A 56,223-nucleotide genomic window follows, 5' to 3' on the forward strand; every position below is an offset into this window, starting at 1 on the left:
TTGCCGAATTTTCTGCCGCAGTTCAAGAGCACGAAGATATTCAAGAATGTCACCTAGTATCAGGAAATTTTGACTTCCTCCTAAAAACTCGCGTTGCCGATATGGCTAACTACCGAAAATTATTAGGTGATACCTTACTGCGCTTGCCAGGGGTTAGCGAGTCTAGGACCTATGTAGTGATGGAAGAAGTAAAGCATACTTCTAACATAAAAATTAATTTAAAATAAGGATTTGGGCTGTTTCGCTTATGTGATTATGCTAATCTTAGAGCGCAATTATCAATCCAAAAATTCATCTATAAATTACCTGTTGAGAATATAATAATACCGATGGCACGATTATCTGGGGTACAGCGCGTTATGGAAGTGGGCATGATGGCATCATGCGCATTTGCTTTTTTCTTGTTGTTATCATTGGCGTATTTTGCGCCGAGCGATCCTGGCTGGAGCCAAGCGGGGATGCAAACCGAAGTACAAAACTTGATGGGACCTGTTGGTGCCTATTTTGCTGATGTCTTATTATTTACCTTTGGTATTACTGCTTACCTTGTTCCTTTTGCACTCGCGTTTGTTGGGTGGTTTATCTTTTTACACATCAAAAATCCTACCCAGCTTGATTTTTTAACGATTGCACTTCGTCTTGTTGGCGTAGTGTTGCTTGTTTTCGGGTTTACCGGCATCGCAAGTATCAATTTTGATGACTTCTATCGCGTATCCGCAGGTGGGGCGATGGGCGATATCATCAGTGAAGCTCTATTACCCTATTTTAATTTTGTGGGTACTGTTCTATTACTGTTGTGTTTTTTCCTAACAGGCTGCACATTGGCCACCGGTATATCGTGGTTTCAAGTGATAGACGCAATTGGTGCAAGTGTCATCTTTAGCGCCAAAAAAATCGTGACGCTACCCGCGAAAATGTCAGAATTATCGCTTCCTGATCTACGTATAAATAAAGCGCAAACAAAAGAACAAAAGAATGATGGTGACGACGACCTGCAGATCACCAGTTTACGCGCAGAACCACCGGTAACCAAAGATACAACAGTCAATAAAATAGAACCTAAATTTAGTATACCCGAAGACGTGTTACAGAACGTCTTAAACCCTAAACGAAAAGATGCCCCTAAAAAGGTTGAATCAACAAATTCAGCGCCGCTTGCAGATGACACTATTTTATCTAAACAACAGGGTAGGGCAGTAGCCGAGCCAACAGAAAGTAAGGCCTCAACAAGCACCGAAGCAACAACGCAAGGCGCTAATGCCCTTGCTTCAGGGACACCATTACCATCCTTTGACTTGTTGCAGCGAGCTGACAAAGTAGAAAACCCGATAAGCGAAGAAGAGCTACAAGGTATTGCGCGACTATTAGAAGCTAAACTTGCCGATTTTAACATTCAAGCAAATGTAGTCGACGTCTTGCCTGGACCTGTCATAACACGATTTGAATTGGATTTAGCGCCAGGCATAAAAGTAAGTAAAATTACAACATTGGCGAAGGATTTAGCACGGGCGATGTCGGCGATATCAGTTCGGGTAGTTGAGGTTATTCCTGGCAAGTCGGTAATTGGTTTAGAGTTACCGAACGAACATCGCGAAATGGTGCGTTTAAGTGAAGTGATAGGCTGTGAAGCCTTTCAGAATAATCCCTCACCTTTAACCATGGTATTGGGTGCCGATATTAGTGGAGAACCCGTCATCGTTGACCTTGGGAGCATGCCTCACCTATTGGTTGCGGGTACAACGGGCTCTGGTAAATCTGTCGGGGTTAACGTAATGATTTTAAGTTTACTCTATAAATCAACACCAGAAGACGTTCGTCTTATTATGATAGACCCCAAGATGTTAGAACTTTCTGTTTATGAAGGTATTCCACATTTGCTCACAGAAGTCGTGACCGATATGAAACAAGCTTCTAACGCATTACGCTGGTGTGTAGGCGAAATGGAACGTCGCTATCGACTAATGTCGGCGTTAGGTGTACGAAACTTAAAAGGCTACAATCTTAAGATTAAGAAAGCTAAGCAAGCGGGTCAACCCATACTCGATCCGCTATGGAAGTTTGAAGAAAGTATGGAAACTACTGCTCCTGAATTAGAAAAACTACCCTCAATTGTTGTGATCGTCGACGAATTTGCTGACATGATGATGATTGTAGGTAAAAAGGTTGAAGAACTGATTGCTAGAATTGCACAAAAGGCAAGGGCGGCAGGCATACACCTAATTTTGGCAACACAACGTCCTTCTGTCGATGTCATCACGGGCCTAATAAAAGCTAATATTCCGACTAGGATTGCTTTTCAGGTTTCAAGCAAAATTGATTCTAGAACGATTTTAGATCAGCAAGGCGCTGAATCTTTACTCGGAATGGGAGATATGCTGTACAATCCTCCCGGAACCAGTATTACAACTCGTGTACACGGTGCTTTTGTTGATGACCATGAAGTCCATGCGGTTGTTGCTGATTGGAAAGCCAGAGGCGAACCTGATTACATTGAAGAAATATTAAACGGAGATGCGGGCGGTGAGGTCTTATTACCTGGTGAACAATCAGAACAAAGTGGCGGTGACGAATATGATGCCGTTTATGACCATGCGTTGGAGTTTGTGACCGAAACTCGTAAAGTTTCAATATCTAGCATTCAACGTAAATTTCGAATCGGTTACAATCGCGCCGCAAGAATAGTTGAACAATTAGAACAAAATGGCGTCGTAAGTACGGCCGGACACAACGGCAATAGAGAGGTTTTAGCGCCTCCTCCACGCAAGGATTAAAGAATGAAATATGCGGTACGATGTTCGCTAGTAGCGCTCTGTAGCATCGCCCTTTCAAGCCAAGCAAATATGCTTGTGCAAGAAAGTCGTATTACAGAAAGAATGCAGACTGAGGCTGTGGCTGGAAGTGCTGCTGACAAAGCCGAACTGCGCGCGCTATTAGGCGACTTTACCAGCTTAAGCGCTAACTTTACCCAAACCATCAACGACATGCAGGGTGAAGAGTTGCAAGCCACTAGCGGTAAATTATTACTACAAAAACCACAAAAACTAAGATGGGAAATCACATCGCCAGACGAGTCACTGTTAATTGCTGATGGTAGTTCTGTGTTTAACGTAGACCCTTTTTTAGGCCAAGTTACCATTGTGGACCAAGCGCAATTAACAAAAAGTAATCCACTTATGTTGTTAATAAGCGATAAACAAGAACAATGGGATCAGGTCGTAGTAAATAAAGAAAATAAGACCTTCAACATCGTGTCTCTTCAGGCTGACTCCCCTATAAGCAAATTGCAACTTAGCTTTAGCGAAGAAAACAAATTACACTCTTTAGTATCAATCGACCGCCAACAGCAACAGAATAACTTGCAGTTTGATATGGTTAGATTGAACCAAGGCGTGAGCCAAAACGACTTTCGTTACACAGTTGAAGAAGGCTTTATTGTTGATGACCAACGCGCGTCTCCTATCAACTAATGTCCGCGCACCGTCCTCTCGCTGATTTATTAAGGCCAACAAACCTAGATGACTATGTTGGCCAAAAGCATTTATTAGGTGCAAGTGGCCCAATTCGGCAGTTGTGTGAACGAGAACAAATTTGCTCAATGATATTGTGGGGGCCGCCTGGGTGCGGTAAGACCTCACTTGTCAATTTGCTAAAAGAATATTGGCAACTTCCCATTTTGTACTTATCTGCAATAAACAGCGGTATAAAAGACATAAAGGCTTTAGTTTCAGACAACAAACATGACTTATTCAGCCAACAAAAAATAGTCTTTGTGGATGAAATTCATCGCTTTAATAAAGCCCAGCAAGATGCGTTTTTGCCCTATGTTGAAAATGGAGAAATAGTGTTAATCGGTGCGACTACCGAAAATCCAGCCTTCTCTATTAATTCAGCATTGCTATCTAGAATGCGTGTATTTACCTTAGAGGCTTTAGGCAATGAAGAGTTAAGCGATTTACTTGAGCGCACTTTCACCTATGTCAATAAGCAAAGAGAAATACAACAAAAAGCCCAAATTACCTGCCAAGCACCAGCCAAAACACTATTGATCAATGCCAGTGGTGGTGATGCCAGAAAACTGCTGAGTAATATTGAGGTTGCGCTTAGTATGTTAGCGCTCAATGACACGGTCTTAAACAAGGCCCTTGTTGAAACAGCATGCGGCGAGCAGGTAGGCAGTTTTGATAAGCAAGGAGATGCGTATTATGACATTTTGTCTGCATTTCATAAGTCGGTCAGAGGTTCATCTGTAGACGGCAGTTTGTTTTGGTTTGCGCGCTTAACCTTAGCCTCAACTGATATTGTACCAATTTGTCGTCGATTATTGGCCATCGCAAGCGAAGATATTGGCAACGCTGATCCCAAAGCCTTGCAAGTTTGTTTAAATGCCTGGGATGTGTACCATCGGGTAGGCAAGAGCGAAGGCGAGAGGGCGGTTGCACAAGCGGTAATCTACTGTGCTTTGGCTCCTAAAAGCAACGCTGTATATGACGCATTTAAAAAAGCCCAACGTTTAGCCAAAGAACATTCAAATGCGCCTGTTCCCCTGCATCTTAGAAATTCGACGAGTAAAATTACAAAAGACCTTGGCCACGGCGAAGGCTATCAATACGCGCATAATTATGAACACGCGTATACGCCACAACAATCATATTTGCCAGAAGAAGTCTCGTTGCGTAATATCTACCAGCCAAATGATCGTGGATTTGAAAAGCAACTTGCTCAAAAAATTGCCTTTCTAGCAGCGCTTGATAAAACCACTTAGAAGAGTTGAGTTATGTCTGTTATAAATACCTATTTAGTTATCGCCTGCGGTGGTGCAATTGGGGCCTGTTTACGGTATTTTTTAACTCAAGAGAGCATAAAGCTATTGGGTAAAGGCTTTCCCTTTGGTACTCTTGTAGTCAATGTAATTGGTTCTTTCGCCCTTGGCTGTTTGTATCTATGGTTAGAACAGGAACAGCGTGAAATATCTCAAAGTTTGAGACTATTTTTAGGTGTTGGCTTGCTTGGCGCATTAACCACTTTTTCAACATTTTCGTTTGATACTTTCCTGCTTTTGCAGCAAAGTGAATATATTAAAGCAATCATAAACGTAGTATTAAACCTTAGCCTGTGCATTTTAGGTGTATGGCTTGCGGTATTATTAGTAAAAGGATGAAATGATTCATGTTAGACCCACGCTTGCTAAGAAATAGCATCGATGAAACCGCCCAGAAGTTAGCTAGACGAGGCTTTACTTTAGATGTAGATGCCTACAATGAGCTTGAAGGAAAACGTAAGACCTTACAAATGTTAACAGAATCATTGCAAAATGAACGCACAGTGCGCTCAAAAGCAATAGGTAGGGCAAAAGCTTCAGGCCAAGACATTGCGCCTTTGTTGGCGGAAGTTAGTCAATTAGGAAGCGATTTAGAAGAGGCCAAATCAAGTCTGGATCAAATACAAAGTGCCCTCAATATATTTTATCAGGAGACGCCCAATATTCCTGCAAGCGAGGTGCCACAAGGCAAAGACGAAAGTGATAACCTCGAAATCAGTAAATGGGGAGAGCCAAAAGCCTTTGATTTTGAAGTGCGTGATCACGTTGATATAGCTGCATCACTTAATAATGGCTTAGATTTCGAGACGGCTGCAAAACTCTCTGGTAGTCGATTTGTGGTCATGAATGGTCAGATTGCCCGATTACACCGAGCCCTTGCCCAATTTATGCTAGATACCCATACCCAAGAACATGGCTATCACGAAGTATATGTGCCCTACTTAGTTAACTCAGATAGTTTGTATGGTACCGGTCAGTTACCTAAGTTTGGTGAAGATCTTTTTCATACAAAACCGGCAACAGAAGAAGGCCAGGGCATGTCACTTATTCCGACTGCCGAGGTCCCACTTACCAACATTGCCCGTGACCGAATCTTTAATACGAATGAACTCCCTTTAAAAATGACCGCACACACGCCGTGCTTTAGAAGTGAAGCGGGGTCATATGGCCGAGATACGCGTGGTTTAATTAGGCAGCATCAATTCGATAAAGTTGAAATGGTGCAATTAGTATTGCCAGAAGACAGCATGCAAGCGCTTGAAGAGCTTACAAACCATGCTGAAGTCATTCTGCAAAAACTCGATTTACCTTATCGTAAAGTACTATTGTGCACGGGCGATATGGGCTTTGGTGCATGTAAAACCTACGATCTAGAAGTATGGTTGCCGGCTCAAGACACTTACAGAGAAATCTCATCATGTTCAAATATGGGAGATTTTCAGGCAAGAAGAATGCAAGCCAGATATAAGTCAAATGAGATGAAAAAACCAGAATTGCTAAACACTTTAAATGGTTCTGGATTAGCTGTAGGCCGTACCTTAGTGGCGGTGCTAGAGAACTATCAACAAGCAGATGGCAGTGTAAGAGTCCCTGAGGTCTTAATTCCTTATATGAATGGCGTAACAAGCATTAGTCGTTAATATCAGCGCTAAACGCATAGTTAGAGACACTTGGCTGGTTTTGGTAAACCAGCCAGCTTTGTTGGTATTTTTGCGGGTCCTTTAGGAAATAAGCGATACAAATAACGACTATTTCCTTTATCTGGGCCGTATTCATTTTGCAATGCTTTGACAAGGGCGCGCATGGCGGGACTTGTGTCATATTGTTGATAAAAATCACGAACAAAACGCACAATTTGCCAACGTTCTTCATTCATCTCGAGTTCTTCGAGCTTTGCTATGTGCAGTGCTACCGTTTCGTTCCACTGAGCGCTATTTAGTAAATAACCTTCTTTGTCGGTATCTAATTTAATGCCATCAACAATAATGTAGTGATTGTTCATAAATTTATCCTTGGATGCTCAACACAGGGTGCTGGCTTGCACATATATTCACCCAATCTACATCTGATAATAAGACGATATTTTTGTTTATTGGTAGTCCACTTGCCTGCCAATCTTTCTCTAGCGCGTAAAAGTCATTGTGAGGATACAGTTGCACTAAGTTAAAAGCACTATATACACCATCTTGCATGAAGATGACTGGGACTGCGTCATTACAATACAATTCAACAGCCTTAGGCTTATTTACCAATAATTGAACAATCATTTAGAACACCAATACATGTGTAGCACGTTGACACAATTCCACAATTTGTGGATCTTCAAGCGTTTTTACATCAAAGCGTAAATTATCAATGGAAATACCGTTTGATACTATTGCGCTATGTTGCGCATATAGTAATTCAATATCAAATAAGGGGAAGGCGCTAAGCTTCTTATAAATGGATTTGTGTGAAATTGCTTGGCTATTTTGCTCAGAGACTAATTGAAAAACGCCATCATCAGCAAGCAAAAACACCACCGTAATCCCTAAATTACTTGCAGCAAGTGCAGCTTCCATTGCATCAATGCAAGCACTAGTAGAATAGGGCGCTTGAGTAGACTGTATCACTAGGTATGGTTCTTTGATGTTCATAATTGGATACTAATGCTATCGCCTGCTAAGGCCTCAAAATAGGCACTTAATCCTACTTGCTCAAATGGAAAATGTGAATTGGCTTGCTCTGCGACTGCCGCGGAAAGTTTATCGACGACGCCTCTTCGAGACGCTGCTGTAACGCACACATTTAATCGCACACCATGCTCTTTATGCAGCACGCACCAACGTCTGTGCACCTCAACTTCATCACCACTTGGCTGCAATAGCACAGAGGCGTTATGCACACCGCTTTGATAGAAAAACACCTGGGTAATAGTGTGGCCCTCAGATATCGCGGCATTACAAAAGTTAAGTGCGTTTTCAGCATTGCGATAGTCAAAAGGACTTTTACTTACCATAATTGTAAAATTAACGGGTGCACTCGTAGACATTAGCTAAATTACACTGCTTTAAAGAAATTGTTATCTATTATATACAAAAACGCCCCTAAAAAGGGGCGTTTTTTATAAGCTTGATTAAACAAAGCTGTTAGTCGTCAGTGGCACCTAACAGAGAAAGTATTGACAAGAAGATATTGTATATACTTAGGTAAAGGCCAACCGTCGCTCTAATATAGTTTGTTTCGCCGCCATGAATAATGCGGCTGGTGTCAAATAAGATAAACCCTGACATCACAAGAATAATTAAAGCATTTATCGCTAAACTTAATGCCGGCATAGCGAAAAAGAAATTAGCAATTATTGCTAATAACGCGACCACCATTCCTACCATCAAAAAGCCGCCCATAAAGCTGAAGTCTTTCTTAGAAATAAGAGCATATGCAGACAAGGCCAAAAACACAACAGCAGTGGCTCCAAGTGCCTGTCCAACTAAATGACCCATTCCAGCTGCGACATACATACTGAGTATTGGTCCTAGCGATCCACCCATCAATCCAGTAAATACGAACACCCAGAAAAGACCCGCAGCCGAATCAGCTTTTTTATTCACGATAAACATTGAAATAAATGCACCAATGAACATTGCCCAATAACCAACCATGCCAACATTTAGCATCGCTGTTATAGTCGCGGTTATTGCACTAAAGCCTAAGGTTAAGGCTAATAACATATAGGTATTGCGAAGCACCTTATTAATTTCTATCGCAGAACTTGCGCCAGCTCCAGAATACAAAGCACGTCTATCCATTTCTTTCTCCAGTCATCACAAAAATAATTTGAGTAAAACACTCACGTATTGTTAGTCTATATGTATGGTGTTTGGTTCACTTTTTCAAGATTTTTCGAACAAAACTTACAAAATAATGTACATTTTGACTAAAAAACCTGCGCTTAAACATTTTTTAGCGTTTTTTTTGCGATTAGGTCTTTACAAGTGCCTCATTCAAATTTAATATGCGCACCTCTTGGATAGCTGGCAGAGCTCGGTTTAATGCACCTGACTTGAAATCAGACGAACGGTCAAACGTTCCGGGGGTTCGAATCCCTCGCTATCCGCCAATTTAAAAAAACCGCTCTAGTAGCGGTTTTTTGCTTTCTAGCGTTTCATCTCATCTCAATTTCAATAATCACCCCAGAAACAAATCAACACATATGGTCACGACAAAGGTCTAATTTTCAGGAAAAATTATAGTTTATTTGAGTCAGTCGTTGTATATTACGTTGATTAAAACCTAGTGTAAGTTTGCACAGTCCAAATAAAGGTTAGAGAACAGTGATCAAAATTTTAGTTGTAGATGACCACGACCTAGTTAGGACAGGGATTGTACGTATATTAAAAGACGTCAAGGATTTTGAGGTTGTAGGAGAAGTAGGTTCTGGCGAGGAAGCGGTGGAACATTGCCGCAAAAAAAGCCCTGATATTGTGTTGATGGATATTACGATGCCAGGCATCGGTGGGCTTGAAGCTACCCGTAAAGTGGTGCGTATTTGCGATGATGCAAAAGTCATTTGTATTTCCATGCATAAAGATAATCCCTTCCCAACCAAAATTATGCAAGCTGGAGCACACGGCTTTATCACCAAAGACGCAGAGCCAGCAGAAATGATTAACGCGATATACAAAGTAAATTCAGGGCAAAAGTATGTGTCACCTGAAATCGCGCAATTGATTGCTCTAGGGCAACTTGATGGCAGCAGCGCTAATCCTTTTGATGATTTATCAGATCGTGAGCTCGAAATCACCATGATGCTTACGCGGGGTGTTAAAGTCACTGATATTGCCAAACACTTAAATATTAGTGCTAAAACAGTCAATACCTATCGCTATCGCATGTTTGAAAAATTAAAAGTAAGCTCCGATGTAGGATTAACCCATCTAGCTTTACGTCATAAAATAATCCAAACAAGTGCATAAATGGCTAGCAATCCATCTGGCGCCTTTGATTATCAGCAGTTTCTAAAACACCTTACGAGCGACCCCGGTGTATATCGTATGTACGATGTACGTGGGGACGTTATTTATGTGGGTAAAGCTAAAAACTTAAAGAAGCGAGTTACTAGCTATTTTCGTAAAACTGTTGATAGCGTAAAAACGCAAACGCTTGTGAAAAACATCGTCAATATGGACGTTACGATAGTATCGAGCGAAACCGAAGCATTTTTGCTCGAAAATAACTACATAAAAAAATATAGGCCACGTTATAACGTCGTTCTGCGAGATGACAAGTCCTACCCATTTATCTTAATTTCAGATCACCAGCACCCAAGGCTGAGTTTTCATCGTGGCCCCAAAAAGCGCAAAGGGGAATATTTTGGACCATACCCAAGTGCATGGTCGGTGCGTGAAAGTTTACGTTCGATGCAAAAAATATTTCCGGTTCGCCAATGTGAAGACAATTATTATCGCGCCCGGTCCAGGCCCTGCCTACAATATCAAATGAAGCGTTGCAGTGCGCCGTGCGTAGAAGGATATGTGAGTGACGAAGATTACCAAGAGCAGGTACAGTTAGCGGCGATGTTTTTAAAGGGCAAAAACACCCAAGTCATCGCAACTTTGGTTGGTCGTATGGAAGAAGCCAGCAATGAACTGAACTTTGAAGCTGCCGCTCGATATCGAGATCAGATTAGTGCATTGCGCAAAGTTCAAGAGCAACAATTTGTTGCAGGTACTCAACAAGAGCTAGACGTGTTTGGTTTAGCATTCAGGAACGGCATCGCGTGTATTTTTGGCATTTTTATTAGAGATAATCAAGTACTTGGAAGTAAATCATTTTTTCCTAAAGTACCCAAAGGTAGCAGTGAAAAAGAAGTACTAGAATCCTTTTTGCTGCAATTTTATTTGGCTGGAAACAAACTCATTCCCAAGCAAATCGTTTTACCCATCAAGTTTGACGACATGGCGACCGTAGAGATGGTGTTAAGCGAAGAAGCGAAATACAAAGTTCAGTTCTATGAAGGCGTGCGAGACGAGAAACGTAAATATTTACAAATAGCGAACAAAAACGCTGACAATTCACTCGAAACGCAACAAAATCAACAAAAATCTATGTTTGCTCGCTTTAATGATCTCGAAAAAATACTCGAATTAGATTCTCCGATTAAAAGAATGGAATGTTTCGACATATCCCATACGTCAGGCCAGCAGACGGTTGCTTCTTGCGTCGTCTTTGATAGAAACGGCCCCTTGAAGTCTGATTACAGAACCTTCAATATTGAAGGGATTACGCCGGGCGACGATTATGCCGCCATGGCACAAGCCATTAAGCGTCGATATAAGTCACCATCTAAAGACGCAAAACTTCCTGATTTACTCCTTATTGATGGCGGCAAAGGGCAACTAACACAAGCAGAAACACACTTTAAAGACTGGCCTGAAGATAAAAAGCCACTTATCGTAGGTGTGGCAAAAGGAACAAGCAGAAAACCGGGCCTTGAGACACTCATATATGCTTATTCTCATGACACCATCGCAGTTGACTTTGACTCACCGGGCCTGCATTTAGTGCAACATATTCGGGATGAATCACATCGTTTTGCAATCTCTGGGCACAGAGCCCGTCGTCAAAAAGCTAAAACGGCATCCCCCTTACAAGAAATTCCAGGTATTGGCCCTAAAAAACGCCAAGCGCTTTTAAAATATACTGGTGGTTTACATGGTTTAAAAAAAGCCAGTAAAGATGAAATAGCTAAGGTTCCCGGAATAAGTGTAGAGCTTGCCGATATGATTTATGATTATTTACATTCATAAGAAACTGAGTTCTGTTATTATAAATCCATTACTATGTAAGAAGAGAAAAACCTAAGTTGTGATTTGGACTATCCCCAACATTATTACTCTATTTAGAGTACTGCTAATCCCGGTATTTGTGACCGTTTATTTTCTCGAGTGGAAATGGGCGCATGAGGCAGGTGCCTTTATATTTTGGCTTGCTGCGATTACCGATTGGTTTGATGGTTATCTGGCACGCAAGCTTCAGCAGTCTAGTCCCTTTGGTGCCTTTTTAGACCCCGTTGCTGACAAACTCATCGTTGCCGCCGCATTATTGATGATTACGCATGAGTATGCTGACATATATATTACCGTACCGGCGATTGTCCTTCTTATGCGAGAAATTTATATTTCGGCTTTGCGAGAATGGATGTCGGAGATTGGCGCATCGAACTTAGTTAAAGTAAGCTTTATTGGCAAAGCGAAAACCATGACACAAATGTTAGCCCTAATTGGATTATTATCGGGTCTCGATTACTTTATGGGTTTTCCAATTTATTGGGTAGTGCTAGGCAAGATCTTACTTTATGTCGCAGCGGTCTTATCATTGTGGTCAATGGTGGTATACACCATAGCCGCATGGAAGAAATTATCTCAAGAAAAATAAGTACGTAAATTAAGCATTTTAAGGCGATTTGTTCAAAATTTGACTGAACAGTATTTTTTCGTAATATTTGCGGTTGACACTACTTAATTAGCATGTAAAATGCACCGCTCATTCCAGTGCGGGAATAGCTCAGTTGGTAGAGCGCGACCTTGCCAAGGTCGAGGTCGCGAGTTCGAATCTCGTTTCCCGCTCCAAATTCTATGGTAGATTTTTTGCCAAAGATGCATGGAATGAATGACGCTTGCTCTCCAAAGCGTTAGCAATGTTTTGCGGCGGAATGGCAGAATGGCTATGCAGCGGATTGCAAATCCGTGGATCTCGGTTCGACTCCGGGTTCCGCCTCCAGATTTCTGGAAAGCGTTAAACATCAAAACTTGCGTTGCCCGGGTGGTGAAATTGGTAGACACAAGGGATTTAAAATCCCTCGCCAGTAATGGTGTGCCGGTTCAAGTCCGGCCCCGGGCACCATTTCCTTTTAGGAAACAATTCACAATGAATTGACAAACTTCCTTTGTATATACAAAATATTATCTTCTTTTCTATATGTTTGGGTGCACATGCAAACCGATTCTTTAATCTCTGTAAGCGAATTCAAAGATTGGCAAGACAATGTTAAGACGTCACCTTTTAAAATTCTTAAAGTGCTTTACAAAAACGCCCACAATGGGCCTGCAAAGCTCCCAGAAATTAGTCTTAGACATCCCAACAGCTTCATTCCAAACGCTATCGGTTTCGACTTCCAAACCCAGTTTGCTGATGCGACTAGTCCAATCTCGAACACCATGTGTAGTCATACACAATTTAGCCAAGAATGTGATTCATTGGGTATCGAAAATTCAGATACGCTTGTTATTTACGATGATTTTGGAAATTTCTGCGCATCTAGAGTGTGGTTTATGTTCAAGGCCATGGGACATAAGCACGTTAAGATCTTAGACGGGGGATTGCCAGCGTATTTACAGGCCGCTCTGCCAACCAGTAATTCACTGGCGCAGCCTAAAGCAAATCATTCACCTTGTTATAAGGTAAGCCCTAATCAAAATTTTGAGTTTGTTGATGCTAATTACGTTTTAGACAATATTGCAACGCAAACTTCTTTGCTAGTGGATGCTAGAAGCAACAAGCGCTTTATGGGCTCTGAAGCTGAAGCAAAGCCCGAATTAAGAGCAGGGCACATACCTGGCTCTGTCAACGTACATTATTCGAGTCTGCAGGACGAGTATGGTCGTTTTTTGTCGAAAGCGGCACTTGCTCGTGCTCTCAGTGACTTCCCTGAAAAGCCCATAATATTCAGTTGTGGTAGTGGTGTTACCGCATGTATATTAGCCCAAGCAGCTGATTTATTAGGTCATCACAATCTAAAGGTTTATGACGGTTCTTGGTCAGAGTGGGGCGCTTGTACTCACTTTCCTATAGAGACATCACAAAATGAACCTTGATTATGGTGTTTGGCTTACGGTTGCACTTATGCATTTAGTCGCCGTTGCTAGCCCTGGCCCTGACTTTGCGGTTGTATTAAAACAATCGTTGCAAAAAGGCTTAAAGCCGGCCTTGTGGACTAGTGTTGGAATTGGCGTGGGTATATTATTACACGTTGTTTATTCTATTTTAGGCGTAAGTTTAGTAATCGCGACAACGCCTTGGCTTTATAAGACCTTGCTGTATGTAGCAGCTGCATACTTTTTGTGGATTGGCTATTCTGCCCTAAAAAGCAAAGCTAAAGCGCCTCAAAGCCAAATTAGCGACAATCAAGTCGACACAGCCTCAACTTGGTACAAGGCTTTTGGTCTAGGTTTTTTAACAAACGGCCTTAATCCTAAAGCGACCTTGTTTTTCCTCGCCCTGTTTACCGGCTATATTCCCGCCCAAGCGAGTATTGAAAGTAAAATGTTTTATGGTGCATACTTTGCGCTCTCTACGATGGCATGGTTTTGTTTTCTGTCATATATTAGCAACTACCCCAAAATACGTTACGCGTACCAAACCCATGGACATTGGTTCGACCGGGTAATGGGTATGGTACTGATCGCTATGGCAATAATGCTCCTTTGGTCATAGCCTGTTAGCATATAAGTTTGCTATAATCACTGCTCTGTAATTATCCAATTACGCCTTGTTGAATGAGTGTTATGCCAAAAAACAATATACCCGATCCTGACGATGATCCTGGTTCAAATCCGAATGAAAATATTCGAACTGCTGATTTCAAAGGCTTTGATGGCAGTTATGACTTTGATATAAAATCAATTTTTAAACGAGCTTATAACTTATCGACTAAAAATAATTGGCGACTTGTGCTCGCTCTTGCCTGCATTTGGGCCGTCACATTTACGATATACATGCTTTATCTTGATGCATTTGAGATCAACGACGTATCTCTACTTATTTCGCCTGATACGCCGTTAACACCTACACAACAGCTAATGATAGAGCTTAGCATGGCCTTCGCACTGGCACCTTTGTGGACGGGTGTGTCAATGCTCGCTATAGAGACCTTGCGCAAACGCTCTGTGCCCATTACTAGTATTTTTCAATACTACAAAATTTTACCGACGGTCGCTTTAGCGGCGATTTGCGTTGATATACTTTTTAAATTCGGTTTTGCTTTATTATTTATTCCTGGTTTTTATATTTTTGCAGTCACAAGTTTCACCCTCCCATTGATTGCCGATAAAAAGATGTCGCCCCTCACTGCGATTATGAACTCCATCAAGATGAGTAACGTATATCTTGGCAAGATGATGCAGCTGTTTTTGTTGTTTTTAGGTATGCTGGCGATCGTTGTTATTAGCCTGGGTTTTGCTTATTTATGGATAGCGCCATTTTATTTCAATGTGAAAGCCATTCTGTATCAAGACCTCTTCTGCGACGAAATAGCGCCAGCAAAAGATAATAATTCCCCAACAGATAGAGGCGTATTTAATGCATAAGTTTAAAATCATATCTATTGCGCTTGCGACGGTCATTATATTACTTCTTGGTATATTTTTTATGCAACCAGAACCAAGTATTGTAGAGGATATTCCTATCGTGGAATACGCTAGCGAACCGGTGCCCAATTTTAATGAATACGATCAAGTAAAAGAAAAAAACGCGCTTTTTTCTCTTATTTGGCGCCCGCAGTTGATGCGCAAAATGAGTACATAAGAACTATACGGCAATTTTTACAGGGGCTGCAGGCTAAACAACTTGCTGGCGAAAGCTTGTCAGAATATCAACAAGAAGAATTGGATTGGTTGATAGAGGAATACCGTGTAGATACAGAACAGTCAGTTGATGCCATGTATACTGAACTCTTTCGTAAGATAGACATCATTCCCAAAGAACTCGTGTTGGTCCAAACAGCAAATGAATCAGCATGGGGGACATCACGCTTTGCCACTAAAGGTTACAATTTTTTCGGATTGTGGTGTTTTAAGAAGGGATGTGGTTTTGTGCCTCGACAACGTAATGATGGTGCCGCACATGAGGTTGCGAAATTTGACGATTTATCAAGTGCGATGTATTCCTACATGCGTAATTTAAATCGTCATCCTGCCTACAAAGATATGCGCCTTATTCGTCAAAAATACCGGAATAGTCAAAAACCAATTACAGCATATTCTCTAGCAGAAGGACTCACTAAGTACTCTGAACGTGGAGAAGAATATGTCGATGAACTTCGGGACATGATCCGAATCAACCAGGAACTGATCAATCCATGAAAATGATGCAAATAAAGATGGCTAGCTTAATGTTAATGTCAACTTTGGCCTTAAGCCTTTCAAGCAATGTATACGCAGAAGAACTCCAAGTTGCTTATAAAACCTTTTATAGCCATGTGCGAAAATTGGATTCAGACGATACCAATGCTTTACAATTTGCTTTTGGTTTTATGAATATACACAGTAAAACCTTATGTGAGATCCAAAGCGCTAGAATTAGCACACAAAAACAGCAAATTCCTATACAGCTTACACCCGAGTATAGGTTTACATTACCATCAGAAAAAGCCTTACGTCTTGCAGATGCTATCGTCATCATGCAATTAAAAGAAGCGGCGAACATTTGTGATATTTCTGTACAGCTAGAAACAAAAGCTGAATATCTGCATGAAAGCTATGATCGTGACGAACTGCAAATGTTATATCAGCAATATACAGAATTTTTCGATAGTGTCGGCGGCTTCATGTCATTTATGATGCCGAAGGTCAGTGGCTTAACTTTTCAATTTGCTGATAAAGAGTTGCAACACGATCTGGACAACGGCATGAAAATAAGTAATGGAAGCTTAACAATAAGTGCAGATGAAATTGATAGCTTGAAGTTGATTAAGTTACCTAAGGCGCCCATGCGTATAACAGCGAAAACAACAAAATAATAGTTAACGGGACTATTTAGTCCCTTTGTCATTATTTTGTGGCGCCAACTCAGGTGCTATAGTGGGTTGTTCACCTGGGGCAATGTTTGCTGGGTCTTCACCGCGCTCCTCGAGTTCGTCTTTGACTTTGATATTCAATTGATATTGAATTTGTTCGGCAAGCCTATACACCGCATCTCGTCCTTCTTTAGACATTTCTTCAGCACGGTGGAATTCAAGCAAACCGACATCTCTTAATTGAGGCTCAATAAGTAAATCCGGCGGATCGCCACCTAAACGCGAGCGTGTGACTCTAGCTTGAAGTATTTCTAGCGAACTACTCATTACACTGACTATGCCTGGCGCTTGTTTTTTATTTGGTTTCGGGTCAGGGGAAAACCATTGTTTCATAAAACCACCGCTAGCATTACTCAAAAAGCGGTCTGTCTTTTGTTGATTAACCTCATGATCATGTTCAAAATTTTCAATCAACTGTGGCCTGAAATCAGCACTAAGATTGATGGCAATAACAAAGTCCGCACCTAACTGACGACATTGGTTTACCGGAACGGGATTAACTACAGCGCCATCGACCAACCATCTACCTGCATGCTCAATCGGTGGAAATAACGCTGGGATGGCACATGACGCTTGGATAGCATCGCTTATATCACCTTTGTTGAACACCACCTCTTTGCCAGAATACAAGTCGGTAGCCACTGCTGTGAATGGTAACTTCATCTCTTCAAATGTAGGAGCGCAAAATTCTTCTTTGTGCTTGGTAAATACTTTTTGTCCGCTGGCAATACCGCCTCGCCTAAAGCCCAGTCCTAATAAGCCAAACACTTGCCAGTCAGTAAGTGAATATGCCCATTCCTCTAACTCATCTAATTTACCGCTTGCGAATGCAGAGCCTACATATGCACCAATTGAACAACCGGCGACGACATCAATTTTAACCCCTAAATCCTCTAGGGCTCTGATGATTCCAATGTGCGCCCAACCTCTTGCTGCTCCTGCGCCTAACGCTAAGCCAATTTTCATGTTTACTCTACTTTAATTCTATTATTGAAACCAGATCGTCAATATCTTGAGATTCTGCTTTAGGCAGTTCAGGCGTATCAAATGCGATGTCGCCTTCACCATTTATTCGTGTTTGTACACTAAGGTCTGTAAAGTCAAACAAGGTCTGATCTAACATATGCGAAGGCACAATATTTTGCATTGCTTTAAACATAGATTCAATGCGTCCTGGGAAGCGTTTTTGCCAATCTTGCAACATTAACTTAATGTTTTTGCGTTGCAAATTTTCTTGCGATCCACAAAGATTACAAGGAATGATAGGAAAACAAAGCGTATCTGCGTATTTTTGAATATCCGCTTCAGTACAATAGGCAAGGGGACGAATAACAACATGCTCGCCATTGTCACTTACCAGTTTTGGTGGCATTGACTTTAATCTTCCACCATAAAACATATTTAAAAACATGGTTTCTAACATGTCATCACGATGATGACCTAATGCTATTTTCGTTGCTTCCAACTCTTTCGCTGTACGATACAAAATACCGCGGCGCAGTCGAGAGCACAGTGAACACGTGGTTTTGCCTTCAGGTATTTTGTCTTTGACGATTGAATAAGTATCTTCTTCAACAATCTTATATTCAATCCCTAAGCCATCTAAATAGTCAGGTAGAATGTGCTGCGGAAAACCAGGTTGCTTTTGATCGAGATTGACCGCTACTATGCTAAAAGAGATAGGGGCGATGCGTTTAAAATACATTAATACGTCGAGTAGCGTGTAACTATCCTTGCCGCCCGATAAACAGACCATGACCTTGTCACCGTCTTCAATCATATTAAAGTCAATGATTGCTTTACCGGTCTCGCGACGAATACGCTTTTGAAGCTTATTAAAATTGTATGTAGATTTGAGTTTAGCTGACATGAGCACTTCACAATAACGAAAAACCTGCTAAGTATACAGCAAGCTTATTCGTTATTGCATCACAATGTGGGGATATTTAGCCTACTGCGGTAAACGCAATATCATTTTCTGGAATACGTTGCTTTATTCCATCAAAATCAATAATGCTAATTAATTTACCGTCGACTTGGATTAGGTTTTCTTTTTGAAAGCGCGTTAACAAGCGAGAAATCGTTTCTACCGTTAAGCCTAAATAATTGCCAATTTCGTTTCTTGTCATCGACAGATTAAATTGTTTGGCTGAGTAGCCTCGTTCATCAAAACGCATCGATAAATGATTAATAAAATGCAATAAGCGTTCTTCAGCGCTGCGCTTACTCAATAACATAATTAAATTATGATCATGTTTAATTTCTGAACTCATAAAACGCATTATTTGTTGACGTAACTTAGGGTAATTACTCGAAACTTCTTCTAAGGTTTCATAAGGCAATTCGCATACCATGGCTGTTTCAAGTGCTTGGGTATAGCTTTGGTGAACTTCGTCTTTCAAGGCATCAAAGCCGATAATATCGCCAGGGAAATGGAAACCAGTAACTTGCTCAATGCCGTTTTTGTCACTTATGTAGGACTTAAATGAACCAGAACGTACCGCAAACAAAGAATGAAACTTATCGCCCGCATTAACCAACTTATCATGCTTTTGCAGAGGGCGTTTACGTTCAATAATATCATCGAGAGAATCTAACTCATGTTTATTTAAACTCACTGGAAGACACAAATGACTGAAAGTACAACTCTGACAATGTATTGATAACTCTTTATTTGACATGGGCTCTCTGCTGTTTTGCTATTCCAAGTTTGTTATACCTTGAAACAAATCGAAAATCAAAATTATTGCAAATAAAAACAATAAACTGGCAATCGTAAGTCGCGTCGCTTTGTGTTGCAATATCGGAATAAGGAAACTAGCTCCTAAACTGCTCGCAACCAAAGCGGGTAATGTGCCTAAACCAAAACAAAGCATGAACAATGCGCCTTGCACTAGGCTGCCACTGGCCAGTGACCATGTAAGTGCCGAGTAGACTAAACCACACGGTAACCAGCCCCAAATCATTCCGTAAAGTATGGTGTACCAAGGACTTTTAAATGGGATTAATTGCTTCGCAATTGGGGCTAAATGCTTCCATAGCTTAGCACCTGCCTTTTCGAAATAAATAAGACCTTTGTATATATCACTGATATAAAGAGCAAGTAGTAATAAAAATATAATGCTTAAACTTTGCAATATCAGTAAGCCTGTAACCACACTCGATGAGAAAAGGCTACCCAACCAACCCGTGAGTGCTCCAGCAATAGTGTATGAGAAAATACGCCCAGCGTTGTAGCTCAGAATATAGGGCGTGTGTGACGTGTTTTTAGGTACGGCAAAGGTAAACGCGCTTGCTATTGGTCCACACATGCCTATACAGTGGACTCCACCTGCGAGCCCAATAAGAAATGCCGAAAAGTAACTAAATTCAGACACTATTGTTTGCTTTCTTTGTCTGTTGTATTGTCTTCATTTGGTAGGTTATTCGCTTCTTTATTTTGTTTAATATCATCATCAAACAGTATGCTGTAACCTTGCCTTTCTAAATCATCAAACTGATTTGATTTAACTGCCCAAAAAAAGATGCCTATTGCGATACCAACAATTATTATCGCCAAAGGAATTAATACATAAATGATACTCATCACTGATACCTTGTTGTTACTTTTTATGTAGATGGATAACATAAAAAGCATGTTATTTATCATACCTTGTGTATTTACTACTTGGCTAGCTTAGCGCATTAAACGTGTTGAATTATATACCACAACAATCGAACTAAGCGACATACCTAAAGCCGCTTGCCATGGCGTTAGCCAACCAACAACTGCAAAAGGGAGAACCAAAAAATTGTAAGCTAAAGCCCAAGCAATATTTTGCTTTATTTTGGACTTTGTTCTCTTTGCCATGACTAGTAGGTCAACAACTGATTGTAATTTTGGATTTAGTAATACAATATCGGCCGCATTTTTAGCAAGGTCTGAAGCGTTGCCTACCGCAATGGATACGTCAGCTGCTGCCAATACGGGAGCATCATTGATACCATCACCCAGCATAACAACCCGTCGTTCTTTCGCCTGAAGTTTGCCGATGTAATTTAGTTTTGCCTGAGGGGTACTATCCCCAACAGCATTGTAAATGTTTAATTCCTCTGCAACTTTGTTGACATTAACTTGAGTATCGCCACTTAATATAGTGAGTTCATGACTGCCTAATTGACTGACAATACCAGAGGCGTCTTTGTGTACTGTGTCGCTAATCCAAAATGCGGCTATTAGGGTGTCACTTGTACTTAGTAACACATTCGCACCCTCAACTTGATTCATAGCACTTGCAGAATTCAAAGCGTTTATCATTGGCAGTATCATGGCTTGGCTACCCAAAAATAGTTGTTTATCGTCAAGCTTTACCGATATACCTTCACCTATTTTAACGGCGTATTCACTTAAGTTAAAATGTGTCGCACTGTAGGCTTGGTCATCACGCTGATGAATATATTGTTCAAACGCTTTTGCGATAGGGTGCTCTGATCTGGATTCTATGCTATTTACCATAGCCACAATATATGACGCTAGTTCGTGTTCTGGCACATCAAAAATGTCTTTTGAAGGGGGATTTATCCATTCTTTGTTAATTGAGAATTTGCCTTGGGTAAGTGTTCCCGTTTTATCAAAAATAATGTCGGTGGTTACAGTGAGTTGTTCAAGTGCATCAGCACGCTTTAGTAAAACGCCCATTTTATTTAATTTTGCCATCGCGCACGTTATCGCCGATGGCGTGGCTAAACCTAATGCGCAAGGGCAGGTCGCTACAAGCACAGATATAGTAATCCAAAAAGCATGATCGTTACCTTGAGCATACCAATAAAAATAGGTTAAGGCCGAAATTGCTAGAACCGCGAAAACAAAATAACGAGAAAGCTTATCTGCAGTGGCCGCAACTTTTGGTTTGCTCGCCATGGCCATTTCTTGTAAGCGAAGAATTTGATTCATCATTGCATATTTAACAGGAGCTTCAACACGCATTATGATGGAACTATGTTGATTTAAGGTCCCTGCATAAATGCGTTGCCCAATCGTCTTTGTAACGGGTTCAAACTCACCGGTTAACATCGACTCATCAAAGTAGCTCTGGCCTTCAATGATGTCGCCGTCGATGGGCACGGTTTCTCCTGCTTTAACAAGTACGATATCGTCTTTGACTAACTGTTTGGCAATTACGCTGGTAAATCCATCTTCGGATTGTTTTTGCGCGGTTACGGGGATCAGTTTGAGCATATTCGATGATATTAAGGATGCTTTATGACGTGATCTATGTTCTAAGTAGCGACTTATCGTTAAGAAGAAAATAAACATGCAAATAGATTCGAAATAAACCTCGCCACTACTTTTATTGACAGCTAATACACCAGCAATGTAAGTCGCCATAATGGCTATGGTCACAGGTACATCCATATTCACGGTTTTTGCCATCAGCGCTTTAAAAGCGCTTAAATAGAAGATGCTGCCAGAATACAATACGACGGGTGTCGTTAATAACAAGCCTACAGCATTAAAGTAGGCTACAGCATCTTCTTCAATATTCCCCAAAATATCGAAATATTGTCCCATGGCTAGCATCATCACCTGCATAGTCATAATACCGGCAAGGCCTAACTTTTTTAGATATGATTTTTGTTCTTTCTTGAATGATGCTTCGTGGACGTCTGGTTGAAAGGGAAGGGATTCATAGCCTATCGATTTTAGCCTAGTTAAAATACCCGATAATTTGACAACATCGTTATCCCAATTGATCACCGCTCGGCGAGCCGATACATTTACCGAAACTTGTTTGATACCCGCTAGTTTTGCTAGTTGTTTTTCAATTAACCAAGCACACGCTGCGCAAGTAATACCTTCTACAGTCAATTGAATTGATTTGTGTTTGCCTTCATCAAAAACAAACTCTTCTTGTAGCTCAGGCTCATCATATACAGCGAGTTGTGACATCGTATTATCTAGCGCTGTATCGCCTTTGGCCGCGGCTTCAGTTCTAAATTCGTAATAATTTTCTAAACCATTATCTACAATGGCTTGTGCCACAGCTTGGCAACCAGGGCAACACATATAATGAGTTGTAGATTGAAATGAAACGGGGAATGATTCACCCTCAGTATTGGGCAAACCACAGTGAAAGCAATGTCCCGGTGCGATATTGATGCTCATTAACTACTCTGCTCAACGATGTGAATTATTGCATAAAGGCCTAAATTTAAACGCCTATGGATTAAAATCAAATGCCGTAGCTTGAGGCAAACTTATTCTCTTTTGGACTTTCCAAGATTCGTCTAAAGGGGTTAATCGTAAACGCCACTTTCCTTCAATTGGATTTTCTTCATTACTGCGATAAATACCTGACGCATCGCGCGTAAGCAACACCTTAAAATCTTTATGTTCTTGGGTTACGTGAAAAAAATCTAATTGTAGTGCTTCACCCTCAGTGGGAGCGCCGCTTAAAAACTCAAGTGTTATTCCGTTAGACTTAATGTCTAATTTAGTACTGATATTTAATGCAATCGCATTTTCAATCTTATCAAGACGAGCATTTATGCTTTTTCCTTCCTTGTAATAATCGTCTACAACTAGACTATTGGTTCCGTCAGTCGCTAGTCTTATTACCTGAGATCCCACTATTAATGATGAAAGTGGTATACAAATTAAAAACCATGGCCAAAATTGTTTGTACCAAGGTTTGTCGTCTTGTTCTTGCATAGTTTTCCTATAAATTTATTAGGGTAAATACGTCTTAAGCAGGTTTATTGACTAAACATCCGGGCTCGTAGTGTAAATAAAAAAGCCTCGTAAAACGAGGCTTCTTTGTATTCATTTTACCGAATGTTTATGGCTTACTGTCACCTTAATTAGACAGGCTGTAAACATATGCAGCAACAACGTGAATTTTATTTTCACCCAATGTTTTCTTGAACGAAGGCATTACACCGTTACGACCGTAATTTAGGGTTTCGGTCACTGCTCGTTCACTGCCACCGTACAGCCAAATATTGTCAGTCAGATTAGGAGCACCAAGCATTTGGTTTCCTTTTCCGTCCATTCCATGACAAGCAGCACAAGCCATGAAACGCGCTTTACCGGCTGTTGCTAGACCATCGTCAACATCACGACCGCTTAAGCTCAAAGTGTAGGCTACAACTTCTTCAATGCCTTTTTCACCAAAAGGGGCTAACCATCCAGGCATCATGCCTTTGCGTCCTAACACCAAGGTTTCTTTAATCTTAGCGCCCGAACCACCGTACAACCAATCGTTGTCACGTAGGTTAGGGAAGCCTCCACGTTGCCCTGCACCATCTGAACCATGACACTGAGCACAATTTTGAATAAACAGACGCTTACCGACTTGAATTGCTTCTTCGTTTAACGCTAGCTCTTCAACAGGTGTTTTCGCGTATTCTTCAAAAATAGGGTCAAACTTCTCACGAGCGACTTTAACGCTTAATGCGTACTCGTTAAGACTATCTGCGGCGATATCTTTTTCAAGTTCAGCGCGCGACTCTTCTAAACTAAGTACGCCTTGATTAGAACTTTTCCAACCTAAGAATCCTGTAAAATCACCTAGTCCACCATAGGCAAATAGGTAAATGAACCCCCATACCATGGTCAAATAGAACATGTTGGTCCACCATTTAGGTAGTTGATTGTTAATCTCAACAATACCGTCAAACTCATGCCCCATATCGTCGCCTTCAGCAACGCCTGTTTTATTTGATAAGGTCCACACAAGCAGCCACCAACAGCCGATTATCGTGCCAAGACTTATCACACTTATCCATATTGTCCAAAACATAGTCATATCTTATGACTCCTGATCTTTTTTACTAAACTTATTGTCACTTTGCTTATCATCATCTTCAAAGATGATGTTGGCGGCGTCTTCAAACTTTTCTTTGTTTTTTGAATTAAATGCCCACCATACCGCGCCAAAAAACGCGACAAACACAACGACAGTGAAAATGCTTCCAATAATAGCTTGGTCCATCAGGTCACTCCTTATTTCAAGTGCGTGCCAAGAGACTGTAAATAAGCAATTAATGCTTCCATTTCGGTTTTACCTTCTACCGCAGCTTTTGCACCTGCAATATCTTCTTCGGTATAAGGAACACCTAGCATCTTATTGACTTCAAACTTCTTCGCTGTGTCTTTACCAGTTAACTTGTTTTCAGCTAACCAAGGATAACCAGGCATATTCGATTCAGGAACCACATTACGAGGATTCAACAAATGAACTCTATGCCATTCGTCACTGTAACGACCACCTACACGTGCTAAGTCAGGACCTGTTCTTTTAGAACCCCACAAGAAGGGGCGTTCCCAAACAGATTCACCCGCTACTGAGTAGTGTCCATAACGTTCAGTTTCAGATCTGAATGGACGAATCATTTGACTATGACAGCCAACACAACCTTCACGGATGTAAATGTCACGTCCTTCCATTTCAAGCGCAGTATAAGGACGTAAGCCTTTTACTGGCTCTAAAACCTGTTGTTGAAACATAAGTGGTAATATTTGAGCCATCGCGCCAAAGCTGATAGCGATCAAAATTAAAATAGTTAGCAGACCAACGTTCTTTTCAATTAACTCATGTGGATTTTTCATCGAGCAACTCCTACTGCAAGATCTGCATCTGTCGCGTTTTCTTCTGATTTTGGCGAAGCTATCGTTTTATAGCAGTTGTAAGCCATGATGAGCATACCTGCAACAACAAATAAACCACCGATAAAGCGCACAACATAGAAGGGTTTAGATGCTTCTAAGGACTCTACAAAAGAGTAGGTCAGTGTGCCATCAGCATTCACTGCACGCCACATCATGCCTTGTAATACACCACTCATCCACATTGCTACGATATATAGTACTACGCCAATAGTCGCCAGCCAGAAATGTATATTAATCAGTTTTGTACTGTACATTTTAGGTTGTGCAAACAATATTGGGACAAGGTGATAAATTGAACCGATTGATACCATTGCAACCCAACCTAATGCACCAGAGTGAACATGGCCTACAGTCCAGTCAGTGTAGTGAGATAATGCGTTTACCGTTTTGATTGCCATCATTGGGCCTTCAAAAGTAGACATACCATAGAATGACAAAGATACGATTAAGAAACGCAAGATAGGGTCAGTACGTAATTTATGCCATGCACCTGAAAGTGTCATGATACCGTTTATCATGCCGCCCCACGAAGGTACGAATAAGATAACTGACATTACCATGCCCAAAGACTGAGTCCAGTCAGGTAAAGCGGTATAGTGTAAGTGGTGAGGACCAGCCCAAATGTATAAAGAAATTAGCGCCCAAAAGTGAACAATAGATAAGCGATATGAATATACCGGACGACCTGCTTGCTTAGGAACAAAGTAATACATCATACCTAAGAAACCAGCGGTTAAGAAGAAGCCTACGGCATTGTGACCGTACCACCACTGCATCATTGCATCAACAGCACCGGCATAGAGCGAGTACGATTTAAACATTGATACCGGAACAACCATACTATTACCAATATGAAGCACCGCGACGGTAAGCATAAATGCACCCAAAAACCAATTCGCAACATAAATATGAGATGTTTTACGAACCGCTAGAGTACCAAAAAAGTTGATGATATATGCAACCCATACGAGTGTTATCAAAATATCAATTGGCCACTCCAACTCTGCGTATTCCTTACTAGAGGTGAATCCTAAAGGCAGGGTAATAACCGCAGACAAGATAACTGCCTGCCAACCCCAAAAGGTGAACGCAGCAAGTTTATCACTGAAGAGCCTAACATGGCAGGTACGCTGTACAATATAGTAACTGGTTGCAAATAATGCACAGCCACCAAATGCAAAAATAACCGCATTGGTGTGAAGAGGGCGTAAACGAGAGTAGGTTAACCATGGAATGTCAAAGTTAAGTGCCGGCGCAAACAATTGCGCTGCTATCAAAACTCCTACTGTCATCCCTATGATACCCCATACAACCGTCATGATTGTAAACTGCCTAACTACTTTATAATTGTAGTCAGGTTGAACTTGGCTTGTTTGACTCATGTTTGAAACTTCCGCGTCGAGTAATAGTGTAAACCTTAACTAAGTGTCCGATTAAGCTTAAATTTTCTCGCTACATATAGCTAGAGAAAAAAGATCAGGATTCCTGACACTAGTCGGGGTAGAATATTAATGTTTTTAAATACAAAAAGATAGCTAAGTTAACTAAGCATTGATCTTAGTCAATAAAGGAAACTTTACGGTGCACAAATTGTGAACAAAAAGCCAACAATAATTAAAATCCTAATCTTCGCAGGGCTAGTGCTGGCAGTGCTTTCAGGAATTAAGATAGCCAACGTTAACAAGTCATTAAATAAATTAGATCAATGCGAATTAAGCAATAACGTTTGTCATTTTGAACGTGATAGCTTTACCTTAGACATAGAATTTGAACGCCCACCCATTATTGAGGAAGAGATGTTTATCGATTTCTCATTTAGCGATGGGTACGCATTGCAAAAGGCTTGGATTGAGGGTGTTAATATGTTTATGGGTAGAACACCTGTAATTCAGGATAAAATAAGCGCCGGTGAGGTCGAAGCGCTTACTTTTTTAGGCAGTTGTACTGAACCGCGTATGCAGTGGCAAATGTTTGTAGAAATCAAAAACAACAAAACAGAACAAATTTACGTTTATTCTGTTTTGTTTACGACTAAAATCGAATAGTCGTTTTCCGCACAAGATCGTGAGCGTCAAAAAAGACTTATTAAGTTTGCGATTGAAGATAATTCGCTAAACCTAATCGCCTGATCAAGCCCAACTGTTGTTCTAACCAATAAGCGTGGTCCATCTCGGTATCATCTAATAGTACGAGTAACATATCGCGCGTAACATAGTCTTGTTCAAGTTCGCTAATGGCGATTACTTCTTTCAGTTTAGCTGCAACTTCATATTCAACCCGCAAATCGCTTTCTAACATGTCAGGTACTTCTGCGCCTATATTCAGGCCGGTACGCGTAACCATATCGGGCTTGCCACCTAAAAATAACATGCGTTCAATTAGCTTGGTGGCATGACCTTTTTCATCATCAAATTCATGATTAATACGTTCATATAATTTTGTTAAGCCCCAATCTAAATACATCTGAGAATGCACGAAATATTGGTCCATGGCGGCTAATTCATAACCAAGAAGGCTGTTTAGTCCTTCTATTACTTTTTGACTACCTTGCATAATATTCTCCTGTCAAGTTTAGGCTTCGACTTGCGTTTGCAAATAATTTTCGATGCCCATTTGTGCGATTTGATACTCTTGGGTTTCTAACCAATCAAAGTATTCTTCTTCATATTCTAATATGTGATTGAGCATATCGCGGCTTACGTAGTCTTGTTCTTGCTCGCAAATACTAATTGCCGCTTTTAATTTAGGAATTTGACTTAACTGAAACTTAGCGTCACAGGCAAGTGATTCTTGCGTGTTTTCGCCTATAAACAATTTTCCTAGCATTTGTAGGTTAGGTAAGCCTTCTAAAAATAATATCCTTTCGATTAGTTTGTCGGCTTGTTTCATGTCTTTAATTGACTTTTTATAGGCGCTTTCATTTAAGGCTTCTAAACCCCAGTTTTTATGCATTCTCGCATGTAGGAAGTATTGGTTGATAGAGGTCAGTTCAAAAGTAAGTATTTCATTTAGGGTTTTTAAAACAAGTGTAGAACCTTGCATAAGCAATTCCTTAGGTTACAAATCTATCATAAAAGCTTAGCACAAAAAGCGATAAAACAAAAAACTGAAGTTAATTTTTCTATATAATTCATGGGGATATAAAACTTAATCATTCTCATTTAGACTACAACCTATGCATATTTTATGACTTAGCTTGACCCTTTATTTCATTCAACATGGTGATACTCTCTTCAGCAAAACCCAAACCGGCGTCGGTGAAAAAGTTAAACACTCTGTCGACGCCTTTATTAAGCAATGGTTCGACTTCATCTTCATAGCGGGCAATAGCTGCGATTTGTCCTGTATATTTAGCGTGACGTAGTTGCGAGGTTATATTTGAGGAATCTTCTATCGAAGGTAGAGCAAGTAAAACAAGCTTAATATTGGAAAGATCTAAATTCTCCCATAAATCGATATTCTCTCCATCTCCAACAATGGTATTTTTTCCATCGGCTTTTAACTTATTGACTCTTTCTAGGTCAGCATCCATTCCCCACACGGCAGAGCCTAAGGTGTTGTCTAGTGCATTAAATGCACCTTTACCCACGCGTCCCATGCCTATGACAAGAATTTCTGCATCACGCATACAAGGATAGCGGTCTTCTTGCAATATTTTTCTTGATTGAAAACGTTTCAAGGTGTCTTTAACCCCCGCATAATGGGCATGTGAACGTTTGTAAAGTACGCTGGATATGACAAACGAAAATGAGACACTTAAGGCCATAATCACTAACCAATCATCGCCCAGCATTTTAGTACTTACCGCGACGGCTACTACAATTAAGCCAAATTCGCTGAAATTTGACAAAACTAAACTGGACAAATAAGAAGTACGAGCACGCAATCTTGTGCCAGCAAATAGTGCGAAGAACAAAAGATATTTAAGTGGCAATAAGAAGCTAAATAATAGCGCAATGAGCACCATTTCAATGTTTGGCAAGGCTGTTAGCCCTATTGTTAAGAAAAACCCTATCAAGAAAAGATCTTTAAATGCCAACAAGGATTTAGATAGTTCTGCAGCTTTAGTGCTTTTGGCAAGTAAGACACCAAATATTAACGCACCTAAATCACCTTTAACACCAACAAGATCAAATAAGAAATAACCGCCAAGTGCAAAAACTAAACCGCTCAATGGCAGCAGCTCTCCATGACCGGCTTCTTCTAATAACTTTCTAAGTATAGGCGCAAGCGGAATCAGCAAAAACAAAGCAAAAGCATATATGGATGGTAATTTGCCTGTAGCGGCGACTAAAAATAGGACAGCGAGAATATCTTGGACAATTAATATACCGATGGCGATTTTTCCGTGTCTCGTTTTACTTTCACCTGATTCTTCTAGTATTTTTACCACGCATACTGTTGAGCTAAAACTAAACGCAAAGCCGATTAGCGCTGCCTGCTGCATACTTAGTTCGCTCACATAAGGCAATGAAAGGTTTAGTAACAACAATACAACCAAACAAACGACTAAAACCCAGATAAGCGCATGGCTTATAGAACTTAACCAAATTTCCGTCTTACCAAGGTCTTTAACGTTGAGTTTTAGACCTATCGTGAACAACATAATTGTGATACCCAAGTTCGCGATAGTGCTTAGGCTATCGTTTAATGAGTATCCCATGCCATTTAGCACAAAACCTGCAACTAAATACCCTATAAGGGGTGGCATCTTTATTATCTTGCAGGCAAAACCAAAAATAAAAGCAATGAATAAAAGAATAAATTCCATAGAAAATGATCGGCTTATTGGTTGAATTTAATTTAAATGAATAGTTACTAACTTTTACTTCTTGTATTGCGTCATCAAAGCTTTCTTCATAATAGTGCTAATGGTAAAAGTCCATATTGATAAAAATCAATGCAATAACGAATATGTGTGTTCTGGACATTCTACCATAGGCATATGGCCAATATTTGGAATAATAACAGTGTTACATTCAAGGAGCTTTTCCCAGTATTTAGCCTCGCTTACCGGTAAGATTTTATCTTTTTCACCCCAAATCAACTGAATTTTCGCAGCATTAACCGTAACCGGACTTACAAAAAACTCTTCCGGATTGAAAAAATCTGCAAACATATGCTGGTATTGCGTTTTTTTCGACAAATAATTAGTTTGGGCAACATGTACTTTTACACATAAAGGCAAAAAAGGTGGGTCTTGCATCGCTAGTTTATAAAAGGCGAGAGAATCATTAAGTGTGCTGTGGCTAAAAGGATTATGATTAGCCTGTTTTAATTGCAGTGCAAAATCACTCCTTGCACCTGCAGGATCGATTAACACTAAGTTGTTAATCATTAATGATGCACGAACTTTCTCTTCAGCGTTGTTAGCATCGCTATTTGCACTTGCTAATATTGTCCCAATCATTCCCCCCATTGAATTTCCAACGATAATAAGAGGGGAGTCATGTAAGCCTAAATTTTTGAGTAAGCGTTTGACGTAATCAGCTTGATTAAAGGCACTGTAATTTTGTGTTTTGCAGTAGGGCACTTCACCGTGGCCCATAAGATCTGGAATGATAAGGTTAAAGTTTCGACTGGCGTATTTGGCAAAAGGCAACCAAATTGTCTTATCCGCACTAAAACCATGCAGCAATAACATGCAAGGCTTATCTTTTTGATTATTTGTATAATAGGCAAATACATCATCTGCACGCTTAATTTGCACATGCCTTAACTTTGCTAGGCGTGCTCTAAAAGTAGTATTCAATTCATATAAAATTCGCCCCATGGTGGATGACTTAGATATGAACAAACACCATAAAATGAGCAAGAGTAAAACGATGACTGTGACGAAGATAAAAACCATAAATTACCGTTTTATTAGATGATGTTTGTAGTTAAATGCCTTACATAGTCGACGAAAGGTGAAACTGAAACCCGGAAACATGGCAATGACTTTTCCTTTTGCATTTTGATACCAGCTTTCACAATTCCCGTAGGACCATACGGTTTTTGCCATTTCATGGTGGACCATGTTGCTATAGTTGTCTTCTGCGAGTTCCGTTGGCTCTATAGATACCGCGCCGTTTACAAGAACTTCTTCAACGCACCTCATGATATATCGCATTTGTGACTCTATCACGAAAATTGCGCTAGTATGACCAATACCCGTATTTGGTCCTGTGACAACAAAGAAATTTGGGAAATCAGGAATGCTCGTTCCTAAATAAGCCCTAGGGTAATCATTCCATCGTTTTTGCAGTATCGCATTGTTACTTCCTTTAACCTCGTAAGAGACCATCGAATCAATCGCATTGTAACCCGTAGCAAATATTACAACATCAATCTCGCAATTGCCTGACTTTTTAAAATTAATTCCTGTTTCATAAAAGTGGCAAACACCATCATACTCGTCATGGACAAAGCAATTCGATTTTTGTAACGCGGGGTAATATGTGTTCGATATGATTATTCTTTTACACCCAATAATGAATGGAGGTGTTAACGTTTCACGTAACGATTTGCTTGTCACCTGCTTTTTTAAGTGACGAAGTGCTGGTCTTGCAGCTACAAGCTCTAATAGGCGAGGGCTATACTTAAACGCTATTACGCGTAACTCTAGCAACCAATAAATAAAGCATCTGATGATGGCATAAATGGGTTTTAGGGCCATAAACTTTCTGAGGGCCTTTGGGATCTTCCAATCAGGTCGTGGTAGCACCCAGTGAGGCGTTCTTTGTACTACATGGAGGCTTTTTACTTTATCAATTATGGCGGGAATGATTTGTACTGCACTTGCTCCACTGCCTATTATCGCGACATTTTTATTATCCAAATCAACATTGTGTTGCCAATCATTGCTATGAAAATTAAACCCTATATAAGAGTCAAAATTTGAGAATGATGGCGTTGATGGTGAACTTAAGGGGCCTGTTGCATTTATTAACACTTTGCATTGCAATGTTTGCTGATTAGCAAGTGTTAGTTGCCAGCTATTTCCTTTCCAACTAGCACTACGCACCTGACATTGTAAGTGTATTTGTTTGTGTAAATCGTATTTATCTAGCAAAGAGCGAGTGTACTCTGCAAGCTCATCTTGCTTTGCGAATAAGTGTGACCAAGGAAAAGGATGCCCTGATAGACTATATAACGGCGACTGAACATCTACCGCGGCACCAGGATAGGTATTTTGTAACCAAGTTCCACCCGCGAAATCACGTCGTTCTAGCATCACAAAGTCATTAATCCCAAGCTTAAGCAGATTAATGGCTGCTGAAATCCCACCAAAGCCAGTACCAACGATAATAGCGCTATATTCGTGTTTGTCATCAAATACGTTTTCATTCTTAGCTGTCACTTCAGACATTTATCTACTTGGACCTAATTATTACGACTTATCAACAATACACTTTTAGCAGATGCTAATAAACCGCGACCTGACTAAAAAGCGTGCATAAATTAATTAAAGAAAATAACGAAGCGGTGCACCCGTTAATGCTAAAAGATTTATACATTATTTTTAAATGAATAGATTCGGTTTTAGTGTTTTCTTTATCAATCATTTAAGAAAGCGTCATCCATAAAACGCAGGAAAGGGGATTCAAACAATTAACGATTCATAGGAACACACAACAGCATGTGGACAAAACCTTAATAACATTTAATTTAACATAATATACATTATACGCTATTGTATAAATACAAGGATAAGTAAAGTGTATAATAATCAATAGTTTGTGTATTTCGGCTTATTTCCTGCTTTTTGAAATCGTTTATGTGATCATTTGTGAACAACAAAATGTACGAAATTTTTTGTCTTGTGATTAACTACTATTTTATCAAAACTTCTCATCACAAAAAGTCTTGCGGATTAGTTAAAAAAAGCTGGCGAGACGCCAGCTTAAAAACTTGATGTAACTTGATACAGATATTATTTATTGATCAAGCACAGTTACATGGCCTGTCGTCCAGCGTTCAAGTTGGTCTTCCCAATGTGAAACATCCCAGTTGAGTGTATGGCCTCTCGATATCGCTTTGCGTAAATAACGAGTAACTTTTGGAAAGTCTCTGTATTTGCCTTTTAGGTGCGATATTGCGACTAAATAACTGTATTCAGGATTGTTGCTTTGTGAGCTTTGTATGTCTTCTAGGATGGTTATCGCTTCAGCTTGATTTTGTAAGCTTTCGTCAGCTGCAAGGAGTTTTAGTTCAGCTAGTCTTAATGAAGCGAATGAATGAGATTTTTTAGCGGCGTTTTCGTACCAAAACATCGCTTTTTTCTCATCAGGTTCAACCCAAGGACTGGTTTGTAAAATCCTTGCTAAGGTGTATTGCGCCTTGCTGAGGCCAAATTGACTTGCTAATGATAAATAATTCACGGCTTTAAGAAGGTCTTTTTGCTCACGATATAAATGAAGACCATATTCATATTGTGCGTGCACATATCCTTCCTCCGCTGAACTTTTCAACAGCGAGATCGCTAATCCTTCGTCTTGGGGATACCATGGATAATAGATTAATAACATCGCACGCTCATAATTCGTTTGCGCGGTTTCTTCTTTACTTAAACGCTTATAATTACGTCTGACCCAATCATAAAGGTCTTTATTTTTGTGTCGTGCTTGACCGGTATCCCATTTAGCAATTCCTAAAAAGCCGCGATTAAAGAAGCTAATGCGTTCACCTTCAAAAGTTGGTGTAGGCAAGGTATACAGCGAATATTCGTATATTCCTGTATTGATATTGCCTGTTCTACCTTTTGTATATAGTTTCTCGATATTGCGTATTGAGCCATCGATAGCTACCTCATAATCGATAACAGCAAGATACGGTAGGTCAAGCGGATTTATTTTGTCTGGTTGCGAGCCTTGTATATCACCAAATTCATCAATGACGGCCGAACCATCATTTACTACTGAGTCAAAATCCAGATCAGCAAAGTCATCAAAACCATCGTCAAAGGTGTTACCAAAAGAGTTGTCAAAACTGTCATCATAATCAATATCAAGCTCAATTTCAGGCAAGCTATCAATACTTTCAATGCCAAATAGTTCATCAGTCCTGGACTGAGTATCAGGAGCTTTACCTGGTCCACCAAAGCTTACTTTTTTCCCAAGTGCTTGGGGCAACAATTTAGGAAGATATTTGTCGGCTATTTTTTGTTTACCATATTTGTTTTTAAAATCGCGCACCAACCTTTGTATCTCTGCCCTATCGCTTTCGTTTATATTTTTAACGAGCACATTAAATATTTTTTTAGCGTCACTAAATTCATACTCAGCCGCCAATGAAAACCAAAGCACGGCACTAAGGTAGTTTGGTTTTACACCAAGTCCTTTGTAGTAGATTGTACCTAACTGATAATATACGTGGGGGCTGCCAGTTTCGACTGCCGCCATATACGAACTGCGGGCTTTTTCAAAGTCCTTTTGCGTATAATATGCATCACCTTTAAATGCGTCAGTAGCAGAGGCATTGCCAATTAGTATCCCAGCAATGCAGATAGCTACCCCAATCTTTAAGCCTGCAACTGTTATAGATGATAGGAGTTTCATGTTTCCTTCCTTGATAGCGATATGGACACAAATTTAGATTATACATGTTTTATTAACAACAGCGATTATTATAAATAAAAAGATAGTTAAACCTAGCAAAGCGATTAGTTATAAAAGGCAGCTTCCCACATTCAAAAGAAACTTTTAGCTGTAGATAGAGTCATCTTTATAGCCCCGGTGCAAATGCTGCATCGTCCAACTCAGATTACGCTATTGAAAATTGAAGCTAGACCTTTAGAACTTCCTAAAAGAAATGATGCACGCTCCTCATACAGTTTGTTGGCAGCGTCATTGCTAGCGCACGCTTTAGTTATAGCTCTAGTCATTTTAATCGCGCCAATACAAAGCCGTAAAATAATAGACGATAAATCAAAACAAGCGGACCACCAGAACACAAAAATTATTAGTTACTTGTATACAGCGCCAAAAATAAAACCAGCCGCAATAGATATAGATGAACGTTTACAAGATGAAAAACCGCCTGCAGAACAAAGTAAAGATGAGGCAAAGCCACTACAACAAATATCAGCGCAGAAAGAGGAAAAAGTTGTAAATAGCGAAGCGCAAGAAAAAGAGGCTATAGAAACGCAGACATCAACTGATACAGCAGAAGAAACAACTACATTATTATCTGAAAGAAAGGAACAAGAAGCCTTAGCGCCGTTAAATACTGATCTACTAGGGGCAAAAGACCGCTACAGGCAACTCGTTACCAAGCATTTGCAAAGTTACAATGCCCAGTTTAGTCAACAACAAGCCACACGCCATCGACAATTGCAGACTTCGCCCATTATCGATACCGAAACAGCAATAGATACCCTTACCAAAGTCATCAAAAGGCCTCGAATAGATGTAGACTGTGGAGATGGCATTAAAAAGATCTTTGCAGGCATATCTATGCTAGGCAATGGTACTGTTAAATGCAGAGATAACGGTCAATTTCAAGATTATATCGACAATCGTATTCGAGGTGTGGGCCTAAATACGAAGGATGAGAATAGCGCTAACGATAACAAAGACAGGTAAACTCTTTAGCCAAAAAGCGCTACACTATTGACCAAAGCAAATCGCTAATAAGCAGTTTAACAACAAATAAGGACAATACATGAAAGTCTCATTTATTGGTTTAGGGGCCATGGGCTTCCCAATGGCGGGTCATTTAGCAAATGCAGGGCATGAGCTTAAGGTTTATAACCGCACCAAGAGTAAGTCAGCGCAATGGACAGAATCTTATAAAGGACAAAGTGCTGATAGTCCTCGTGAGGCAAGTCTCAATTCAGACGTCGTATTTTTGTGTGTAGGTAATGACGATGACGTAAAAAGCGTCGTTCTTGGTGAGCAAGGTGCACTTGCTGGCATGACAAAGGGAAGTTATTTAATCGACCACACAACGACTTCTGCAGAGCTCGCCCGTGAATTAGCTGATATTTGTGAACAACAGGGTATTCACTTTTTAGATGCCCCAGTTTCTGGCGGACAAGCAGGGGCTGAAAATGGGAAATTAACGGTTATGTTAGGTGGCAATAATGATGACTATCAAGCAATTACAAGTTTACTTGATTGTTATAGTCAAAAACATGAACTAATGGGGCCTGTAGGCTCGGGTCAATTAACCAAAATGGTCAATCAAATATGCATTGCGGGTATTGTGCAAGGTTTGTCTGAAGCATTACATTTTGCACAAAATGCTAACCTAGCCGTCGATAAAGTGATTGATGTCATTAGCAAAGGTGCCGCGCAAAGCTGGCAAATGGAAAACCGATGGGCAACTATGGTCAAAGGTGAATTCAATTTTGGCTTTGCTGTTGATTGGATGCGCAAAGACCTCAATATTGTGCTTAACGAAGCGCAGCGAAATAACAGTACCCTGCCTATTACTGCCCTTGTTGACCAGTTTTATGGACAAGTTCAAGCGCAAGGTGGAAGCCGCTTTGATACATCGAGCCTAATTAGCTTGCTCGATAAAAAATAATCTAGGTGTTCTGCGCAAGGATGCGATCTAAATGACCGGCAAAGGCTTTACGATCTCTTTGTGACATAGGCGCAGGCCCTTCGGTTTGTATACCACTTGAGCGCATAGTATCCATAAAGTCACGTGTTGTTAGTCGTGACTTTATGTTTTGTTTGTCGAGTATTTCTCCTCTGGGCGATAGTACGATTGCGTTTTTTTCAATAACTTCGGCGGCTAAGGGTATATCAGAACTTATCACCAAGTCGCCCTCTTCTGTGCGTTTTACAATTTCGTCGTCAGCCACGTCAAATCCCGATCCAACCTGAAAAAATTGAATAGCTGGGTTAACTGGAATTTTCATCGCATGGTTAGCGATTAATAGTAAAGTCACACCCGTTCGATTCGCAGCTTTGAATAGAATTTCTTTAATCACAACGGGGCAGGCGTCAGCATCAACAATAATCTTCATATCAATATCATGTCCATTTTTAGCTTTTGTAGATCATAATGGTAAGCTTGCTACTGAAATAATTGCAAACTATATCGATTGCAATTTTAAAAGCAACTATAAACGTTTGCTATTTATGACCTATCAATGCATACTCAGTCCATAAATGACTATTTAACGCTGTTAAAGGTAGAAATGATGGCAAGTCTAATCGCGGTCGAAACAAGCGATATCGTTAATTCAACGTCGATGTCGCAAGAGCAGCTAAGCCAATGTATGAGCGCACTAAAGCAGTGTTTAGCGTCGATTCACAAAGAACATAACATTGTGTATGAATTTTATCGCGGTGATGCGTTTCAAATTATGTACCCTAATGCCCTACTTTCTTTGCGTCACTTGCTTTTGCTTAAACTTTATATGCGCTCTTCTTTACCATTTCCAGTAGATATTACGCAATCCTTAGCGGTAGGTATTATTGACCGAGCAGTGACAAGCCTGCACGACAGAATGGACAGTGTTTTCGTCAACTCTGGAAGACAATTAGAAAGCGTAAACAAAGCTGAAATAGGTATTTATGACGAAGGCTTTACTCAAGCATCTCATTTAGCCTTAGCGTTTTTTAATCGCATTTTAACGGGTATATCCGCCAAGCAAGCCTTAGTTCTGTACTGGTATATTCAAGGTGATTTCCCTGAACATAAAAAAATCGCTTCACAACTTAATATGACACGGCAAAATGTTAATACCCATTTATTACGTGCCAACGCTGATTTAATAAAAGGTTTCATTCTTTATTTTGAGAAAACCATTGGGGAGCATGCGCTTTGATTTTATTTGCTTTGTTATTTTTAGCCCATATTACTGCTGATTTTTATTTACAGGCTCATTCTTGGATCATGGACAAAGTCGAACACAAAATTAGGTCCATTGGTTTGCTCAAGCACATGGGCGTCCATACTATATTAACGTCTATCGCTTTGTTTTTAGGTGGTGTCGATAATTCAGCTGATTTTGCAATAGCATTAGTTGTCATTATTTCGACTCACTACGCAATAGATGTTTGGAAAACCTATATGGGCTTTACCACTGTCTATTTTGTCATGGACCAACTCGCTCATTTATTGGTGTTAATTGCTGTCACTTTGTGGCTACAAGGAGTTAACGTTAGCATGATTCTAGACTTTATCGTGACTCATAGCACAGCCACCATGATAGCTACAGTCAGTGCATATCTGCTTGCTTACAAACCGCTGTCGATTTTAATACAGCTTTTGTTACGTCCTTACTTGCAACAGTTTGAGAATACTGACCAGGCAAACTCGGGCTTACAAACAGCTGGCGAGTACATAGGCGCTTTAGAGCGATTCTTAGTTATCACTTTTGTGTTGTTAGGTCAGTTTGGCGGGATAGGCTTTTTATTAGCGGCAAAAAGTGTATTTAGATTTGGCGATATGCGCCGCCAAACAGATAGAAAGCTCACCGAATATATTATGCTAGGCACGCTTTTGAGCTTTAGTTTTGCCTTAATAATAGGCCTTGTGCTTAAAAATGGCTTGGGCATCGCGTTTTAAAACGATATGCCCAAGCTCACTTTTTATTTCGTCTACACCGCTCAGAACAATACTTTACTTCCGCCCAATTGCGCTCCCATTTTTTGCGCCATGTGAAAGGCAAAGTGCATACAGGACAAATTTTAGTGGGTAAGTCAGACTTCTTCATTATTAGAAAGCTTCTCTAAAAAGAGTTCAGAATCCTCAAGCATATGCATAAGCTTAGTTTGGTCCATTTTCGACATTGTTCTATAAATCATGGCCATTCTTGGATTGTTTTCAAACTTTTCTTTATGTTTATTAATAAAATCCCAATACAGATAATTAAAGGGACAAGCTTGAGGACCGCTTTTTTCCTTAACGCTATATTTGCAATGGCTGCAATAATTAGACATTTTGTTAATGTATGCACCACTTGCTGCATAAGGCTTGCTCGATAATTTTCCGCCATCACTGTATAGGATCATGCCGCTTACATTAGGCAGTTCAACCCATTCATATGCGTCTCCATAAACGATTAGATACCATTCATTCACTTGCTCGGGGTCGAGTCCGGCTAATAGTGCAAAGTTACCAAGTACCATGAGTCTTTGAATATGGTGGGCATAAGCATGTTCTTTGGTTTGCTTTACGCATTGGCTCAAACAATTCATATCAGTCTTGCCCGTCCAATAAAATTCAGGCAAGGCTCTTTTCGCTTGTAAAAAGTTATCGGTTTTTAAGTCAGGCATAAAATGCCAATAAAAACCGCGCACATACTCTCGCCAGCCAAGGATTTGTCGAATAAAACCTTCAGCGGAATTAATGGGCGCATCGCCTTTATAGTAGGCTTCTTGGGCAGCAAGAATGACTTCTTCTGGGCCTAATAAGCCCGCGTTGATATAAAATGAAACATGAGAGTGAAACATCCACGCTTCATCTTGCACCATTGCGTCTTGATAGCGGCCAAAATTAACGAGTCGTTGCTCAATAAAGTTATCTAGCACGTCAAGTGCTTGGTTGCGCGTTACCGCATAATGGAAGTGCTTAATATCGCCAAAATGATGGTCAAATTCCTTCTCTACTAAGGCAATTACATCTTCGGTGATGTCATCTGGTTTAAAAACACAGGGCGATGGCGGTTTTATGTCTTTGGGTAATTTCTCGCGGTTATCTGCGTCATAGTTCCACTTGCCACCCACAGGCTGTTTATCATCCATTAGAATGTTAAACTGCTTCCTTCTTTCGCGGTAGAAAAATTCCATCCTGAGCTGTTTTTTACCTTCTGCCCAGTCGCTAAAATCTTCTTCTTTTGCCATGAAACGGTTATCGGGGGTGATTTTAACAGCTAAGTCTAAACGAGAAGACCACTGGCAGATGTCTTCATGCAAGCGGTATTCACCCGCTTTGGCAACAACAATGTCGCTAATATCATGGTTTTTTACATGCGCTTCAACCTGCTTAAATAATGAGCCTTGGTTATCGCCATCGGTGTATTTGGTGTAATAAAGCTTGTAGCCCTCACGTTTAAGTTCTTCCGCAAAATGGCGCATGGCACTAAATAAAAATGCAATCTTCGTTTTATGGTGCTTAACGTAACTTGCTTCTTCTTTTACCTCACATATCAGAACATGGTCATTTTGTTTGTCAATTTCAGCCAAAGAGGACATTGATAAACTAAGTTGGTCACCTAACAGCAAGCAAAGGCGCGGCATTATTCACTCTCCTCGTTTATTTAATAGTTGCATACGCATCTAAGGCGCGCTGTCTAGTTTCTTTAAGATCAACAATAGGTTCAGGGTAATCCTTGCCCAATACGATGCCAGCGTCTTTTAATACTTGTGAACTCGCTTCCCAAGGCTTATGGATAAACTTTTTTTCCAAGTCGCTAAGTTCAGGACAATACTTTTTGACATATTCTCCTTGTTTATCAAACTTTTCGCCCTGCAATATAGGATTAAATATTCTAAAATAAGGTGAGGCGTCGGCCCCAGAACCCGCTACCCATTGCCAACCCGCAGCATTACTTGCGGTGTCGGCGTCAAGTAGGCAGTCCCAAAACCAGCGCTCGCCTTCTCGCCAGTCTATTAACAGATTCTTGACTAAGTAGGAGGCGACTATCATGCGCACGCGATTGTGCATGTAGCCGGTTTGCCATAATTCACGCATACCAGCATCCACAATAGGTACGCCAGTTTTACCTTGTTGCCATGCGCGCAAGTGTTTAGCGTTTTGTACCCAAGGGAAGGCGTCAAATTTGCTATTGAAATTACGGTTTTGAATATCGTTAAAGTGAAACAGCAGGTAGTAAGAAAACTCCCGCCAGCCAAGTTCACTTAAGTAAACATACACGCCTTTTTTCTCTCTGCTACCATCAAAAGCATCGTGCACAGCATACCAGGCTTGGTTTGGGCTAAGTAAACCAAAATGCAAGTAAGGAGACAGCAATGATGTACCTTTTATAGATGGTACGTTGCGGTCTTCATCGTAATCTTCTATGGCTTCGTTAATAAAGCGAGCCAGTTTTTGCTGTGCGCCCTGCTCGCTCACATTCCACAGTTTTTTAATTTCACTGTCCCACTCAATTGTGGGCAATAGCGCTAAACTGTCTATTGATTGATAACCTTCGCAGTCTTGTATATTGGGCATTATATCGAAGATGGGTTTGCGCTCGGGATAGCGCGGGTGCTGGGCATTTAAACAACCGTTTTTATAATAGGGAGTAAATACTTTGTATGGCGTTTCATCCTTTTTAAGTACTTGCATGGGCTCCCATAATAAACTTCCATTTGTGCTATGGGCATCTATACCGTCGGACTTCAAACTTGTTTTTATTTTTGTATCACGCGCAATTGCCCAGGGTTCATACATTCTATTCCAATAAACATTGCTTACATCATGCTTAGAACATAAATCTTTAAGGATACTTTGTGGGTCACCTTTAGCAATAACAAGATGGCCGTCTAAGGACTCTTGTAGCGACTCCAGCGCGTGATGCAGCCACCATTTAGATGCTCCGCCAAGTTCGGCTTTGTTAGGCAAGGTCGTATCGTAAATGAATACAGGTAAAACATTGTCGTGTTTTGCCGCTTTTATTAACGCTGGGTTGTCTTTTACCCGTAGGTCTTGACGAAACCACATGATCGAGCGCGTCGGGTCGTTGCTTTTGTTTTCGTTTGAAGTAGGCATAGGTTTTATTGACTTGTTGTATGTTGCTTACACTTTTTGATAGTGATTTTTACTTATTTAAGAATGATATAGATCGCATAAAGTAAAAACTTAGTAAGATACTTTATATTAACGTTAATTAAGCTTACGTATGGACAAGAAGCAATACAAAATTGGCCTTCATTACTTTCGTCACGACCTAAGAATGTGTGATAACGACACGCTTTTCGATTTAATGGAACAATGCGAGGCAGTGGTTGCTGTTTATATATTTGACCCAAGCACCTTGGAGCAAAATCGCTTTGGGCATTGTCAACTAGGCAGGCATAGGCACACGTTTCTAGACCAAGGTTTGCTAGCATTAAAGCAGCAGTTATCGCAGCATAATATTGAGCTGCACATGTTTGAAGGGAAACCTGTAGAGCTCATGCAAACTTTAGTGCAATCATGGGACATAGACTGCATATCTTATAATGAGCACTACGGTTATAGCGAAACGAAAGATATTAGCTTAATGCAGCAAGCGCTTCCTCAGTGCTCATGGATTAAAGGGCTTAGCCATTATTTACTTAAGCACGATGAATTACCCTTTCCTCTCAGTGAAATGCCAGACGTGTTCTCCCCGTTTCGCCGGCGCGTAGAAAAAGACCTGCGCATTCGTTCAAGTCTTACTAAAGAGTTTGCTGACTTCAAACAACCATTGCATTTAGCGCCACTGAATAAATCTTTGGTGCAATATGTGCCAGCAAAAGTAGACAGTGACAACGGCTATGTAGGCGGCGAGTCTGAAGCAAAAGCACGAGTAAATGAGTATTTCTTTGAAAGTGATAGCATTGCAAGCTATAAAGAGACGCGAAATGGCTTAGATGGATGGGATTTCTCTAGCCGCTTATCTGCATATTTGACGATGGGCTTTATTTCACCCGCCTATGTGTTTACTAAACTCACCGAATATGAAAATACGCGAACCAAAAACGATTCAACTTATTGGTTATTTTTTGAGTTGTTATGGCGAGAATTTTTCCACCTACAAGCGAAAAAACAAGGGGTTTTATTTTTTAGATTTGGAGGTATTCAACAAAAGCCGCCCTCTAGCCACCATAACGACAATAAATTTACGCAATGGAAACAGGGACAAACGCCCTATCCTATTGTTAACGCAGCCATGAAGCAGATTGCAAGTACCGGCTTTATGTCAAACCGAGCAAGGCAGTTAGTGGCGAGTTGTTTTGTTCACGAGTTGAATTTAGATTGGCGCTATGGCGCGGCATATTTTGAAGAAATGCTTATAGATTATGACGTTGCCAGTAACTATGGTAATTGGCAATATTTGGCTGGCGTAGGCTCAGATCCTCGGGGCCATAGACAATTCAACCTTGATAAACAAAGCCAAATTTACGATCCCAATGGTGAGTTTGTGCAAAAGTGGGGCTAATAAAGCTACGCTACAAATGATACGAAGTGCGAAAGGTAGAATTTTCATCAATGGTAAAAAAGAGAATAAAGGTCGCCCTCTGGTGGGTTAAAAGAGATTTTCGCTTAAATGATAATGAGGCACTGTCTATTGCTTTATCGTCAAGCGGTGTCGTATTGCCGATGTATTTATTTGAACCATTGCTTTTAAACGGGCCCGACTGGGGCGTTTTTCATACCCAAGCGATACGAGCCGCGGGCGAATCACTAAGTAAAAACCTCAATCATTTTAATAGTAAACTTTTAGTATTTGACTCATCTCCAATTGAGGCGATTGAAGAAATAATGCATAGACTAGAGGCGACTGAATTTGAGCTTGCTGAGGTCTTCTCCCATGAAGAAACAGGTCTTACGCATACCTTTCAAAGAGACAAGGAATTTAAATGGTGGTGTGAAAACAACGCTATTGTATGGCACGAGTATACAAACAACGGCGTAATTAGAGGACCAATTGACAGAAATCATTGGGAAAAGCGTTTTTCAAACTACATGCTCAAAGAGCGGGTAAAATTTTATAAAGATAAGCTGTGTGTTAGTTTCCCCAATAAATTAAAAGCTATATTTTCAGATAGGTTTTACGAAACTTATGCAATTCAAAATGGCCCAAACCCTGCTGCTGAGAGCTCTGTTTCCCAATACATGGATGTTAGCGAGCGTTCAGGCAATCTGATACTAAGAGACTTTTTGAACAACAGAGGCAGAAAGTACAGAGGTGGTATTAGCAGTATGAATATAGCAACTAATGCCTGTTCTAGGTTGTCTGCTCATATTGCGTGGGGTTCGTTATCGCTGCGGACGGTGTTGCAAGAGTGTGACAATAGATTAAAAGAAATTGAGACTGAAAATACTATTAGTTCGAAACAATGGAGAATGAGTTTAGACAATTTCAGATCTAGGTTGTTTTGGCATGCGCATTTTGTTCAGAAACTCGAAAACCAAGTGGATATGGAGTTTCATGCGGTAAACAAAGCCTTTAGAGGCGGTTTACCTTATATTTATGCCGAAATTGCCCCTGATGAACACAAAAAACGACTAGATGCATGGTTGTATGGTCAAACTGGCTTTCCTGCTATCGATGCCGCGATGCGCTACTACCAAAAGTATGGCTGGCTTAACTTTCGTTCTCGCGCAATGATCACCAGTTTTGCTTGCAATGCTCTTAGGCTACCGTGGCAAACCGTTATGTACGAACTTTCAAAACTCATGAAAGATTACGTGCCGGGCATTCATGTATCGCAAGTACAAATGCAAGCGGGTGTTACCGGCATTAATATAATTAGAGTCTATTCGCCGCAAAAGCAACTGCAAGACCACGACCCAAAATGCAGTTTCGTTTACAAAATGATCCCCGAATTGCGGTCTTTAAAACCTGCGCAAATATTATCACTTTCAAATGAGTTCTTTTCATCTTCTTACGCCACACAAATTATCGATTTTAAGAGCGAATCACGAATCATGAAAGATGCACTCTATGAAATATCGAAATCTGAATATTGCACAAAAGAAGCCAAAGCGGTATTTATCAAGCATGGGTCAAGACGACGCAGCTTTTCTGCACGGCGTGGCAATGCGAAAAAGAAAAGTAAACTTGAGTCCTCTCAATTGAAATTGTTCTAGCCTTATTAAGCACTATTTCATTTCGTCACGACATTGTTCATCGGCAAACTCCAACTCTACTGTTGTATGTTCAAAATGATACTTTGCTAGTGAGCTTTGTATATTCTCTTTTAGCGACTGTATGTGCTCAACATTGACTTCCCCTTCTAAAACAAGATGCACAGTCATAACATTGCGTTCTCCGTCTAAAGACCAAATGTGAAAATGATGAAGGTCACTCACCTTATCGTTTGCAAGCAAGTCGTTTCTTATTTTTGACATTTGTTCTGCATCGGGCGTTGCCTGCAAAAATAGCATCAAGGTTTCTTTTAGGTTACGAAACACATTAAACAAAATAAACAAAGTAAAGCCAATGGACAAGATTGGATCTAAAATCGGCCAAGGCTTAAACATCAAAACGATGGATACAATAAATACGGCAACCCAACCGAGTACGTCTTCGAGTAAATGCCAATTAAGCACGCGCTCATTTAATGATGTTCCTTCACTTAGTTTATAAGCGGCAAAACCGTTTACTGCCATACCAAAAATAGATAAGGCTAACATCCCTTCTACTTGGGGCATTTCGGGCGCTGCCAAGCGCGGAATTGCTTCAAACAATATCCAAATAGAACCTACTATTAGCACTATTGAATTAATCAAAGCGCCCAGCAAAGAAAAGCGCTTATATCCATATGAGAAGGTTTGATTAGCGCCTTTATCGCTTAGCTTGTTCAACCCCCATGCAGTCCCAATCGACAAACTATCGCCTAAATCGTGCACGGCGTCAGCCATGATGGCGGTACTATTGGTTAGCCAACCACCAATAAATTCGATAATCGTGAATACCACATTTAAAAAGAACGCCCAGCCGATGCGTTTTGAAGCATCATCTGAATTCCCATGTGAGTGCGAGTGGCTATGTGAATGGCTATGTGAATGGCTATGTGAGTGCTTATGACTGTGCATGTCTAATCTTATCCAAGATTTCTTTATTTTTAGTTGAAATAGGCATGGGTTTGAACGGACTTACATTTGCGCCGCCTGTATTACCCTCGGGCAATAAACCAATAGCGGTTTTGGTAACCGCACCAATCAGCCTAAAAATTTGCCCGAATACTTCTTTAACGTCCTTGCGTTTAAATCCAAACTTAAGCATTTCATAATGCACTCGGGTATGGTGATATGTTGAATGCTGCCCAATTACATGAGCATCTTCTAGGGCTTTGAATCCCGACTCATCATCTTTGTCTGCAAATGACTTATGCGCTTCGCTTAGTTTTTGAACCACATACGGCCTTGCTGCTTGCGTGAAATTCATAAACCTTCTCCATTATATTTGCTGTTATTACGAAGTTCTTTCTTGGCATCTTTTCAGATTAAGAATGCCCCCGCGGAACTAGTAGAAAAATATGAAACCCTATCATCAAATCAGGCCAGCGAGTGTGAGATAAGTAAGCCGTTACGTCTACTAATATTACATCAATGTTGGCAATGACCTCAATTGCAGAAAAAAATCCAACTCGCTTACTGACTCATGTAATAAGTGTAACCTCTACACTTATTATCAAGTCAAGCGCATTTTGGTAAGCAACACTGGTTTCACCTATAGTTCTTCGGAATTTGAAAACAGTTTAAGTATGGTTATATGCTTGATCGACTTGGCTAAATTTTTGCAGGAATGTTCCAATAAGGCCACTAAAACTTATAATTTATGTTTACACCAATAAAATTGGGCCTCGGCAGACAACAAGACAACAGGTCTAATAATTCGAGCATGTAAATATTACACATCAAGTGAAGGAAGTCCTCGCAAAGTTTGAACGATCAGTAGTCAAAACTCTCGGCTATTAATTGGCACAAGGAGTCTAAAATGAAGAACACAGCAACGCTATATCGCATGCACACCAGTGGGCATATCTGCCCTTATGGTCTGCGTTCCAAAGACCTGCTTGAAAGAAAAGGCTATAAAGTAGAAGACCATAAATTGACGTCACGAGAAGAAACTGACAAGTTTAAAGAAAAACACGATGTTAAAACCACTCCGCAAGCTTTTATAGACGGCAAGCAGATTGGCGGTTATGACGACCTGAGAGATTACTTTGACATGGAGCCTGCTGGTCAAACCGGCACCACCTATACACCAGTATTGGCCATTTTTGCTGTCGCCTTTTTAATGAGTTTAGCCACCAGTTTTGCTTACACAGCGCAATTTATCTTAATAAACGTAATTGAATTGTTCGTTGCTTACAGCATGACCATATTAGCTATTCAAAAGTTACGCGATTTGTACACGTTTTCAAACTCATTTATTACCTACGACTTGCTAGCCATGCGCAATATCAGATATGCCTATATCTATCCGTTTGCGGAGGCGTTTGCTGGCATTGGGATGCTCGCGACAATATCAGGTTTTGTTGTTGGTCCTGTGTCCCTTTTTATAGGAACTGTAGGTGCTATATCAGTATTCAAAGCGGTTTACATCGAAAAAAGAGAGCTAAAGTGCGCTTGCGTAGGTGGTGATAGCAACGTGCCGCTTGGCTTTGTTTCACTGACAGAAAATTTATTTATGATTGGGGCGGGCGCCTGGATGTTGTATAAAGCTATAGGCGGTACCATCCAGAACTAAATTGCACAGCCGTTATCTGCTCAGCGGCTGTGCACTACAAATGCAGAAGAAAGGCCGGCAAACAAAACTGGCAGGATGGCATCGAGTTACGTGATGTTCTAACTCATTTGTGTATAACCCGAAAAACGTATTTTTGTTGATTGAAACCCAACCTTGCTCGGATCAAAATTTGCTTTAGGATAGGTCACATTTAAAGACTCAAGTGCGTCGCCATAAATAGTAAACTGCGGGCAACACAATTAGCGTTAATATTAATGCGCTAATCATTCCCCCAACCATGGGTGCTGCAATACGGCTCATCACTTCTGACCCGGTGCCGCTTGTATACATCACCGGCAACAAACCAAATATAATAGATGTTGACGTCATCATTACAGGTCGTATCCGCATTTCAGAACCTTCAATCACTGCGTTTTTTAAATCGTTTTGACTATAGTCTTTGCCCAAGGCCTCAAACTTGTTGTCTAAATAAGCCAGCATGATAATGCCAATCTCTACAGCCACTCCTGCTAGTGCAATAAAGCCCACTCCTACTGCTACCGAAAAGTTAAAGCTTTCAATATACAATAACCAAATACCACCAATTAAGGCGAAAGGAAGAGTAGCAATAATCATCAGTACCTGAGGAAAGCTACGAAAATTGGCATAAAGCAATATAACAATAATGGCGAGCGTAAGAGGCACTACATAAGTCAGTTTTGCTTTGGCGCGTTCCATGTATTCATATTGACCACTCCAGGTAATTGAGTAACCTGCTGGCAACGAAACTTGGTCACGAACAAGCGCAATCGCATTATCAACATAGTTTCCAATATCGACGTTTTCGATATCCACATAGACCCAGCCATTTGGTCTCGCATTTTCACTTTTAATCCCGGGCGGCCCGTCAATAATCGATATTTCAGCAATTTCACCCAATTGAATATGTGCGCCAGATGGCGTCACAAAAGGGAGTTTTTCAAGCTTTTCCGGTGAATCCCGATACGATTGTGGGAATCGTACTTGTATTGGATAGCGTTCAAGTCCCTCTACGCTTGTAGTGAGGTTTTTTCCACCCACTGCACTGGCAATAAATGATTGCACATCAGCAATGTTTAGTCCAAATCGGGCGGCCTCGGGGCGCTTGATGTCAATATTTATGTATCTGCCACCAACTACTCGCTCGGCGTAAACCGAGGCGGTGCCTTCTAATGTCGCCAACACTTGTTCTAACTCTTGTCCTATTTTTTGAATTTGTGCTAAATCAGGCCCGCCAATTTTAATACCTACTGGCGTTTTTATGCCCGTTGCCAGCATATCAATACGTGTCTTGATTGGCATTACCCACGCATTTGTTAGTCCAGGAAAATCGACTAAGCTATCTAATTCATCAATAAGCTTTGAGGTCGTTAGGGCTTCTCGCCACTGTGATTTGGGCTTTAGTTGAATAAAGGTTTCAATCATTGTAAGCGGCGCAGGATCGGTTGCTGTATCTGCTCTACCTACTTTTCCAAAGACTGTTTCTACTTCGGGCAAGGTTTTAATTAGCTTATTACTTTGCTGTAAAATATCTCGAGCTTCTCCTATCGATACCCCGGCATAGGTAGTTGGCATGTACATCAAATCGCCCTCATCTAATGGTGGTATAAATTCATTGCCAATTTTGTTGATTGGCCACAAACCAATCATCAGCACCACAAGCGAGAGTAAAACCGTTGTTTTGGGAAAGCTTAATACCGTGTTAAGTACTGGTCTGTAAATGTTAATCAATACGCGATTTATTGGGTTTTTTCGCTCAGGTAAAATCTTTCCACGAACAAGGTAGCCCATTAACACCGGCACTAGGGTAATTGCCAATATCGCGGCGCAGGCCATTGCGTAGGTTTTGGTGTAAGCAAGCGGCGAGAACATGCGACCTTCTTGCGCTTCTAAGGTAAAAACAGGAACAAAGCTAACCGTTATAATTAATAAACTGAAAAATAATGCGGGCCCTACTTCTGATGCTGACTTAGCCACTATCTCCCATCGGTTCTCGTTGGTAAGCGGTGTTCTTTCAATGTGCTTATGCATGTTTTCAACTAATACAATCGCTCCATCAATCATTGCGCCTATGGCGATGGCGATACCCCCTAAAGACATAATATTGGCGTTAATACCTTGGATATGCATGATGACAAACGCTGCTAAAATACCAATAGGTAGGCTGATGATGGCGACCAGTGAAGAGCGAAGATGAAACAAAAAGATAAGGCATATGAAGGCTACTACGCCAAATTCTGCGAGTAGCTTTTTGCTCAGATTATTAACCGAGCGCTCTATTAACGCAGAGCGGTCATACACGGTTGTGACTTCAACACCACTAGGTAGGCTGGCCTTGAGCGCATCTAATTTGGCTTTAACACCATTTATGGTGGCTTGGGCATTCTCACCAAAACGCATCACGACTATCCCGCCTACCGACTCTCCTTGTCCATTTAAATCAGCAAGTCCCCTTCGCATCTGCGGTCCTATTTCTACCTCTGCGATGTCTTTTATTATGAGGGGTGTAGCGCTAAGCCCTGCGTCCATTCCTATAGGTATGTTTTCTATATCTTGTTGGCTTGAGATGTAACCTGTCGTTCGAATCATGTACTCAGCTTCAGCCATTTCAACAACCGAGGCCCCGGTTTCTTGATTACCGCGCATAATCGCCATTTGCACGTGTGACAAGGGAATGTTGTAAGCTTGCAATTTAAGCGGATCAACTATCACTTGGTATTGTTTGACCATGCCGCCAACAGTGGCAACTTCAGACACGCCTTGCACGGTTTGTAGCTCATACTTTAAAAACCAATCTTGCAGGCTTCTCAAGTCTGCTATGTCATGCTGACCTGTTGGGTCCGTTAATGCATACATGTACACCCAACCAACCCCTGTAGCATCTGGTCCTAATTGCGGTTTAGCAGAAGGTGGAAGCGTTGGGATCACTTGAGAAAGATACTCTAGAACACGACTTCGCGCCCAGTATAAATCAGTGCTGTCATCAAAAATAATGTAAACGTAAGAGTCACCAAAGAAAGAGAATCCGCGCACCGTTTTGGCCCCAGGTACAGACAGCATGGCGCTTGTTAATGGATAGGTCACTTGATCCTCGACAACTTGTGGCGCTTGACCGGGGAAGGATGTTTTCACAATTACCTGTACATCTGAGAGGTCTGGGATTGCGTCAATGGGCGTATTTTTGACTGAATAAAATCCTGCGCCAATCAATATTAAGGTAGCTAACAGTACAAAAAAGCGATTATGGATTGACCAGTGAATAAGAGATGAGATCATGGCTGGCCACCGTTGTTATTCATACTATTGCTGCCATCCATATCCTCCATAAAATGTATGGTATTAATTTCGTACATTCCCGAAGCCGACTTAATAATTTCAACATGTACTTCTTGTCCCTGCTTAAAATCGTTAATATCGATTGTATCGCTGAGCATAAAGTTCATCGTCATGCCCATCATATTAAACTCATCTAAGGGGCCGTGAGTTAGGTTTATTAGGCGTTCATCTATTATTACTTCATTTACAGTCGCTTGAGTCCATGAGCTTATATCATCGTCTTGCTGGTTATTATATTCTTCCGTTGGCGCTTCCATACGCATAAAGTCAGAACTAATACTGCTTTCGGAATCGAGTAAGAACTGCGCAGAGCTAACCACTTCATCACCTTCTTTCACGCCGTTTAGTACTTCAAATACATCATCAAAAACACGTCCTAATGTAATATTAATCGATTTGTATCTGCCTTCCCCCAAAACTAGTACAACACGGTCTGCATCACCTGTTCTAATAACCGCCTGCTTAGGTACTGCGATTATATTATCTAGTATTGAATCATTACTTGATGCGGCATCAATTACGACATCGACATACATTCCTGGTTTAAGCGCTAAACTTGGGTTTTCAAGCCTAAGTCTTACTTTCATCGTGCGCGTATTGGTATTAATTGTGGGGTAAATATAGTCAATCGTGGCTGCCATCTTGCTTTGTGGTACATACGCATTGTGAATAATTGCGCTTTGGCCAAGCATGACCTTACTTGCGTCACGTGCAAATACCTCAGCATATACCCAAACCTGGTCTAAACTGGCAATCGCCAACATCGTCGTACTCGGCTTTACATAAAAGCCTTCTTGAATGTTTAATTCACTTACGTAACCGCTTTGAGGCGCATAATAAGTAATGCTGCGCTTTATTTTTCCTGACTTGCGGATGCTATCTATTAGGCTTTGAGGTGCATTTAAAGACAAAAGTCTCGATTGAGCCGCGCGGATCAACGCTTTGTTAGCTTGCTGTAAGGCGATTAATAGTTCTTCTTGGGCGTTAACAAGGTCGGGAGCATACAAGGAATACAAGGGTTCGCCTTGTTCAATATAGTCACCCTTGCTGCGCACGCTCAGCGTTTCTACTCAAGCTTCAACTCGCGGATGAATATGTACGATGTTATCTTGGGCGAACGCAATCTCTCCATAAGTTCGAATACTTGATTTGGGCGATATTTTTTCAATGTTAACAGTCTTCACGCCTAGGTTTTGCACTGTCACAGGGTCAATGCTAACAGCACCTACTTCGTCCTGAGCGCTATCAGTTTTGTACACTGGGACCAAATCCATGCCCATCGGAGATTTTCCAGGTTTATCGCGTTTAAAGTTTGGATCCATTGGGGCTACCCAATACAAAGGCTCATCGTTGCTTGCTTGTTCTTCATTATCTAAAGACGGGCTATGCAGCATACTTGGCCTTAATACATAAAGCATACTTACACCAATTATTAAGCCAATTGCGATACCCATGGCGAGTGCTTTTAAGCTAGTTTTAGTCATGGGTATTGTCCTTTTTGCTTATTAAATTTTCGGCAGCCCCAAACGCATTGACTGAAGATTGGGCGATTGAAGACTCTGGCGAAAAGTATTCAATGCTTGCTAATGCTTTGCGCTTTGATATGTCAATATTGAGCTGCGTTATTTGTGCATCAAGTTCGGCAATTTTTGCGCGCACAACTTCAGCAAAATCACCGCTGTCATTTGTGTAAGCATTTAGGGCAGCTTCAGATTGTTGTGACATTTTCACTAAGATATTATTTTCATAAATAGCAAAGCGCTCAGATAGCCCTAAATATTCTTGATAAGCACTGCTAAGACCGGCCATTAATTCACGCATAATAAGCAGTTTTTCAGTGCGTATTGCTTCGGTCATTAATTTTGCGCCCGCTAGATTGGCGTCTTGTCTCTTTTTCGAGAACAAAGGCACACTTATACTCGCGCCAATTGATATAAAGTCTGCACGGCTTTGCCCACTTGCAGCATCGTCTCTAAGCGCATAACTCGCATTTACGGCGTATTGTGGTTTAAATGCTTGTTCAGCCAATTCAATGTCGATACTTGATGCACGCACACGTTGCTCAGTCGCATCAATCAGAGGATGCGTTTCGATGAGTGGGTAAAGTGATTGCTCGTCAATATTTTCTCCTATTGCTGCAAGCACTTGGATGCTGGGGCTATTTATATCAGTTAATGAAGCCGGCATGATTGGCTGATTTATAAAACTAGCCCTGTATGTAGAAGTAGGCTTTGGTGAATTTAAAAATGTCGATAACTTAGATAGCGCCATGCGTTTTTTCGTATCTAAGGAAATCAATCTGTCATTGAGTCTTACAAGCTCAAGCTCAGCGCGAATAATGTCTTGTTGCCTGGCTTTTCCTGCTGAGGATGCATAACTGGCACTCACAATCTCACTTAATTTATCAAACAAAGGACGCGCTTCGTTTACCAAGTGATAACTTGCAGATGCCTCAAACGCGTCTAACCATAAATGAGTTGTTTGTAATATCACTTTTAGTCGCCGGTTATCTCGTAGAAAAGGCTGCTCACTTGCTGATAGCTTGAGCTTTTTTCTTCAAGCGCCGTTGAGTCACCCCTAGGGAACATTTGTGTTGCACCTACTTTGACTTGTGTCATTGGCTCTTGGTCAATAGCAAAGCCATCGGTCGGCAGATTTAGTAGCCCTAAACTAAATGTAGGATCAGGTAGCGCGCTGGCGCCCTCACTCAATACTTCAAGACGCGATTGCATCAACTGGCTTTTGACTAACCAGTCGTCATTTTTAAGGGCAAGTTCTTTTGCTTTTTGAAGCGTCAACACACTGTGCGTTTCATCCCTTACATCTTGAGCCAATATAGATGATGAAGAGGCAAGTAATAAACTAACAAACACTATTTTTGCGGATTTACTTAGCATCAAACAATAGCGGTTTTTAGTTCGTTTGTAAGACCTTACATATTTAGATAAATCTTTTAAATTACGCATTTAATTCACTCATAGAAAGCGGTGATAAAAAACACTAGCAAATAGAGGCCTCTAAGCTTTGATTAAGCGATAAAGCACCTATGCTGTGTTATAAAAAACATCGCTCGTTACAGCGATACTTTTAAGCTATGAGAAATTAGTAATTGGGGGACGTTTTGGTTGGTACAAAAAAGGGGCTATCGGGTTGATGAAATCAATAGTTAAAGACGCCAAGTTGCTCTTGATAACTTTGCTAAGGCTACTGTTAGTCACAAAAACACTGGCAGAAATAAAAGAACTGCATTGGCAATCACCATCACAACAAGTCAATGACGCAGTCATGTCACAGCAATCCATTTCGTTTGACGCAGTTTCTGTTGCAGCCGTTTGATGGCTCTGGGTTTGTACCATATCAGACATCATTTGTTGCGCCATGTGGTGTTCGCTAGAAGACATATCCATACCACATGCTTGCGTTTGTGGCGAAAACGCAAACGCGCCGCCAAGCTGAGACACCAGCAGAGCCGCGATTAAAAGCAAACTTTTTAAAAAAGAATATGATTTCATGGGTATGAGTATAAATTAAATTCTGCGCTTAGTCGATGGTGAACAATCAAGACATCAAATCCAGAATTAGCTACTTAGCTAAGCTCAAACCCTTAAATGATGAAGACCTAAGTGACTTTATTCATGAGCAATTAACCAAAGCCAAAATTCGTTATACGCTAGGAAAAAGCTCTAAACATCTTAAGCCGCCACCTAAAAGCTATTTATTCGTATAGACTTGCCGCATATAAAATTCTAGCAAACATATTCCAAGATGGTTCTCTCTGGAAAATCTATATTATTATTTTTATACGCGTACTCAATGCTTTCTATCCAATATGCCATTGCTTCTAAAAACGTTGCCAAATTATCATTCTCCCAATGAGAAGAATTAGTTTCATAATCCTCTTTAAAAGACTTTATGAACATTGCTAACTCTTCTTTTGTCTCGACTGTTTCAATTTGTTCGTATAATTCCGCCATTAATCTAGTCTCCCGTTTAGTTTTACTATTTTGCCACCATTTGGTGATGAATTTTTGGAAGAAAACTCTTTTAACAATGTTGTATTAGTAGCATGCCTTATATTTAATGGTTTACCAGCGAAATGAGATTTTACAATTCAGTACTAAGCAATAGTAGGCTCAAGAATTAAGTGACACTGACCCCTTTTTTAGGAATGCAGTTCCGATCAACACCAATGATATAGACTTGGAAAATTCCAGCGGTAAGCAAATGGAAGTATTAACGACGGAACTAACATCCCCCCTTACTCTTCGAGCGAATAGATTTCAGTTATATCTTTCAATATACCGTTTGTAAACCCATTCCTGCCGACAACACTTGATACAAAAGTTGCGCGTATTAAAACAAACTTACGATTCACAACTTTTAACTTTTCTTCTTTTATGTTAAAAAAATCTACCGTGACGCCGTACTCAGAAAGCCCTAGCTGCGCCGTTCTTTCATTCGGATACAAAATTGCAGTTTCGTTTTCTGTATTAATTTTAATGTACGACCTAATAATTATTTCTTTGCCTGTATAAGTTTCTGGCGTTGCAACTAAATGAGTCAGAGATACTAAGCAAGCAGCGTCTGGTGGACACCTTGAGGATGGGTATTCCGCCAAACACATCGAACTAAATAACAATAAAAATAGAATTAGTTTAATCTTCATTATCAATCCTTATATTTGTTTTGATGGTAGAAACCGCACTTTTTAACTGCGTCCCGACTGCCCATTTATCATGCTCATACTTTTTAATAATCCTTGGAAATACAAGCAACCCGCCCCCTTGAAGTCACATTTTTTAGGAGTTTAAATTTGGGGAGCAATTACCTCAAACATGACTTTGGGGTACAAATAGTCCTCATCAGTGTTATCTAGAATTCTGTAATACTCATCGTCTTCATCGAGAACGTCATAAACCTTATTGATGGTTAAACTTATCATTTCGCCTTCGTATTTACCTTGGATTAAGCTGCCATTTGGCAACTCATCCATATAAGGTTTTGTGGAAATGCATCGTACTTTTAATCCAGCCATGTTTTCACCTTAAATTCAACTTTGCCCACTCCATGTGCTTCATACCAATGAACCTCAGCTCTTCTTACATTTCCTGACGTCGTTACCACATTTGCATCGCCTGAACTCACCTTTGACTCTACTATACGATATCTCACCAAACAACCTACCCGTTAGAGAGGTTTTGCCCGGCTGTACTTCTCGCTCAAAGCCTTTTCCT

Annotated in this window: 61 protein-coding genes, 4 tRNA genes and 2 pseudogenes (1 of these 67 running past the window's edge); 29 read left to right on the plus strand and 38 right to left on the minus strand. The window is 40.6% G+C overall.

All coding sequences use genetic code 11. The features are described 5' to 3' along the window. From lrp to serS, 7 genes and pseudogenes are all read left to right on the plus strand, one after another. On the plus strand, nucleotides 1-227 hold the 3' end of the coding sequence (gene lrp, locus AC0L6H_RS15980) for a leucine-responsive transcriptional regulator Lrp (RefSeq protein ID WP_473390133.1). 259 nt of this gene lie to the left of the window's left edge; the window shows 227 of its 486 coding nt (coding positions 260-486); its start codon lies beyond the left edge, outside the window; its stop codon occupies nucleotides 225-227. A gap of 147 nt (nucleotides 228-374) precedes the next feature. Next, nucleotides 375-806: pseudogene (locus AC0L6H_RS15985) on the plus strand (DNA translocase FtsK 4TM domain-containing protein); the annotation flags it as partial. 468 nt (nucleotides 807-1,274) lie between these two features. Then, nucleotides 1,275-2,771: pseudogene (locus tag AC0L6H_RS15990) on the plus strand (DNA translocase FtsK); the annotation flags it as partial. 3 nt (nucleotides 2,772-2,774) lie between these two features. After that, on the plus strand, nucleotides 2,775-3,467 hold the full coding sequence (lolA, locus tag AC0L6H_RS15995; RefSeq protein ID WP_473390134.1) for an outer membrane lipoprotein periplasmic chaperone LolA: 693 nt from the start codon (nucleotides 2,775-2,777) through the stop codon (nucleotides 3,465-3,467). Next, nucleotides 3,467-4,762, plus strand: a complete 1,296-nt coding sequence (locus tag AC0L6H_RS16000; protein ID WP_473390135.1) for a replication-associated recombination protein A — start codon at nucleotides 3,467-3,469, stop codon at nucleotides 4,760-4,762. The genes lolA and AC0L6H_RS16000 overlap by 1 nt, the downstream gene beginning before the upstream one ends. 12 nt (nucleotides 4,763-4,774) lie before the next feature. Then, the gene (gene crcB / locus AC0L6H_RS16005) at nucleotides 4,775-5,158 is read left to right on the plus strand and encodes a fluoride efflux transporter CrcB (RefSeq protein ID WP_473390137.1); all 384 of its coding nucleotides are present in this window, start codon (nucleotides 4,775-4,777) and stop codon (nucleotides 5,156-5,158) included. Nucleotides 5,159-5,166: 8 nt separating this feature from the next. Continuing rightward, nucleotides 5,167-6,459, plus strand: a complete 1,293-nt coding sequence (gene serS, locus AC0L6H_RS16010; RefSeq protein ID WP_473390138.1) for a serine--tRNA ligase — start codon at nucleotides 5,167-5,169, stop codon at nucleotides 6,457-6,459. A 20-nt stretch (nucleotides 6,460-6,479) separates the two neighbouring features. Here serS and AC0L6H_RS16015 read toward each other — a convergent pair whose 3' ends face one another. The 5 genes from AC0L6H_RS16015 to AC0L6H_RS16035 form a co-directional block, all read right to left on the minus strand. Continuing rightward, on the minus strand, nucleotides 6,480-6,821 hold the full coding sequence (locus tag AC0L6H_RS16015; RefSeq protein WP_473390139.1) for a TusE/DsrC/DsvC family sulfur relay protein: 342 nt from the start codon (nucleotides 6,819-6,821) through the stop codon (nucleotides 6,480-6,482). A gap of 4 nt (nucleotides 6,822-6,825) precedes the next feature. Continuing rightward, the gene (locus tag AC0L6H_RS16020) at nucleotides 6,826-7,086 is read right to left on the minus strand and encodes a hypothetical protein (protein WP_473390141.1); all 261 of its coding nucleotides are present in this window, start codon (nucleotides 7,084-7,086) and stop codon (nucleotides 6,826-6,828) included. Further along, nucleotides 7,087-7,455, minus strand: a complete 369-nt coding sequence (locus tag AC0L6H_RS16025) for a DsrE family protein (RefSeq protein WP_473390142.1) — start codon at nucleotides 7,453-7,455, stop codon at nucleotides 7,087-7,089. Beyond that, nucleotides 7,452-7,850, minus strand: coding sequence for a sulfurtransferase complex subunit TusD (gene tusD, locus AC0L6H_RS16030; protein WP_473390143.1), 399 nt, complete (start codon nucleotides 7,848-7,850; stop codon nucleotides 7,452-7,454). The genes AC0L6H_RS16025 and tusD overlap by 4 nt, the downstream gene beginning before the upstream one ends. A gap of 97 nt (nucleotides 7,851-7,947) precedes the next feature. Beyond that, entirely contained in the window at nucleotides 7,948-8,607 is a 660-nt protein-coding gene (locus AC0L6H_RS16035; protein ID WP_473390145.1) for a Bax inhibitor-1/YccA family protein, read from the minus strand. 219 nt (nucleotides 8,608-8,826) lie between these two features. Here AC0L6H_RS16035 and AC0L6H_RS16040 point away from each other — a divergent pair. From AC0L6H_RS16040 to AC0L6H_RS16100, 13 genes are all read left to right on the plus strand, one after another. Further along, a tRNA-Ser gene (locus AC0L6H_RS16040) sits at nucleotides 8,827-8,918 on the plus strand. 214 nt (nucleotides 8,919-9,132) lie between these two features. Continuing rightward, nucleotides 9,133-9,774: a UvrY/SirA/GacA family response regulator transcription factor gene (gene uvrY, locus AC0L6H_RS16045; protein WP_473390146.1), complete on the plus strand. Its 642-nt coding sequence runs from the start codon at nucleotides 9,133-9,135 to the stop codon at nucleotides 9,772-9,774. After that, nucleotides 9,775-11,607, plus strand: coding sequence for an excinuclease ABC subunit UvrC (gene uvrC, locus AC0L6H_RS16050; RefSeq protein WP_473390147.1), 1,833 nt, complete (start codon nucleotides 9,775-9,777; stop codon nucleotides 11,605-11,607). A 61-nt stretch (nucleotides 11,608-11,668) separates the two neighbouring features. Then, on the plus strand, nucleotides 11,669-12,235 hold the full coding sequence (pgsA, locus tag AC0L6H_RS16055) for a CDP-diacylglycerol--glycerol-3-phosphate 3-phosphatidyltransferase (RefSeq protein WP_473394560.1): 567 nt from the start codon (nucleotides 11,669-11,671) through the stop codon (nucleotides 12,233-12,235). A gap of 118 nt (nucleotides 12,236-12,353) precedes the next feature. Further along, nucleotides 12,354-12,429 (plus strand) — tRNA-Gly (locus tag AC0L6H_RS16060). Between the two features lie 77 nt (nucleotides 12,430-12,506). Then, nucleotides 12,507-12,580 (plus strand) — tRNA-Cys (locus AC0L6H_RS16065). A gap of 36 nt (nucleotides 12,581-12,616) precedes the next feature. Then, nucleotides 12,617-12,703: transfer RNA gene (locus AC0L6H_RS16070), tRNA-Leu, on the plus strand. Nucleotides 12,704-12,792: 89 nt separating this feature from the next. After that, nucleotides 12,793-13,674: a sulfurtransferase gene (locus tag AC0L6H_RS16075; protein WP_473390149.1), complete on the plus strand. Its 882-nt coding sequence runs from the start codon at nucleotides 12,793-12,795 to the stop codon at nucleotides 13,672-13,674. Further along, a complete protein-coding gene (locus AC0L6H_RS16080; protein ID WP_473390150.1) occupies nucleotides 13,664-14,293 on the plus strand; it encodes a LysE family translocator in 630 nt (209 codons plus the stop codon). The genes AC0L6H_RS16075 and AC0L6H_RS16080 overlap by 11 nt, the downstream gene beginning before the upstream one ends. Nucleotides 14,294-14,364: 71 nt before the next feature. Beyond that, nucleotides 14,365-15,165 (plus strand): hypothetical protein, encoded by an 801-nt coding sequence (locus AC0L6H_RS16085; RefSeq protein WP_473390152.1) that lies wholly within the window; start codon nucleotides 14,365-14,367, stop codon nucleotides 15,163-15,165. After that, nucleotides 15,158-15,382, plus strand: a complete 225-nt coding sequence (locus tag AC0L6H_RS16090) for a hypothetical protein (protein WP_473390153.1) — start codon at nucleotides 15,158-15,160, stop codon at nucleotides 15,380-15,382. Before AC0L6H_RS16085 ends, AC0L6H_RS16090 begins: the two co-directional genes overlap by 8 nt. Then, complete coding sequence (locus AC0L6H_RS16095) at nucleotides 15,346-15,939, plus strand: glucosaminidase domain-containing protein (protein WP_473390154.1); 594 nt, start codon at nucleotides 15,346-15,348, stop codon at nucleotides 15,937-15,939. Before AC0L6H_RS16090 ends, AC0L6H_RS16095 begins: the two co-directional genes overlap by 37 nt. Next, entirely contained in the window at nucleotides 15,936-16,595 is a 660-nt protein-coding gene (locus AC0L6H_RS16100) for a DUF2987 domain-containing protein (protein ID WP_473390156.1), read from the plus strand. The genes AC0L6H_RS16095 and AC0L6H_RS16100 overlap by 4 nt, the downstream gene beginning before the upstream one ends. A gap of 12 nt (nucleotides 16,596-16,607) precedes the next feature. Here AC0L6H_RS16100 and rssA read toward each other — a convergent pair whose 3' ends face one another. From rssA to ccoN, 11 genes are all read right to left on the minus strand, one after another. Then, entirely contained in the window at nucleotides 16,608-17,618 is a 1,011-nt protein-coding gene (rssA, locus tag AC0L6H_RS16105) for a patatin-like phospholipase RssA (RefSeq protein WP_473390157.1), read from the minus strand. A gap of 7 nt (nucleotides 17,619-17,625) precedes the next feature. Continuing rightward, complete coding sequence (gene ttcA, locus AC0L6H_RS16110) at nucleotides 17,626-18,522, minus strand: tRNA 2-thiocytidine(32) synthetase TtcA (RefSeq protein ID WP_473390158.1); 897 nt, start codon at nucleotides 18,520-18,522, stop codon at nucleotides 17,626-17,628. A 76-nt stretch (nucleotides 18,523-18,598) separates the two neighbouring features. Beyond that, complete coding sequence (gene fnr / locus AC0L6H_RS16115; RefSeq protein ID WP_473390160.1) at nucleotides 18,599-19,333, minus strand: fumarate/nitrate reduction transcriptional regulator Fnr; 735 nt, start codon at nucleotides 19,331-19,333, stop codon at nucleotides 18,599-18,601. A gap of 18 nt (nucleotides 19,334-19,351) precedes the next feature. Then, nucleotides 19,352-20,029 carry a sulfite exporter TauE/SafE family protein gene (locus AC0L6H_RS16120; protein WP_473390161.1) on the minus strand — a complete coding sequence of 226 codons (678 nt, stop codon included), beginning with the start codon at nucleotides 20,027-20,029 and terminating at the stop codon, nucleotides 19,352-19,354. After that, the gene (ccoS, locus tag AC0L6H_RS16125) at nucleotides 20,029-20,238 is read right to left on the minus strand and encodes a cbb3-type cytochrome oxidase assembly protein CcoS (protein WP_473390162.1); all 210 of its coding nucleotides are present in this window, start codon (nucleotides 20,236-20,238) and stop codon (nucleotides 20,029-20,031) included. The genes AC0L6H_RS16120 and ccoS overlap by 1 nt, the downstream gene beginning before the upstream one ends. A gap of 90 nt (nucleotides 20,239-20,328) precedes the next feature. Then, nucleotides 20,329-22,797 (minus strand): heavy metal translocating P-type ATPase, encoded by a 2,469-nt coding sequence (locus tag AC0L6H_RS16130; RefSeq protein ID WP_473390164.1) that lies wholly within the window; start codon nucleotides 22,795-22,797, stop codon nucleotides 20,329-20,331. A 54-nt stretch (nucleotides 22,798-22,851) separates the two neighbouring features. Continuing rightward, nucleotides 22,852-23,343 (minus strand): FixH family protein, encoded by a 492-nt coding sequence (locus tag AC0L6H_RS16135; RefSeq protein ID WP_473390165.1) that lies wholly within the window; start codon nucleotides 23,341-23,343, stop codon nucleotides 22,852-22,854. A gap of 145 nt (nucleotides 23,344-23,488) precedes the next feature. Next, nucleotides 23,489-24,439 carry a cytochrome-c oxidase, cbb3-type subunit III gene (ccoP, locus tag AC0L6H_RS16140; protein ID WP_473390166.1) on the minus strand — a complete coding sequence of 317 codons (951 nt, stop codon included), beginning with the start codon at nucleotides 24,437-24,439 and terminating at the stop codon, nucleotides 23,489-23,491. Nucleotides 24,440-24,442: 3 nt separating this feature from the next. Then, nucleotides 24,443-24,625: a cbb3-type cytochrome oxidase subunit 3 gene (locus tag AC0L6H_RS16145; protein WP_473390167.1), complete on the minus strand. Its 183-nt coding sequence runs from the start codon at nucleotides 24,623-24,625 to the stop codon at nucleotides 24,443-24,445. A gap of 11 nt (nucleotides 24,626-24,636) precedes the next feature. Continuing rightward, nucleotides 24,637-25,242, minus strand: a complete 606-nt coding sequence (ccoO, locus tag AC0L6H_RS16150; protein WP_473390168.1) for a cytochrome-c oxidase, cbb3-type subunit II — start codon at nucleotides 25,240-25,242, stop codon at nucleotides 24,637-24,639. Then, a complete protein-coding gene (gene ccoN / locus AC0L6H_RS16155; protein ID WP_473390169.1) occupies nucleotides 25,239-26,684 on the minus strand; it encodes a cytochrome-c oxidase, cbb3-type subunit I in 1,446 nt (481 codons plus the stop codon). The genes ccoO and ccoN overlap by 4 nt, the downstream gene beginning before the upstream one ends. A 210-nt stretch (nucleotides 26,685-26,894) precedes the next feature. Between ccoN and AC0L6H_RS16160 the strand changes: the two genes are divergently transcribed. Continuing rightward, nucleotides 26,895-27,347, plus strand: coding sequence for a hypothetical protein (locus tag AC0L6H_RS16160; RefSeq protein ID WP_473390170.1), 453 nt, complete (start codon nucleotides 26,895-26,897; stop codon nucleotides 27,345-27,347). A gap of 40 nt (nucleotides 27,348-27,387) precedes the next feature. On the opposite strand, the gene bfr (AC0L6H_RS16165) is transcribed toward AC0L6H_RS16160, so the two are convergent. The 6 genes from bfr (AC0L6H_RS16165) to AC0L6H_RS16190 form a co-directional block, all read right to left on the minus strand. Continuing rightward, the gene (bfr, locus tag AC0L6H_RS16165; protein WP_473390172.1) at nucleotides 27,388-27,855 is read right to left on the minus strand and encodes a bacterioferritin; all 468 of its coding nucleotides are present in this window, start codon (nucleotides 27,853-27,855) and stop codon (nucleotides 27,388-27,390) included. Between the two features lie 18 nt (nucleotides 27,856-27,873). Further along, nucleotides 27,874-28,344, minus strand: coding sequence for a bacterioferritin (bfr, locus tag AC0L6H_RS16170; protein ID WP_473390173.1), 471 nt, complete (start codon nucleotides 28,342-28,344; stop codon nucleotides 27,874-27,876). A gap of 142 nt (nucleotides 28,345-28,486) precedes the next feature. Further along, nucleotides 28,487-30,073 (minus strand): cation:proton antiporter domain-containing protein, encoded by a 1,587-nt coding sequence (locus tag AC0L6H_RS16175; protein WP_473390175.1) that lies wholly within the window; start codon nucleotides 30,071-30,073, stop codon nucleotides 28,487-28,489. A 126-nt stretch (nucleotides 30,074-30,199) separates the two neighbouring features. After that, on the minus strand, nucleotides 30,200-31,012 hold the full coding sequence (locus AC0L6H_RS16180) for an alpha/beta fold hydrolase (protein WP_473390176.1): 813 nt from the start codon (nucleotides 31,010-31,012) through the stop codon (nucleotides 30,200-30,202). Between the two features lie 144 nt (nucleotides 31,013-31,156). Further along, on the minus strand, nucleotides 31,157-32,653 hold the full coding sequence (locus AC0L6H_RS16185) for a flavin-containing monooxygenase (RefSeq protein WP_473390177.1): 1,497 nt from the start codon (nucleotides 32,651-32,653) through the stop codon (nucleotides 31,157-31,159). A 568-nt stretch (nucleotides 32,654-33,221) separates the two neighbouring features. After that, nucleotides 33,222-34,841: a tetratricopeptide repeat protein gene (locus AC0L6H_RS16190; RefSeq protein ID WP_473390179.1), complete on the minus strand. Its 1,620-nt coding sequence runs from the start codon at nucleotides 34,839-34,841 to the stop codon at nucleotides 33,222-33,224. Nucleotides 34,842-35,024: 183 nt separating this feature from the next. Here AC0L6H_RS16190 and AC0L6H_RS16195 point away from each other — a divergent pair, with 183 nt between their 5' ends. Together AC0L6H_RS16195 and AC0L6H_RS16200 are read left to right on the plus strand one after the other, a co-directional pair. Next, complete coding sequence (locus AC0L6H_RS16195; protein WP_473390180.1) at nucleotides 35,025-35,867, plus strand: hypothetical protein; 843 nt, start codon at nucleotides 35,025-35,027, stop codon at nucleotides 35,865-35,867. 79 nt (nucleotides 35,868-35,946) lie between these two features. Continuing rightward, complete coding sequence (locus tag AC0L6H_RS16200; protein WP_473390181.1) at nucleotides 35,947-36,813, plus strand: NAD(P)-dependent oxidoreductase; 867 nt, start codon at nucleotides 35,947-35,949, stop codon at nucleotides 36,811-36,813. A 1-nt stretch (nucleotide 36,814) separates the two neighbouring features. Here the strand turns inward: AC0L6H_RS16200 and AC0L6H_RS16205 are convergent, their stop codons facing one another. Continuing rightward, on the minus strand, nucleotides 36,815-37,261 hold the full coding sequence (locus AC0L6H_RS16205) for a YaiI/YqxD family protein (protein WP_473390182.1): 447 nt from the start codon (nucleotides 37,259-37,261) through the stop codon (nucleotides 36,815-36,817). 126 nt (nucleotides 37,262-37,387) lie between these two features. Between AC0L6H_RS16205 and AC0L6H_RS16210 the strand changes: the two genes are divergently transcribed. Continuing rightward, nucleotides 37,388-38,068: a hypothetical protein gene (locus tag AC0L6H_RS16210; RefSeq protein ID WP_473390183.1), complete on the plus strand. Its 681-nt coding sequence runs from the start codon at nucleotides 37,388-37,390 to the stop codon at nucleotides 38,066-38,068. Next, entirely contained in the window at nucleotides 38,065-38,811 is a 747-nt protein-coding gene (locus AC0L6H_RS16215) for a DUF3307 domain-containing protein (protein WP_473390184.1), read from the plus strand. Before AC0L6H_RS16210 ends, AC0L6H_RS16215 begins: the two co-directional genes overlap by 4 nt. 16 nt (nucleotides 38,812-38,827) lie before the next feature. Here the strand turns inward: AC0L6H_RS16215 and AC0L6H_RS16220 are convergent, their stop codons facing one another. Genes AC0L6H_RS16220 through AC0L6H_RS16230 form a run of 3 tightly spaced genes read right to left on the minus strand, consistent with a single transcriptional unit; the run spans nucleotide 38,828 to nucleotide 41,958 of the window. Further along, nucleotides 38,828-38,959 (minus strand): DUF2256 domain-containing protein, encoded by a 132-nt coding sequence (locus tag AC0L6H_RS16220; protein WP_473390185.1) that lies wholly within the window; start codon nucleotides 38,957-38,959, stop codon nucleotides 38,828-38,830. Further along, complete coding sequence (locus AC0L6H_RS16225) at nucleotides 38,946-40,484, minus strand: cryptochrome/photolyase family protein (RefSeq protein ID WP_473390186.1); 1,539 nt, start codon at nucleotides 40,482-40,484, stop codon at nucleotides 38,946-38,948. The genes AC0L6H_RS16220 and AC0L6H_RS16225 overlap by 14 nt, the downstream gene beginning before the upstream one ends. A gap of 16 nt (nucleotides 40,485-40,500) precedes the next feature. Then, nucleotides 40,501-41,958 carry a cryptochrome/photolyase family protein gene (locus AC0L6H_RS16230; protein ID WP_473390188.1) on the minus strand — a complete coding sequence of 486 codons (1,458 nt, stop codon included), beginning with the start codon at nucleotides 41,956-41,958 and terminating at the stop codon, nucleotides 40,501-40,503. A 130-nt stretch (nucleotides 41,959-42,088) separates the two neighbouring features. Between AC0L6H_RS16230 and AC0L6H_RS16235 the strand changes: the two genes are divergently transcribed. Both AC0L6H_RS16235 and AC0L6H_RS16240 read left to right on the plus strand, forming a co-directional pair. Further along, nucleotides 42,089-43,372 carry a DASH family cryptochrome gene (locus tag AC0L6H_RS16235; RefSeq protein ID WP_473390189.1) on the plus strand — a complete coding sequence of 428 codons (1,284 nt, stop codon included), beginning with the start codon at nucleotides 42,089-42,091 and terminating at the stop codon, nucleotides 43,370-43,372. A 50-nt stretch (nucleotides 43,373-43,422) separates the two neighbouring features. Next, the gene (locus tag AC0L6H_RS16240) at nucleotides 43,423-45,027 is read left to right on the plus strand and encodes an FAD-binding domain-containing protein (protein ID WP_473390190.1); all 1,605 of its coding nucleotides are present in this window, start codon (nucleotides 43,423-43,425) and stop codon (nucleotides 45,025-45,027) included. A 12-nt stretch (nucleotides 45,028-45,039) separates the two neighbouring features. Here the strand turns inward: AC0L6H_RS16240 and AC0L6H_RS16245 are convergent, their stop codons facing one another. Further along, nucleotides 45,040-45,975 (minus strand): cation diffusion facilitator family transporter, encoded by a 936-nt coding sequence (locus AC0L6H_RS16245; RefSeq protein WP_473390191.1) that lies wholly within the window; start codon nucleotides 45,973-45,975, stop codon nucleotides 45,040-45,042. Further along, on the minus strand, nucleotides 45,962-46,327 hold the full coding sequence (locus AC0L6H_RS16250) for a DUF3703 domain-containing protein (RefSeq protein ID WP_473390194.1): 366 nt from the start codon (nucleotides 46,325-46,327) through the stop codon (nucleotides 45,962-45,964). Before AC0L6H_RS16250 ends, AC0L6H_RS16245 begins: the two co-directional genes overlap by 14 nt. A 552-nt stretch (nucleotides 46,328-46,879) precedes the next feature. Here AC0L6H_RS16250 and AC0L6H_RS16255 point away from each other — a divergent pair. After that, complete coding sequence (locus AC0L6H_RS16255; RefSeq protein WP_473390195.1) at nucleotides 46,880-47,635, plus strand: MauE/DoxX family redox-associated membrane protein; 756 nt, start codon at nucleotides 46,880-46,882, stop codon at nucleotides 47,633-47,635. Between the two features lie 198 nt (nucleotides 47,636-47,833). On the opposite strand, the gene AC0L6H_RS16260 is transcribed toward AC0L6H_RS16255, so the two are convergent. From AC0L6H_RS16260 to AC0L6H_RS16285, 6 genes are all read right to left on the minus strand, one after another. After that, the gene (locus AC0L6H_RS16260; protein ID WP_473390196.1) at nucleotides 47,834-50,929 is read right to left on the minus strand and encodes an efflux RND transporter permease subunit; all 3,096 of its coding nucleotides are present in this window, start codon (nucleotides 50,927-50,929) and stop codon (nucleotides 47,834-47,836) included. Then, on the minus strand, nucleotides 50,926-52,050 hold the full coding sequence (locus tag AC0L6H_RS16265) for an efflux RND transporter periplasmic adaptor subunit (protein WP_473394561.1): 1,125 nt from the start codon (nucleotides 52,048-52,050) through the stop codon (nucleotides 50,926-50,928). Before AC0L6H_RS16265 ends, AC0L6H_RS16260 begins: the two co-directional genes overlap by 4 nt. A gap of 9 nt (nucleotides 52,051-52,059) precedes the next feature. Next, a complete protein-coding gene (locus AC0L6H_RS16270; protein WP_473390198.1) occupies nucleotides 52,060-52,473 on the minus strand; it encodes a heavy metal-binding domain-containing protein in 414 nt (137 codons plus the stop codon). Further along, a complete protein-coding gene (locus tag AC0L6H_RS16275; protein WP_473390199.1) occupies nucleotides 52,466-53,482 on the minus strand; it encodes a TolC family protein in 1,017 nt (338 codons plus the stop codon). The genes AC0L6H_RS16270 and AC0L6H_RS16275 overlap by 8 nt, the downstream gene beginning before the upstream one ends. A gap of 2 nt (nucleotides 53,483-53,484) precedes the next feature. Further along, the gene (locus AC0L6H_RS16280; RefSeq protein ID WP_473390200.1) at nucleotides 53,485-53,955 is read right to left on the minus strand and encodes a hypothetical protein; all 471 of its coding nucleotides are present in this window, start codon (nucleotides 53,953-53,955) and stop codon (nucleotides 53,485-53,487) included. 126 nt (nucleotides 53,956-54,081) lie between these two features. Then, nucleotides 54,082-54,501, minus strand: coding sequence for a hypothetical protein (locus AC0L6H_RS16285; protein WP_473390201.1), 420 nt, complete (start codon nucleotides 54,499-54,501; stop codon nucleotides 54,082-54,084). Between the two features lie 35 nt (nucleotides 54,502-54,536). On the opposite strand from AC0L6H_RS16285, the gene AC0L6H_RS16290 reads away from it, so the two are divergent. Continuing rightward, nucleotides 54,537-54,716 (plus strand): hypothetical protein, encoded by a 180-nt coding sequence (locus AC0L6H_RS16290; RefSeq protein WP_473390203.1) that lies wholly within the window; start codon nucleotides 54,537-54,539, stop codon nucleotides 54,714-54,716. A 19-nt stretch (nucleotides 54,717-54,735) separates the two neighbouring features. On the opposite strand, the gene AC0L6H_RS16295 is transcribed toward AC0L6H_RS16290, so the two are convergent. From AC0L6H_RS16295 to AC0L6H_RS16310, 4 genes are all read right to left on the minus strand, one after another. After that, the gene (locus tag AC0L6H_RS16295; RefSeq protein ID WP_473390204.1) at nucleotides 54,736-54,963 is read right to left on the minus strand and encodes a DUF7660 family protein; all 228 of its coding nucleotides are present in this window, start codon (nucleotides 54,961-54,963) and stop codon (nucleotides 54,736-54,738) included. Nucleotides 54,964-55,247: 284 nt separating this feature from the next. Next, the gene (locus tag AC0L6H_RS16300; protein WP_473390205.1) at nucleotides 55,248-55,655 is read right to left on the minus strand and encodes a hypothetical protein; all 408 of its coding nucleotides are present in this window, start codon (nucleotides 55,653-55,655) and stop codon (nucleotides 55,248-55,250) included. Between the two features lie 141 nt (nucleotides 55,656-55,796). Beyond that, on the minus strand, nucleotides 55,797-56,024 hold the full coding sequence (locus AC0L6H_RS16305) for a DUF6501 family protein (RefSeq protein WP_473390206.1): 228 nt from the start codon (nucleotides 56,022-56,024) through the stop codon (nucleotides 55,797-55,799). Continuing rightward, complete coding sequence (locus tag AC0L6H_RS16310) at nucleotides 56,012-56,161, minus strand: hypothetical protein (RefSeq protein ID WP_473390208.1); 150 nt, start codon at nucleotides 56,159-56,161, stop codon at nucleotides 56,012-56,014. The genes AC0L6H_RS16305 and AC0L6H_RS16310 overlap by 13 nt, the downstream gene beginning before the upstream one ends. Nucleotides 56,162-56,223: the final 62 nt, after the last annotated feature.

Source organism: Glaciecola sp. G7-5 (assembly GCF_055808975.1).

Bases quoted from the DNA above. Each gene is read 5' to 3' on its own strand.
- lolA (WP_473390134.1), top strand. From the start codon at position 2,775: ATGAAATATGCGGTACGATGTTCGCTAGTAGCGCTCTGTAGCATCGCC.
- AC0L6H_RS16000 (WP_473390135.1), top strand. From the start codon at position 3,467: ATGTCCGCGCACCGTCCTCTCGCTGATTTATTAAGGCCAACAAACCTA.
- crcB (WP_473390137.1), top strand. From the start codon at position 4,775: ATGTCTGTTATAAATACCTATTTAGTTATCGCCTGCGGTGGTGCAATT.
- serS (WP_473390138.1), top strand. From the start codon at position 5,167: ATGTTAGACCCACGCTTGCTAAGAAATAGCATCGATGAAACCGCCCAG.
- AC0L6H_RS16015 (WP_473390139.1), bottom strand. From the start codon at position 6,821: ATGAACAATCACTACATTATTGTTGATGGCATTAAATTAGATACCGAC.
- AC0L6H_RS16020 (WP_473390141.1), bottom strand. From the start codon at position 7,086: ATGATTGTTCAATTATTGGTAAATAAGCCTAAGGCTGTTGAATTGTAT.
- AC0L6H_RS16025 (WP_473390142.1), bottom strand. From the start codon at position 7,455: ATGAACATCAAAGAACCATACCTAGTGATACAGTCTACTCAAGCGCCC.
- tusD (WP_473390143.1), bottom strand. From the start codon at position 7,850: ATGTCTACGAGTGCACCCGTTAATTTTACAATTATGGTAAGTAAAAGT.
- AC0L6H_RS16035 (WP_473390145.1), bottom strand. From the start codon at position 8,607: ATGGATAGACGTGCTTTGTATTCTGGAGCTGGCGCAAGTTCTGCGATA.
- uvrC (WP_473390147.1), top strand. From the start codon at position 9,775: ATGGCTAGCAATCCATCTGGCGCCTTTGATTATCAGCAGTTTCTAAAA.
- AC0L6H_RS16075 (WP_473390149.1), top strand. From the start codon at position 12,793: ATGCAAACCGATTCTTTAATCTCTGTAAGCGAATTCAAAGATTGGCAA.
- AC0L6H_RS16080 (WP_473390150.1), top strand. From the start codon at position 13,664: ATGAACCTTGATTATGGTGTTTGGCTTACGGTTGCACTTATGCATTTA.
- AC0L6H_RS16085 (WP_473390152.1), top strand. From the start codon at position 14,365: ATGCCAAAAAACAATATACCCGATCCTGACGATGATCCTGGTTCAAAT.
- AC0L6H_RS16090 (WP_473390153.1), top strand. From the start codon at position 15,158: ATGCATAAGTTTAAAATCATATCTATTGCGCTTGCGACGGTCATTATA.
- AC0L6H_RS16100 (WP_473390156.1), top strand. From the start codon at position 15,936: ATGAAAATGATGCAAATAAAGATGGCTAGCTTAATGTTAATGTCAACT.
- rssA (WP_473390157.1), bottom strand. From the start codon at position 17,618: ATGAAAATTGGCTTAGCGTTAGGCGCAGGAGCAGCAAGAGGTTGGGCG.
- ttcA (WP_473390158.1), bottom strand. From the start codon at position 18,522: ATGTCAGCTAAACTCAAATCTACATACAATTTTAATAAGCTTCAAAAG.
- fnr (WP_473390160.1), bottom strand. From the start codon at position 19,333: ATGTCAAATAAAGAGTTATCAATACATTGTCAGAGTTGTACTTTCAGT.
- ccoS (WP_473390162.1), bottom strand. From the start codon at position 20,238: ATGAGTATCATTTATGTATTAATTCCTTTGGCGATAATAATTGTTGGT.
- AC0L6H_RS16130 (WP_473390164.1), bottom strand. From the start codon at position 22,797: ATGAGCATCAATATCGCACCGGGACATTGCTTTCACTGTGGTTTGCCC.
- AC0L6H_RS16135 (WP_473390165.1), bottom strand. From the start codon at position 23,343: ATGCAAGAACAAGACGACAAACCTTGGTACAAACAATTTTGGCCATGG.
- ccoP (WP_473390166.1), bottom strand. From the start codon at position 24,439: ATGACTATGTTTTGGACAATATGGATAAGTGTGATAAGTCTTGGCACG.
- AC0L6H_RS16145 (WP_473390167.1), bottom strand. From the start codon at position 24,625: ATGGACCAAGCTATTATTGGAAGCATTTTCACTGTCGTTGTGTTTGTC.
- ccoO (WP_473390168.1), bottom strand. From the start codon at position 25,242: ATGAAAAATCCACATGAGTTAATTGAAAAGAACGTTGGTCTGCTAACT.
- ccoN (WP_473390169.1), bottom strand. From the start codon at position 26,684: ATGAGTCAAACAAGCCAAGTTCAACCTGACTACAATTATAAAGTAGTT.
- bfr (WP_473390172.1), bottom strand. From the start codon at position 27,855: ATGCAAGGTAGTCAAAAAGTAATAGAAGGACTAAACAGCCTTCTTGGT.
- bfr (WP_473390173.1), bottom strand. From the start codon at position 28,344: ATGCAAGGTTCTACACTTGTTTTAAAAACCCTAAATGAAATACTTACT.
- AC0L6H_RS16175 (WP_473390175.1), bottom strand. From the start codon at position 30,073: ATGGAATTTATTCTTTTATTCATTGCTTTTATTTTTGGTTTTGCCTGC.
- AC0L6H_RS16185 (WP_473390177.1), bottom strand. From the start codon at position 32,653: ATGTCTGAAGTGACAGCTAAGAATGAAAACGTATTTGATGACAAACAC.
- AC0L6H_RS16190 (WP_473390179.1), bottom strand. From the start codon at position 34,841: ATGAAACTCCTATCATCTATAACAGTTGCAGGCTTAAAGATTGGGGTA.
- AC0L6H_RS16195 (WP_473390180.1), top strand. From the start codon at position 35,025: ATGCTGCATCGTCCAACTCAGATTACGCTATTGAAAATTGAAGCTAGA.
- AC0L6H_RS16200 (WP_473390181.1), top strand. From the start codon at position 35,947: ATGAAAGTCTCATTTATTGGTTTAGGGGCCATGGGCTTCCCAATGGCG.
- AC0L6H_RS16205 (WP_473390182.1), bottom strand. From the start codon at position 37,261: ATGAAGATTATTGTTGATGCTGACGCCTGCCCCGTTGTGATTAAAGAA.
- AC0L6H_RS16210 (WP_473390183.1), top strand. From the start codon at position 37,388: ATGCATACTCAGTCCATAAATGACTATTTAACGCTGTTAAAGGTAGAA.
- AC0L6H_RS16220 (WP_473390185.1), bottom strand. From the start codon at position 38,959: ATGAAGAAGTCTGACTTACCCACTAAAATTTGTCCTGTATGCACTTTG.
- AC0L6H_RS16225 (WP_473390186.1), bottom strand. From the start codon at position 40,484: ATGCCGCGCCTTTGCTTGCTGTTAGGTGACCAACTTAGTTTATCAATG.
- AC0L6H_RS16230 (WP_473390188.1), bottom strand. From the start codon at position 41,958: ATGCCTACTTCAAACGAAAACAAAAGCAACGACCCGACGCGCTCGATC.
- AC0L6H_RS16235 (WP_473390189.1), top strand. From the start codon at position 42,089: ATGGACAAGAAGCAATACAAAATTGGCCTTCATTACTTTCGTCACGAC.
- AC0L6H_RS16240 (WP_473390190.1), top strand. From the start codon at position 43,423: ATGGTAAAAAAGAGAATAAAGGTCGCCCTCTGGTGGGTTAAAAGAGAT.
- AC0L6H_RS16245 (WP_473390191.1), bottom strand. From the start codon at position 45,975: ATGCACAGTCATAAGCACTCACATAGCCATTCACATAGCCATTCACAT.
- AC0L6H_RS16250 (WP_473390194.1), bottom strand. From the start codon at position 46,327: ATGAATTTCACGCAAGCAGCAAGGCCGTATGTGGTTCAAAAACTAAGC.
- AC0L6H_RS16255 (WP_473390195.1), top strand. From the start codon at position 46,880: ATGAAGAACACAGCAACGCTATATCGCATGCACACCAGTGGGCATATC.
- AC0L6H_RS16260 (WP_473390196.1), bottom strand. From the start codon at position 50,929: ATGATCTCATCTCTTATTCACTGGTCAATCCATAATCGCTTTTTTGTA.
- AC0L6H_RS16270 (WP_473390198.1), bottom strand. From the start codon at position 52,473: ATGACTAAAACTAGCTTAAAAGCACTCGCCATGGGTATCGCAATTGGC.
- AC0L6H_RS16280 (WP_473390200.1), bottom strand. From the start codon at position 53,955: ATGCGTAATTTAAAAGATTTATCTAAATATGTAAGGTCTTACAAACGA.
- AC0L6H_RS16285 (WP_473390201.1), bottom strand. From the start codon at position 54,501: ATGAAATCATATTCTTTTTTAAAAAGTTTGCTTTTAATCGCGGCTCTG.
- AC0L6H_RS16290 (WP_473390203.1), top strand. From the start codon at position 54,537: ATGGTGAACAATCAAGACATCAAATCCAGAATTAGCTACTTAGCTAAG.
- AC0L6H_RS16295 (WP_473390204.1), bottom strand. From the start codon at position 54,963: ATGGCGGAATTATACGAACAAATTGAAACAGTCGAGACAAAAGAAGAG.
- AC0L6H_RS16300 (WP_473390205.1), bottom strand. From the start codon at position 55,655: ATGAAGATTAAACTAATTCTATTTTTATTGTTATTTAGTTCGATGTGT.
- AC0L6H_RS16305 (WP_473390206.1), bottom strand. From the start codon at position 56,024: ATGGCTGGATTAAAAGTACGATGCATTTCCACAAAACCTTATATGGAT.